Here is a 55,752-nt window from a genome sequence, read left to right on the forward strand (position 1 = left end):
CCCGCCTGATCGGCGCCGTCCTGCAAGAGCAGCACGAGGAATGGCAATACGGCGAACGCCGCTACTTCTCCGACATCTCCATGCGCAAACTCGTCCACACTCTCCTCGAGACGGCCGAGCCCGTCCGCCCCGAGCTCTACCTCACCGCCTGACCATCACCCACCACAGGAAGCAAACGGAGTGACACCACACGACGGGACTTGACCCGACATCACCGTGACGCGAACCTTGTGCTCACGACCGTCGTCGCACGACGTACGCGAATCACCCGTCGCCCTCCGCCGACTGGAGCGCTCGGGTACCTGCTCGACGCGCGGCCAAGCGAGCGGCGAGATCAGCTCACCGTTCTGACGATGCTCAAGTGACTACTCTCAGCGACTGACCACGCTCAGCGTCGCGAGGGTCGGGTCGGCGGCGCCGCGCACGTAGCCGCCAGGGGTCGCCGCGACGTGCTGCAGAAACCGCACGAGCTCGGCAGTGATGACCTCGCCGGGGAACACGTTCGGGATGCCGGGCGGGTATGCGGCGAGCGCGTCTGCCGACACTCGGCCGACAGCCTCGTCGATCGGTACTACCTCGGTGGGGCGGAAGAACGCGTCGCGCGGGAGCATCGCGAGCTCGCCCGGCTCGGGAAGAGCGCCGGTCGCGCCCACGGCCTCGCCAACGGCCGCGGAGTGGATACTAATCGGCAGCGCGTGCAGGGCATCGACGACGCGCGCGGCATCCGGAATCACGCCCGGGGCAACGACGGCCACGACGCAGGTCTCGGTCGCGATCTCGAGGTAGATGCCGTCGCGATCCATGAGGAGCTCGCGCGCGGTGGGGCCGTGCACTCCCCCGCTCCCGACGTCGATCGAGACGCGGAGCGGGTCGGCGGCGACAATATCGTCGAAGCGGTCGAAGGTGTCGCTCACGATGCGGAACCGGCCACCTCGTCGAATCCTGTCACGCAACTCGTCTGCCGCGGCGATCGCGGCGGCGATCCGGTCGCGACCGTCCTGCAGTTCGGCGCGGGCGACGTCAAGCGAGGCCAACAGCAGCGAGCTCTCGCTCGTGGACTGGGCGAGCTTGAACGCGCGCTCGACGAGCAACTCGAGCTCGTCGCCGAACGGGCCGTCCCCGAGGTGCAGCATCGCCGACTGGGTGAGGCTTCCGCCGAGCTTGTGCGTGCTCGACACGACGAGGTCGGCGCCGAGTCGCAGCGGATTCTCGGGCAGCTCCTCGTGGAACCCGAAGTGCGCGCCCCACGCGGCGTCGACGACGAGCGGCGCCCCGGCCTCGTGCGCGATCTCGGCGAGCGCCGCGACATCCGCCACCGCGCCGAAGTAGCTCGGTGAGACGAGGTAGACCCCCTTCGACCGCTCGTGGTGGCCGAGCGCGTCGCGCAGAGCGGCGGGCGAGACACCGTGGTTTATTCCGAACCAGCCATCGATCGACGGGGTGATGAAGCGTGGCGACAGGCCCCCGAGGATTACGCCGTCACTGAACGACGAGTGCGCGCTGCGCTGCGCCACGACCGGTGCGTCGGCGTCGCGGAACGCGCCCAGCGCGAGCGCCGCAATGCGGTTCGCCTGCGATGCACCGTTCGTGAGGAACCACGTGCGGCGGGCGCCCCACGCTTCGGCGGCGAGGCGTAGGGAGGCCGCGAGCGGGTTGCCGGCGCCATTGTCGAGGCCGGTCAGGAGCGGCGGCACGTCCTTGCGCAGTAGGTCGTCGCCGAAGTAATCGGCGAGCCGCGGGGCCGCTTCGGAGTCAGCGGAGTGGCCAGGCACGTTGAGGCGCACGGTGTCCCGGGCTGCGTATCGGGCAAGCGCGTCGGCGTATGGGGTATCCGCAACGGAGCGAGATGCGAGGCGCGATGGGCGACCGAGGTCGGGGATGCGGGTAGCGAGCGACGTGGAGGCCATGCCTCCCATGGTGCGTTGCTCAGCATGAATAGTGAATAGCGACTATTCTGGATTCCTCCATACGTAATATTGAACGGGGAACGCGTGCTCGACCTCCGCCAGCTCCTCGCGCTGCGGGCCGTGGCCGAACGTGGCTCGGTGCTTTCCGCCGCCGATGCGCTCGGCTGGAGCCAGCCCACGGTCACGCATCACCTCACAGCGCTCGCCCGCCTCACGAACGCACCCGTCGTCGAGAGCTCCCGCTCGGGCACCCGGCTCAGCGCGGCCGGGCACCTCTGGCTGCCGCACGCGCTCGCACTGCTCGACCGTGCAGAACGCGCACGAATTGATGTCGCGGGGGCGCTCGAATCGGGCCGCCGCCGGGTGCGCCTGGGCATCTTCCCCACCGCCGCCGCGCGGCTATTGCCCGCGCTCGTCGGCGCGCTGTCCGCCGCCGGATACGACCCGCACATCACCGAAGGTGAGCTCCAGGAACTCACCGACGCACTCCACCGCATCGCGCTCGATGCAGCCGTGGTGTTCGATCGTCCCGGTGAGGCGAGCAACGCACCCCCAGGTACGCGCCGCACGAGCCTGTTCACAGAGCGGTTCTCGCTCATCGTGCCGTCAGGACATCCGCTCGCAGTCTCACCGCGGCGCTCGCTTCGCGACTTTCGCGACGACCCGTGGATCCTCGGAGTGAGCGATGACGATCCGGGCGACACGGCATTCCTCGCCGCGGCCCGGGCGTCGGGCTTCGAGCCGATCCGAGGCCCTCGCAGTGACGACTACCGGGTCGTCGCAGCCTATGTCGTCGCCGGGCTGGGCGTGGCCCTCGTCCCCGATCTCGCTTTGCCGAGCAACGCCGAGGGTGTGTCCGTAATCGAACTCGCCGACACCCGGCTCTCACGCGAGGTCTCGCTACTCACGACCGCGACCCTCGACGCGACGACAGTCGATTTGATGTGGCGTGCCCTCGCCGCAGAGGTTCCGTCGAGATCAGGCTCGCCACGAGGCCCGGGTCAAGGACCACGCGGCGCCCGTCGGCACTAGTACTAGTCACGTTCATGCGAGGTGGCCGCGGCGTCGGCAGTGGTGCCGTCGGGCGGTGTGTTGGGGTTTTCGGCGCCGTCGTGATCGACGTAGACGTACTCGGACAGCAGCGGCTATGTCCAGATGAGGTTGACGATGAGTCCTCGGATGTCAGGCATGCTCAGGCCGACGAACTCGTCGCTGGCGTGTGAAGCCCCCTCTTTGACCGGGTCCAGGCCACGAGCGCCTGGGCGAGCATGGAGAGCGTGATGTGCCGGTACCAGCCGGTGCATTCCCGGACTTGGTAGTTGTCCAGGCCGGTTTGCCTTCGCGGTCTGAAAGGCCTCCTCGATCGCCCACCGGGCGCCTGCGACGTGGACGAGGTCGACAAGGCTCACTTGTTCGGGGCCCCGCAGAGGCAGTAGGCCGATTCGGCCTCCTCGGCCAGGCTGCGGCGAGCCCAGCATCCAGTACTCGGCGTCGGGGTCGCGGGCCCCGCAGATCCGCGCCCGGGCCCACGCTTAGCGGCGGTCACCCTTGGCCGGCGGAGCGGGCACGCCGCGCGGTCTTCGGCAGCGCTTGGATCACCGCATCGGCCCTGTACTCGCCGCCGGTGATCGACATGGAGGTCTCGGCGATCACGATCTGACGGGACGGCACCGCGAACACGTGACTCAGCCCACGGGCTTCGAGACCCGCGCGAAACCGGCAGTGCTGGCCGTGGACGGCATCGCCGGTCACCCACGACGCGGTCAACTCCGCCGTCGAGCACACCCTCGACGCCGATGAACGGGTCGAATCCGCGCGACGGCGCGCGCAAGGCATCCGTCCCGGTCGTCGGATGCCCCCACGCGAGCACCCTGCGTCCTGTGCCGGGCGCCGGATCGTCGGGGCGACCACGATCCCGGTGACCACGATCGGGTCGCCGCGCAGGTCGGTCGAGCGGTACATGACGCGCTAGGCGCGCGACGCGAACGGCGTGCCGGCCAGCTCGACGCTCTTCACCAGCGCGCCCGGGTCGCCCGCGGCCGCGCGCGGCTGCTCGTAGAACGCGGCGAGCGTGCGCTGCTCGGCGGCGTCCTGGACCACCCGGATTCCCTCCGATGCGGCGACGAGCCCGACGACCGCCGCCGCCACGAGCGCGATCGTCGCGACCGGCGACCACCGTCGGCGGCCTGCGGCATGGCGCCAGCGTAGGGAATCGACGCGGTCAGCGCGCGAGCCTTGCCACCGCTGCCCGGATCTCGTCGTGCGGCAATGCGGGACTGAAGTGGTCGTCACGACCCGTCATGTCCTGCGCTGCCACGAGCGCATTCCACACCGACTCCTCGACCGCCTCGACGACGGCGGTGCAGAAGGCGTCGAGGAAGCTCCAGGGGACGAACCGAAGCTGTTCATAGTCGTCGTCCGTTGCAGGGCCGCGCGGGATCCTGGACGAGAGCGCTCCGGCATTTGCCGTCGACAGGGCGAGCACGATGTCGCCCGAGAAGTGGCTGCCGGTCGTTCCCGTCCGCCCCATGCCGAGCGGGCCGCGCCGTGCCAGCGCGGCGCACTGATCAGGCAGGAGCGGAGCGTCTGTGGCGATCACGATGATCGCCGAGCCCATGCCGCCTCGGGCGCGGGCGCGGGCGTCGTCCACGTCGAGCCACGGATCGTTCTCCAAGCCGTTCGCCGCAGACGACCGACGCCCGAGCGCAATGCCGCCGAGCACGAGTTCGTCGCGCGCGCCGAAGTTCGCCTGGATGAAGGCGCCGACCGTGTAGGTCGCCGAACCGTGCGCGACGATGCGGGACGCCGTGCCCGATCCGCCCTTGAATCCGTAGCAGTTCATTCCGGTGCCGCCGCCGACCGATCCCTCGGCGATCGGGCCCCCCGTTGCGGCATCCAGCGCGGCGATGGCATCTTCGGGCCGTACGTGGCGTCCGTTGATGTCGTTGAGGTAGCCGTCCCACGTCTCACCGACGACGGGCAGCATCCACTGCGCCGACACACGCGGATGCGTGCGATGCACCCAGGCGTCGACGCCCTCGTGCACCGGCCCGACCGCATGCGAGTTCGTGAGGGCGATCGGCATCGACAGCGATCCGGATTCGTCGATCCACGCGCGACCGGTCAGTTCGCCGTTGCCGTTGAACGAATGAACGGCGGCAGCACACGGGATGCCGACTCCGTCGCGGCCACGCGGCAGGATCGCCGTCACCCCCGTGCGCACCGGGCCCACGCCGTTGACGAGCGGGCCGTTCCCGCGCGTGATCGTCTGGTACCCGACCTGGAGTCCAGGCACGTCCGTGATGGAGTCGAGCGGTCCTGGCGTTCCGCCTAGCGGAATGCCGAGATCGCGCGCCCGCACTCGGGGGGCGGGCGTCGCGGATGCGGTCATCAATTAGCCTTTCGGGTCAGTTCTTTGTACATTCGTTCAAATTACACGCACTTCTCCACCAATGCGTTGACCTTGCGCGCATTTGAGTGTTGAATGCATGTTCAAACCTGGAGGAGTCAATGGTGTCTCATACCGAATCGAACGGCAACCGCGCAGTCGCGACCACAGACAAGCTCGCCTCACGACGTCTAGGCGTATGGGGGATCGTATTCTTCGTGGTCTCAGCTGCGGCCCCCCTCACGGTCGTAGCCAGCGCCGCACCGACCGCCTTCCGCGTCGGCGGCATCGGAGCGCCGGGGGCCATACTCGCCAGCGGAGCCGTGCTCATCCTCTTCGCCGTCGGATTCACCGCGATGTCGCGGTACGTCCGCAACACCGGCGCCTTCTATGCCTACGGCGCCCGCGGGCTCGGAAAGCCCGCTGGCCTCGGGATCGCATTGGTGACCATCCTGTCCTACGGCTTCCTGTGCGTGTGCTTCTACGGCTTCATCGGCTTCTTCGCACAGATGACCTTCGGGAGCCTTCTGAACATCGACTTGCCTTGGGGCGTCTACTCGGCCATAACCCTGGTGCTCGTCGCGGTTCTCGGGTACCGACAGATCGACGTCGGCGCGAAGCTGCTCGGAGTCCTGCTGACCGCTGAGGTGCTCATTCTGCTCGTGCTCGCCGTCGCCGTGCTGGCTCAGGGCGGCCCCGAGCCCGCGTCGGCCGCCCCGTTCGCACCGGACAATGTGTTCTTCGCCGCAGGAAGCGGCGCGCTCTTCGTGTTCGGCTTCGGCTCCTATCTGGGATTCGAAGGCACCGCCATCTACACCGAAGAGGCCAAGAACCCGCAGCGTACGATCCCTGCCGCCACCTACCTCGCCGTCTCGTTCCTGGCGATCTTCTACGCCTTCACCTTCTGGGTGCTCACGATGGCATTCGGCGTCGACGGTGTGCTGCAGCTCGCCGCGGGGGATGCCTTCCAGGACATGGCCTTCGAGGCTGCGGGCGCGCGACTCGGCCTCTGGGCGACGATCGCGATGCAGGTGCTCATCGTCACGAGCTTTCTCGCCTGCCTGCTCGCATTCCACAACGCGTGCTCCCGGTACCTTTTCGCGATGGGCCGGGAGCGGCTGCTGCCGCCCTCGCTGTCCCGCACGCATCCCGTCACCAACGCGCCGTACCGGGCGAGCATGGTCATGTCGGTCGTGGCGCTTGTCGCGGTCACCGTGTGCATCGCATTCTCGCTCGACCCGTTCCTGGGCTTCGCCGTGCCGACGTACTCGATCGGCGTCGCAGGACTCGTCTTCGCCCAGGCGGTCGCCGCGTTCTCGGTGGTGGGGTTCTTCGCCCGCGACCGCCGGGGGCACAGCGTCTGGCGGGTCATCGTCGCACCGACGCTCGGAGCGCTCGGCCTCACCACCGGGTTCGTCCTCATCGCCACCAACTTCGAACTCGTGACGGGCGTCGAGGGGTGGGTGAACGCGTTCCTCCTCGCTCCGACTCCTCTTCTCTTCATCGCCGGAGTGGTATGGGCGCTCATTCTTCGGCGTCGCCGCCCGCAACACTATGCTGAGTTGGCCACGTTCGTGGCCGATGCGTCCGAAGAGTAACTAGTGGCGACAGGGGACCTGGTGGCCGAACAGTCCAAACACGCCGCGCGTCGCGTGGAACTCATCGCGGCCACACGACGAGTGGCAAGCCGTGAAGGATTGTCCGGCACGAACGTCCGCGCCGTAGCGGCAGAGGCGGCGGTGAGCGCGGGGAGCGTGCTGTACTACTTCCCCAGCTTCGATGAGCTCATGCGCGCCACCATCGAGAGCGTGCTCGAAGAGATGTATCATCGCCGCCTCGCCGTTACCGAGCGTGAGTCCGATCCCAAGCATCGGCTGGTGTGCCTCATCAAGGCGGGAGTCCCCGACGCCATCAGCGACGATCTGCGGATGCTGTACGAGAGCGTTCCCCTCTTGCGCGCGCATCCGCAATACCGCCCTCTCCACCGGTCGATCGTCGAACGCCAGGTCTCGCTCTACCGAAGCACCCTCGACATCGGTACGGCGCTCGGCGCCTTCTCCCCCGCTTCCGAACTGAGCGTCATCGCGCGCAACCTTGTGGCTCTCGAGGACGCCTACGACCTGTACCCACTGATCGGCCTCGACCTCGACCCCGCGGCGTACCGGTCCAACATCGTCTCGTACGCCGAACTCGCGCTGCGCTGCACGCTCATCGACGCCGATACGCCCTCCGCCACGCGCGCGGCTTTCGCCAACAGCGCGGGGCTGTCTGGATAGCAGCGGGTCCGTCCGAAGCGACGAACCCGACGACGGATCGTCACTGGCCAGAAACGACAAGCAACCCGATCTCCCTCGAGAAGGCCCGGGCCGCATGGTTGCCGGCGACGCTGCCCTCGCCGTTTGTGGTATCAGCTCCGGGAGGCGGGCGGGATCGGGGTCACGCTTCGGCTACGTCCGATGACCGCGATCGCGGCAGCGATCAGCCACACCTGCACGATGGCAACCATGAGGCGCTCCGCGATACCCTGCGCCGAGGGCCGGTCGAACAGCACTCCGAGGGGCTGGTCGAGCATCCCGCTGGCCCAGAAGATCGCGACGGCGAGGATCGGGGTCCAGCCGATCACCCGGATGGTGTGCGACATCGGATTGCCAGGTGCCCCGAGGCGGCGGGAGATGATCGGCGCGGCGACGATGATGCCGAGTACGGCGAGCATGAAGCCGACGAGGTGCAGCGTTCCCGAAGTCGTGAGCTCGGTCGCTCCCGGGTTTCGCAGGTCGACCGGGTCCGTTCGGAAGATCGCGGCGATGATCGGTCCGATGCCCGCGACGAGGAGGAACACGATTCCCACGACAGGACGCGGATTCGTCAGCTCGGTCCAGAGGGCGGCTGCGAGCAGGATGATGCCGAGCCCGAACACCAGCAGGGCGACGACCAGCAGCCAGCCGAAGGAGCCCAGCGCATACTCGCTGATCGCCTGAACGATCGGATCGAGGTCACGATCAACGAAGTGGAGCGTCACGAGCATGACGTTGAACAGCAGCAAGGAGGCGAGGCTCAGCCACGCCAGGCGTGCCCCCTTCATGCCCGCCGTTCCGTCGCCACACGGGCGCTGATTGCGCGCTCCAGTCGGTCGAAGGCGTCGTCGACACGCGAGGCGTGGTCGGCCAGAAGCGCTTCGGCGGGTTCGCCGGCGAGTTGCCGCCGGGCGGTCTCGCAATAGATCGTGGCGTACGCCGCGGCCACGAGTGCGGCTGCGAGGCGGGCATCCGCGGCTTCTTCCGGGGAGCGGCGTTCCGCGTCAGCGAGCGGTCCGCCGGCGTCGGCGAAGAGACGTGCGAGGTGATCTTCGAGTTCGGCGGCCGCTTCGCGCGCGCGGGCGATGAGCACCGGCGAAGACGAGACGACCCGCAGGAAGCCGTCGTAGCTGCCGTCTCCGGCCGGAGCGAAGGGGTGCCGCCTGCGCGCCAGGTCGAGCAGCAGCGCCCGCACCGCGGCCAGTGGCGTGGTCTCCTGCCCGCGCACGGCCACCGCCGCCTCGAGCAGACTGTGAGCCTCGGGGAGCAGGTCGAAGAACAAGTCCTCCTTGCGCGGGAAGTAGTTGAACACAGTGACCTTGGACACCTCGGCGGCGTCGGCGATCTCGGCGATCGTCACCTCGTCGAACCCGCGCGCCAGGAACATCGCCATCGCCGTTTCCGCGATGTGCTGCCGGGTAGCAGCGCGCTTGCGCTCTCGCAGGCCAGGGCGAGGTTGGCTGATGGACACGGCGGTCTCCTTCTCGACGAATTGATTACCGGACTCAAGTTTGAGTCTAGTATGCCAATGTGAATCTGTTGCATGTGCATCTGACCGCCGAGACGACGACCGGCGCGACGCCGGAGCGCGTGTGGGAGTACTTCAGCGACCCGCACGCCATCGCCGAGTACGATCGCAGCGTCGCCAGCGTGGAGATCACCTCGCCGCCTCCCTACGGGGTGGGATCCACCTTCGACACCATCAGCCCGCCGCGCCGCGGCGGGCGTACCATCCGAACCTCCTACCGCGTCACCGAGGTCATCGAGCCAGAGCGCGCCGTCTCCGAGCTCGTTGGCTCGTCAGTGTTCTGCCGCGCAGCGTGGGAGATGTGCGTGGAGCCGATCGGCGAAGGCACCCGGGTCACGATCGGGGTCGACTTCGTGGCGAAACCGCAGTTCTTCTTCCTCGCCCCCCTCCTCCGCATCGCACAGCGCAACCTGCTCGCAACCGACATGGACGTGCTGCGCGAGGCCCTGGAAAGGCTCCGGTAATCGAGTTCGAACCGAGGTGCAGTCGGTCCAGGTGATGCGCTGGCAGTCACTGCGCCCAGAGGAGGCAGTCGCGGTCTCGAATGCGAGAGCGCCGACAGCGGCCATGCGACCAGTGAAGGTCAAGGGCCGGGTGATGAACTCCTCCATGCACGATGGCGACGTTCGGAGTAAGCGGGTTTTGGTGGACCTGAGGGGACTCGAACCCCTGACCCCCTGCATGCCATGCAGGTGCGCTACCAGCTGCGCCACAGGCCCGGATGCTCCCCCGCTCTCGCGAGGCAACTCGTCAATCTTACTACACGCGAAGCGATGCCTCGAACCAACCCGGGGCCTTCCGCGTGGCATCCGTCACTCGTCGGCGACGGCTCCCTGGGGAAGCTCGATCGGCACGATCGGGCAGTCTTTCCACAGGCGCTCGAGGCCGTAGTACACGCGCTCCTGCTCGTGGAAGACGTGCACGACGAGGTCGCCGAAGTCCAGCAGCACCCAGCGGGCCTCCTGCCGCCCCTCACGGCGAAGGCGCTTGTGCCCGGCTTCGAGGAGCTTCTCTTCGATCTCGTCCGCGATCGCCGCGACGTTGCGTTCGTTGCGGCCTGTCACGAGCAGGAAGATGTCCACGAGCGGAAGCGGGCCCGACACATCGAGCGCGACGAGATCCTCGCCGCTCTTCGCGTCAGCGACCGCGGCTGCGATCTGGAGCATCTCGCGCGACTGCTCGGTGGCCGTCACGAGAACACTCCCGTCGCGAACGCCAGGATCAGCACGCCCACCAGCGCGAGCGCCAGCACGCCCGCGGTGATCGCGAGAGACATCATGAGGCGGCCGCCCTTCTCGGGCGCCGGCGGCTTGATGATCTCGCCGGGGGTCTTCACCGTGCTGATCGCGGCGCTCGCCGCGATCGGCGTGGGCGACGAGTGCGCGGGCAGCTCACCGTCGACGAGCACCGCATCGGCTTCTTTGCCGTCCGCGACACCCGGCGCGTGGCCGGTCGATCCGAGCCCTTCGGGCAGGTTCAGCGTGCCCGTGATCAGCACCTCGCCGGTCGCCGTCACCGGTGAGATGATGGCCGGGCTCTCAGGCTGAGCGATGATGAGCGCGTTCGGCCTGGAAGCCGACCCGCTCGTCGACAGCGTCATGAGCTCGTCGAACGAGGGCGGCAGCGTCACCCCGGGCGAGCCGCCCGCGAGCAGCCCCGCGCCGAGGTCGGCGTTCACGGCAGGCGCGCGCTCAGGCTCTGCCGCCGGTGCGGGCTTGGCCGCTTCGGGCTCTGCCTCGGCTGCGCGGGGCGCGAACGCGGTGAACATCTCGGTGACGGATGCCTCGGCCCGCGGCTTCTCGGGCGCAGGCGCCTCGGCGGCCGGCCGCGTCGCATCGGCGGCGCCGACGATCCACGGCGGCAGTTCGGCGGCGACCGCATCTTCGACGACCCGTGCAGGCGTGAGGGGGGCGGCGTCCGTCGCGGGGACAGGCGCCGCGCCGGTCGCGGCGGGCTGGTACGCGGTGTACGCGGCGGCGACCTCGGGCGTGATCACGGGAACCGACGCCGTGCGGATGCGCTCCTGCTGGCGGGCCTGCCGACGGGTGAGCGGGGAGACCCCGAGGTCGACCGCGGCATCGGCCACGGGACGCTCCGGCAGAACGGGAGGCTCGGCGGCGCGCGCGAGGGGCGCCACGGGGACGGCCGAGATGACCGGGATCGCCGGCACCACGACGGTGGGCGGCGGGACGGGGGCTGATGCGACCGGCACCGCAGGGCTCACGGGCGGAGCGGCCTCGGGGGTGGCGGCCTGCTCGGGCGTCACGACGGGCGTGGTGCCGGTGTTGCGGACTTGCCGCATCTGCTTACGGGTGAGGGCGGGGCTGGCCGGCTGCTCGGGTGTGCTCATTCCTTGCTCCGGTAAAGGCGATGCTTCGCAATGTATTGGACGACCCCGTCGGGGACGAGATACCACACCGGGTATCCGCGGCGAATGCGATCTCGGCAGTCTGTCGACGAGATGGCGAGGGCCGGGACCTCGAGCTGGCTCACATCGTCACTCGGCAGGCCGTCCGTGCTCAGCACGTGTCCGGGACGCGAGACGGCGACGAAATGGGCAAGGTCCCACAGATCATCATGGTCCCTCCAACTGAGAATTTGCGCTATGGCGTCTGCGCCCGTGATGAAGAACAGCTCTGCACGGGGTCGCTCGAGCTTCAGATCGCGGAGGGTGTCGATCGTGAACGTCGGCCCGGACCGGTCGATGTCGGCACGGCTGACAGTGAAGCGCGGGTTGGAGGCGGTCGCGATCACGGTCATCAGATAGCGATGCTCAGCGGGCGAGACATCCTCTTTCTGCCACGGGTGCCCCGTGGGGACGAAGATCACTTCGTCGAGGTCGAAGGACTGCGCCACTTCGCTGGCGGCGACGAGGTGGCCGTGATGGATCGGATCGAATGTGCCGCCCATCACCCCGATCCTCGGGGTCCGTGCCTCCGACATCCAGTGCGGCCTAGTGGCCGTGACCCGCCTGCTGCACGTCGTTGGCGTGCGCCCGAGCGTAGGCCTCAGCCTTGTGCGAGTGGCGGTTGGCCACGTTCCGGTACGAGACCGAGACGAGCGCGAGGGCGGTGAAGACCAGGAGCGCGGTGATTCCGAAGCCGACGGTCTCGAAAGCGACGTTGCCGTGGTGCTCGGACTCTTCCGCGGCGAGGGCGACTAGCGAGGCGAGGGTCATTCGTGCTCCGTTCGGGTCGTGCCCCGGCCGGGGCGCTCATCCAGTCTATGCCTCACACGCGAACCTGTCCGGACCCGCGCGCGATCCACTTCGTGCTGGTGAGCTCGGGAAGGCCCATGGGTCCGCGCGCGTGCAGCTTCTGCGTCGAGATGCCCACCTCGGCGCCGAAGCCGAACTCGCCGCCGTCCGTGAAGCGGGTCGAGGCGTTCGCCATCACCACAGCGGAGTCGACCTCGGCCAGGAAGCGCTCGGCGTTGGCCTGGTCTTCGGTGATGATCGACTCGGTGTGGTGGGTCGAGAAGCGGCGGATGTGCGCGAGCGCGTCGTCGAGGTCGTCGACGACGCGCATCGCGAGGTCGAGGCTGAGATACTCGGTGGCCCAGTCCTCGTCGACTGCGGGCACCACGCCCTCCGCCAGCGCCGCGACGGTGTCGTCGCCGTGCACCGTGACGCCGTTCTGCTGCAGGGCGGCCACCACCGGCGAGACCAGCCGGGGCGCGGCATCCCTCAGCACCAGCACCGTCTCGACGGCGTTGCACACGCTCGGGCGCTGCACTTTGGCGTTCACGACGATGTCGCGCGCCCAGTCGAGCGGGGCGGTCGTGTCGAGCACGATGTGGACCACACCGGCACCCGTCTCGATGACGGGGACGGATGACTCGGTCACGACGGTCTCGATGAGCTGCGCGCTCCCGCGCGGCACGAGCACGTCGACGATTCCGCGCGCCTGCATGAGCTCGCGCGCGCCCTCACGCCCGTACGAGTCGACGGTCTGGATCGCCTCGGGGTCGATGCCGCGCTCGGCGAGCGCGCCGCGCATCGCGTCGACGAGCGCCGCGTTCGTCTTCTCGGCCGCCGTCCCGCCACGAAGCACGACGGCGTTGCCGGCTCGCAGCGCGAGCGCCGCGATGTCGGCCGTCACGTTCGGACGGGCCTCGTAGATCGACCCGACCACGCCGAACGGCACGGCGACCTTGGTCAGCTCGACGCCGCTCGGAAGGGTGCGCTCCTCGAGCACTCGCCCGACCGGATCGGCAAGACCTGCGACGTCGCGCACCGCCGCTGCGAGGGAGGCGACGCGAGGCTCGTCCAACCGCAGCCGGTCCTGCAGGGCGACGCTCAGCCCGTTCGCGCGGCCGCGTTCGAGGTCTTCCGCGTTCGCGCGCGCGACCTCGGGCGCCGCCGCCTCGATCGCGTCGGCGATCGCGAGCAGCGCGTCGCGCTTCTCGTCGTCGCCGAGGCGCCCGATCGAGCGCGACGCCTCCTTCGCGAGCAGCATGCGGTCGCGGGCGGTGGTCGCGGTGGCGGCGGTCATCACGCCAGTGTATCGGCCGCCCACGAGGTCGAGACGGTGCGCACGGGCCCCGTGGCTGCGGGTGCGGCAGGCTCGGGATTGGGTGCGAACCACGTGCCGATAGCGTCGCCGGCGAGGGCGCGGTCGACGAGGTCGGCGCGCGTGACGAGCACACCGACGCCGGATGCCGTCGCCAGCCGCGCCGCCGAGACCTTGGTGGCCGCTCCCCCGGTGCCGACGCTGTTGACGACCGTCGAGCCGAACTCGAAGTCCGCGAGGTCGTCGCCGTAGGCCACCCGATCGATCGGCACCGCGCCCGGCTCGCCCGGGGGGCGCGTGTAGAGCGACTCGATGTCGCTCAGCAGCACGAGAGCGTCCGCCCCGATCAGCTCGGCCACCAGCGCGGCGAGACGGTCGTTGTCGCCGAAGCGGATCTCGTGTGTCGCGACGGTGTCGTTCTCGTTCACGATCGGCAGGATGCGAAGGCCCAGCAGCCGCTCCATCGCGCGTCGCGCATTCGAGCGGGGTGTGGCGTTCTCGAGGTCGCCCGCGGTGAGCAGCACCTGGCCGGCCACGATCGAGAACGGGCGCAGAGCCTCTTGATAGCGATAGATGAGAACGTTCTGCCCGACCGCCGCGGCCGCCTGCTGGGTCGCCAGGTCGCTCGGGCGCTCCGCGAGCAGGAGGAACGGCATGCCGGTCGCGATCGCGCCCGACGAGACGAGCACGACCTCGGTGCCGCGCGCGTGCGCCGCCGCGAGTGCTTCGACCAGCGGCTGGATGCGCGACGCATTGTCACCGCTGATCGACGACGACCCCACCTTCACCACGACGCGCCGCGCCGACGGGATGCCCTCCCGTTCGAGCACGCTCACGCGTCGTCCTGGTCGGATTCTTCGGCGTCGGCGAGGTACTGCTCGCGCACACGCTCGGCTTCGAGCTCGGCGCGCGCCTCGGTCTTCGCGTCCATCCGGTCGCGATAGCGCTCGCGGCGCTCCGACGTGGTGCGGCGCGTGGACTGGTCCAGGCGCGGGTCGGTGCCGCGGGGCGCGGTCATGAGCTCGGCCGCCGACGACAGCGAGGGCTGCCAGTCGAACACGACGCCGGCCTCGCCGCCGATGACGACCGTCGAGCCGGGAACGGCTCCGACGCGGTACAGCTCGTCCTCGACGCCGAGACGCTCCAGGCGATCGGCGAGGTAGCCGACGGCCTCGTCGTTGTGGAAGTCGGTCTGGTGCACCCAGCGCACCGGCTTGTCGCCGATGACGTGGTAGACCGGGCCGTACGTGCCGCCCTCGACGCGCACCGAGAAGTCCGCCTCGGAGCCCTTCGGGCGGATCACGATGCGCTCCGGCGCAGGCTTGGCAGCCTCGGCGACGCGGTGCGCCGCGACGAGCTCGCCGAGCGCGAACGTCAGCTGGCGCAGCCCTTCGTGCGACACGGTCGAGATCTCGAACACGCGGTAGCCGCGCTCCTCGAGGTCGGTGCGCACCATGTCGGCGAGCTCGCGCGCCTCGGGCACGTCGACCTTGTTGAGCGCGACGAGCTGCGGACGCTCGAGCAGCGGCACCTGGCCCTCGGGCACGGGGTACGCGGCGAGTTCGGCGAGGATCACGTCGAGGTCGGACAGCGGGTCGCGACCGGGCTCGAGCGTCGCGCAGTCGAGCACGTGCACGAGCGCCGTGCAGCGCTCGACGTGGCGGAGGAATTCGAGGCCGAGTCCCTTGCCCTCGCTCGCCCCTTCGATGAGCCCCGGCACGTCGGCGACGGTGTAGCGGATGTCGCCGGCCTGGACCACGCCGAGGTTCGGGTGCAGCGTGGTGAACGGGTAGTCGGCGATCTTGGGCCGTGCCGCCGAGATCGCGGCGATCAGGCTCGACTTGCCCGCGGAGGGGTAGCCGACCAGCGCCACGTCGGCGACGGTCTTGAGCTCGAGGACGACATCGCCCTCCCATCCCGGCGTGCCCAGCAGCGCGAAGCCGGGTGCCTTGCGCTTCTGCGACGCGAGGGCGGCGTTGCCGAGTCCGCCGAGGCCTCCGGGAGCGACGACGAAGCGCGTGCCAGGCTCGACGAGGTCGATGAGCGTCTCGCCCGAGGCATCCTTCACCACCGTGCCCACGGGCACGGGGAGGTCGATGGGCTCGCCGGCCGCGCCGGAGCGGTTGTCGCCCATGCCGAACCCGCCGTTGCCCGCGGCGCGGTGCGGCGAGTGGTGGTACGAAAGGAGGGTCGTCACCTGAGGGTCGGCGACGAGCACGATGTCGCCGCCGTGCCCCCCGTTGCCCCCGTCGGGGCCGGCGAGCGGCTTGAACTTCTCGCGCCGCACCGACACGCAGCCGTTGCCACCCTTGCCGGCGCGCAGATGCAGCGTCACTCGGTCGACGAAGGTGACCACGATCTCTTCTCCTGACTGCGACCCCGGGCGGGGACGCGAACGTTATCGTTATGCGCAGTGAGGGGCGAGCCGAAGCCCGCCCCTCACCGGAATCCTTGTCAGCGCGTCCGGATCACTCCGCAGCGGCGACGATGTTGACCACCTTGCGGCGGCCCTTCGAGCCGAACTCGACCGCGCCCGCCTCGAGGGCGAACAGGGTGTCGTCCTTGCCGCGGCCGACGTTCGCACCGGGGTGGAAGTGCGTGCCGCGCTGGCGAACGATGATCTCGCCGGCGTTGACGGTCTGGCCGCCGAAACGCTTCACGCCGAGGCGCTGAGCGTTGGAGTCACGACCGTTGCGGGTGGAGCTTGCGCCCTTTTTGTGTGCCATCTCTGCGTCTCCTGTGGCTTTACTTGATGCCGGTGACCTTGACGCGCGTGAGGTCCTGACGGTGGCCCTGGCGCTTCTTGTAACCGGTCTTGTTCTTGAACTTCTGGATCACGATCTTCGGGCCGCGCTCCTGGCCGACGACCTCAGCGGTGACGGTGACCTTCGCGAGCTTGTCCGCGTCGGTCGTGACGGCGTCGCCGTCGACGAACAGGACGGCGGGCAGCTCGATCGTCTCGCCGATCTTCGCGGCCTGGCGATCGAGGACGACGATCGTGCCGACCTCGACCTTCTCCTGGCGCCCGCCGGCGCGCACAACTGCGTAAACCACTTCACACCTGTATTTCATCGGGGAGCGCGTGGCTCCGGTTGTCTTGTGAGACTGGGAAGTCTTGGTGCGGCCGTTCGGCTCGTCGCTTCACGACTCGCTCAGAAATCGGGTAGCAAGACCACGGTCCGGTACCACGCACCAAAGGACTACTTTACCGGATGCCCCGTACCTGGTGCAAAAGCGCCTGTCCGCGTGTCGCCGCGCCGAGGCATCCGCCCGCCGGTGCGTAGGATCGCGGGCGTGACGATCCTGATCGACGACCCGCAATGGCCGGCCCACGGCCGGCTGTGGGCGCACCTCATCAGCGACGACAACCTCGATGAGCTGCACGCGTTCGCCGCCGCGAACGCGATCCCCCCGCGCGCGTTCGACGTGGACCACTACGACGTTCCCGGCGAGGCCCATGACCGCCTCGTACAGGCCGGCGCCCGTCACGTCAGCGCCCACACCCTCGTGCGGGCGCTGATCGCGTCAGGCCTGCGCGTGCGCGCGCGAGACCGCCGCTGAACGACCGCCGCGCGGCGCCTCAGCCCTCGGGCGCGTGGGCGACCGGTGTGCCGGTGAGCGCGGCCGTCGTCACCCGGCGCCGTGACCGGCCCTGACCCGGAGCCTTCGGCTCGGGCAGGGCGCTCAGCACCGAGTCCAGGAGGAGCTCCTTCTCGGTCTTGGGCGCCGCGGGCGCGTCCGAGCGCTTCTTGCGCGGCTTCTTCGCACGCTCGGGACGCTCGGCGCGCTCCGGACGATCCGTGCGCTCGGGAGCCGCCTCGGCCACCGCGATCACCGGGATGGGCGTCGTGATCGGCGCACCCTCGTCGTGGTGGATCGTCGAAGCCGCGATCTGGGCGAGGGCGGACTTGGCGCCCTCGGTGATCGTGTGCGTGCCCCCGCCGGGCTGCGTCGGGGCCGAGGCGGCACGCGGCTGGCGACGGTTCTGCTGCGGGCTCGGCGCGGCGCGGTGCTTGACAACCGGGTCATGGTGCACGATCACGCCGCGGCCGGCGCACACCTCGCACGGCTCGCTGAAGGTCTCGAGCAGGCCGAGACCCAGCTTCTTGCGGGTCATCTGCACGAGGCCCAGCGAGGTCACCTCGGCGACCTGATGCTTCGTCCGATCGCGCGAGAGGCACTCGATGAGCCGGCGCAGCACGAGGTCACGGTTGGACTCGAGCACCATGTCGATGAAGTCGACGACGATGATGCCGCCGATGTCGCGCAGGCGCAGCTGGCGCACGATCTCTTCTGCGGCCTCGAGGTTGTTCTTGGTGACGGTCTCTTCGAGGTTTCCGCCCGAGCCGACGAACTTGCCGGTGTTGACGTCGACCACGGTCATCGCCTCGGTGCGGTCGATCACGAGCGAGCCGCCGGAGGGAAGCCACACCTTGCGGTCGAGGGCCTTCTCGATCTGCTCGGTCACCCGGAAATCGTCGAAGGGATCGGTGTCGGCCTCGTACCGCTCGACGCGCTCGAGCAGGTCGGGGGCGACCGATTCGAGGTACTTCGAGATCGTCGAGTGCGCATCGTCGCCCTGAATGAGCATGCGCGTGAAGTCCTCGTTGAAGACGTCGCGCACGATCTTGACGAGCAGGTCGGGCTCGGAGTGCAGCAGTGCCGGAGCCTGGATCGTCTCGATCTGCTTCGAGATGTGCTCCCACTGGTTCGTCAGGCGCTGCACGTCCCGCGTGAGCTGGTCTTCGGTGGCGCCCTCGGCCGCCGTGCGGACGATGACGCCCGAGGACTCCGGCAGCACCTCTTTGAGGATCTTCTTCAGGCGCGCGCGCTCAGTATCGGGGAGCTTGCGAGAGATGCCGTTCATCGCACCGCCGGGCACGTACACGAGGTAGCGGCCGGGCAGCGAGATCTGGCTCGTCAGGCGCGCGCCCTTGTGGCCCACCGGGTCTTTCGTCACCTGCACCAGCACGCGGTCGCCGGACTTGAGGGCGAGCTCGATGCGACGCGGCTGGTTGCCCGTCTCGACGGCGTCCCAGTCCACCTCGCCCGAGTAGAGCACCGCGTTGCGTCCACGCCCGATGTCGACGAAGGCGGCCTCCATGCTCGGCAGCACGTTCTGCACGCGGCCGAGGTAGACGTTTCCGATGAGGGAGGCGTCCTGGTTGCGCGCGACGTAGTGCTCCACGAGCACCTTGTCTTCGAGCACGGCGATCTGGATGCGCCCGTTCTTCGAGCGCACGATCATCTCGCGATCGACGGCCTCGCGGCGCGCGAGGAACTCCGCCTCGGTCACCACGGCGCGCCGGCGGCCGGCCTCGCGACCGTCCCGGCGACGCTGCTTCTTGGCCTCGAGTCGCGTGGAGCCCTTGATGCGCTGCGGCTCGGTGATGAGCTCGACCATGCGCTTGCGGGGCTGCTGCGGCTGCGACGGCGCGGAGTGCTCCTGGGGGCCGGATGCCTCGCCGCTGTCGCCACCGCGACGGCGACGTCGGCGCGAGCTGCTCGAGGCGGCCGGAGCGGCGCCGCCGCCGTCGAGGGGGGCGCTCGCCTCCCCCGGGCGCGCCGGAAGCGGCGTGATCTCGGGCGCGTAGAAGAGCAGCTGGGTCGACACCGACGACACGAAGACCTCGGGCAGCAGGCCGAGCGACACCGCAGTGACCGCCCCGGGCGCGGATGCCTCGGCCTCGGGTGCGGCCTCAGGTTCGGCCGGGGCGTCCGCCTCGGCCGAGGCGTCTGCGTCGGGTTCGGCCACGGGCACCGACTCCGCGTTCGCCTCGGCGGCGTCGGGCGCAACCTGCGCTGCGGCCTCCGCCTCGACAGCGGGCTGCGCGTCGGCTTCCGCCTCAACGGACGACTCGACGCCCGCGGCGGACTCGTCGACCGCCTCGGGCTCAGGCTCGGACTGCGCGACCTGCTCGGCCGCGGCATCCGTCTGGGTCGACTCGACCGACTGCGGCGGGTCCTCGAGGTCGGCCGGCGCGGGATCGACCGCGTCGGCCTGCGGCGCTACGGGATCCTGGGAGTCGGTGTGGGGGTCGAGGTGCGTGCCATTGTCATCAGCCATCTACGGCGTACTCCCTGCGAGGCGGCACCGCGCGCCGCCCGGCGAAATCTCGTGCTGCGCCGCTCCGTGCCCTCTGGTACGGGGCGTCGCTGCGAACTCACTCGGTCTGCAGCCGGAGCCGGCTCTACGGCGGGGGCTCGTGCTGCGATGGGCTGTCGTCGCCCGAAGTCTACGGTGATGCGCGTTCGCGGCGCGGCCGCGACACATCCCCATCATTATCGCACCTCCGGGCCGAAAAAGCCCATCCGCGGGCGTACCGAGCATTTCCCACGGCGCTCGCCCAGCATTCCGCAGGCCTGCGGGTGCCATAATCCGACGCATGTCGCACTCCGCCGTCCACACCCGTCCGACCGTCATGGCCGTCTGGCTCGTCATCGCGGGGACGATCGGCTGGTGGGCGGCCTACTCACTGACGATGGAGCGCCTGCACCTGCTCGAGAACCCCGGCAGCCAGGCATCCTGCGATTTCAGCCCGCTCGTGCAGTGCGGCAAGAACCTGGTCTCATGGCAGGGCTCGGTGTTCGGCTTCCCGAACCCCATCCTGGGGCTGGCGGGATGGATGGCCCCGATCGTCGTCGGCGTGGCGATCCTGGCCGGAGCCCGCTTCGCGCGCTGGTTCTGGCTGCTGTTCGGGCTCGGGATGACGTTCGCGTTCGGTTTCGTGATCTGGCTGATCGCGCAGAGCATCTTCGTTCTCGGCACGCTCTGCCCGTGGTGCATGGTCACGTGGGTCGTGACGATCCCGTCCTTCTACGTCGTGACGCTGCACGTGCTGCGCACGGGGCTGCTTCCGGCGCCGGCGGCGGTGCGCCGCGGGGCGGATGCGCTGATGAGCTGGGTGCCGCTGCTGGCCGTGGTCAGCTACGCGATCGTGGCCGTCCTGGCGCAGCTGCGCCTGGACGTGCTGAGCTCGCTCTTCTGAAGGGGTTCCGCGTGCGCTCGGCGCCGTCTATCGTCACCTCATGCGCGCACGCGAACGGATGCCACGTCTGGCCGCCCTCGCTGTGGCGGCGCTCGCGCTGGGGGCGCTGCCCGGATGCCTCGCGTCCGGCCCGCCGGCGTCGGTGTGCGTCCCCGAGCTCACCGTGACCCCCGACGACCCGAAGCCCGGCCGCATCGTCACCGTCGCCACGACGCACGCGTGTCCGGTGCCGGACGGCACCGAGTGGGTGGTTCGCATCCAGCCGGCGGGCAAGCCGATCCCGCTCGCCGAGGCGAAGGTGAAGCCCGACGGCGACGGATCGTTCGAGGTGTCGATCACGGTGCCGCCGACGATCGGCCCCGGCTCGGCGATCGCGTGGATCGCGAACTACTGGGACACCGCGCAATGCCCGAGCGGGGCGTCGTGCGCATCGGCCGAGGTGACCTTCACGGTCGCCGAGCCGTGAGGCGGAGCATCCGCACCCTCTCCCCCGCGCGCCGAGCCCGTGCTCTCACCGAACGCATACGAGGCGCCCGGGAACACACCGGCCATTCGGTGCGAGAACGGCTGGGCGAAGAAGCGTCAGCCGAACCAGATCTGCAGTTCGCGTGCGGCCGACTCGGGACTGTCGGAGCCGTGCACGAGGTTCTGCTGCACCTTCAGACCCCAGTCGCGGCCATAGTCGCCGCGGATGGTGCCGGGCGCGGCGGTCGTCGGGTCGGTCGTGCCGGCGAGCGAGCGGAAGCCCTCGATCACGCGGTTGCCCGCCAGACGGATCGCCACCGACGGGCCCGACAGCATGAACTCGACCAGCGGCTCGTAAAACGGTTTGCCGGCGTGCTCGGCATAGTGCTGCTCGAGCAGGTCGCGCTCGGGCTCGACGAGCTTGATGTCGACGAGCGCGTAGCCCTTCGATTCGATGCGCGCCAGGATCGCACCGGTGAGGCCGCGAGCGACGCCGTCCGGCTTGACGAGGACGAGGGTCTCTTCGGTGTGCATGTCAGTCTCCTGTCGGGTCGGCGCCGGCGGCCTCGGCGGCCAGGCGCGCGTTGCGCCGGTCGAGCGCGGCTCCCTTGATCGTCGCATATCCCCACATCGCTCCGAAAATGAGTGCGATGAGGATCAGCGCCGGTACGAGCAGGCCTCCCAGAGCCACCACGACCTGCAGCACCCAGCCGAGCCCGATCGCCCACCTGTAGCGCAGCAGGCCCGAGGTGACGAGCATGAGCACGGCGATCACGGCGCCGGCGACGATTCCCCACCACGGCGCGATGCCTGTCGGGAGCACCTTCAGCCCGTAGACGACGAGGCCGCCGAGGAACACGATGACCGACTCGAACACCAGCACGATGGAGCCGAGCGATTCCGCCGCGCCCCGCGGGCGACGCGCGCGGGGCGCGGGCGCTGCCGCCTCGGTCATTGCTCCCACCCCGACTTCCAGTCCTCGGCGGCGGCGAGCGCGAGCGCCTGGCCGGCCAGAACGACCGATCCCGCGATCACCACGGCGCGGCGAGCGGATGCCGCGGCCCAGCGCCGCGCCTCGTCGGCGGCGTCCGCGAGGTCGGGGTGCACGCTCGTGCGCAGCCCCGCCGCCTCCGCGAGGTCGGCGATCGTCTCGGCGTCGCTCGCGCGCTCCGAGTCGGGCACGGTCGCGAAGACGTGCGCCGCGACCGGCGCGAGCTCGGCGACGATCCCGGCGGCGTCCTTGTCGGAGAGCACGCCCAGCACGATCCCCCACTCGTCGAAGTCGAACGCCTCGCGCAGCGCGGCCACGAGCGACCGGGCGCCGTGGGGGTTGTGCGCGGCGTCGACGAGCACGGTGGGCTCGGCGCCCACGAGCTGCAGGCGGCCGGGCGAGGTGACCTGGCCCAGGCCCTCGGCGAGCACGTCGCCCGTGAGCGGGATCGTGCCGCCGCCGATGAGCGACTCGACCGCCGCGATCGCGAGCGCGGCGTTGTGCCCCTGATGCGTGCCGTACAGCGGCAGGTACTCGTCCGTGTAGGTGCCCGCGAGTCCGCGCACCGTGAGCAGCTGTCCGCCGACCGCGAGCCGGTCCTCGACGAGGGCGAACCCGTCGCCCTCGAACGCGATCGTCGCGCCCTTGGCCGCGGCGGCCTCGCGCAGCACGCGCTCGGCCGCGGCATCCTGCCTCGCCGATACGACCGCCGCGCCGTCCTTGATGATGCCCGCCTTCACGGTCGCGATCTCGGTGATCGTGTCGCCGAGCCGGTCGGCGTGGTCGAGGTCGATCGGCGCGAACACCGCCACGTCGCCGTCGGCGGTGTTGGTGGAGTCCCACGAGCCGCCCATGCCCACCTCGAGCACGAGCACGTCGACCGGGGCGTCGGCGCACGCGACGAACGCGAGCACCGTCAGCAGTTCGAAGAACGTCAGCGGCGCGTCGCCCGCCGCGGCCAGCTCGGCGTCGACGATGCCCGCGAAGGGCTCGACCTCGTCCCATGCGTCGGCGATCGCGGCGTCGGCCACCGGCTCGCCATCGATCATGATGCGCTCTGTGAAGCGCTCCAGGTGGGGACTCGTGAACAGGCCCGTGCGCAGCCCGTGGGCGCGCACCAGGCTCTCGATCATGCGGCTCGTCGACGTCTTGCCGTTGGTGCCGGTCACATGCACGACGCGGTATGTGCGCTGCGGGTCATCGAGGAACGCCAGCAGGCGTGCCGTGCGCTCGACGCGCGGCTGCACCCACCGCTCGCCCTGTCGCTGCAGCAGCGCCTCGTAGACGCGGTCCGCCCGCGAGCGATCGTGGTCTGTCGTCATGCCGCGCTCCAAACTCCTGAGACTCTGCCCGTTTCCCGCGGTGCCGGGCCGTGGACGCCGCTCCGAGGCCCGAAGCTCAGGAGTTCGGCACAGCCGCCGGTCATGAGGATGCCGCCACCCGCGTGACGGCGACCTCGAAGGCGCCGCGGTTGGCGAACGCGCCGGCGGGGAACACTCCGACGTGGTCGGGCGCGGGTTCGGCCGGCCGGCTGCCCCGCGGACCGTAGAACGAGTGCTCGACCGCGAGGGTCTCTCCCGCGACGTTCGCGGTCTCGAACGCGGACTCGACGGCGACACGGTCATCGGCCTCGTCGAAGGCGAGCTCGAGACGAATGCGGTCGCTCACCTCGAAGCCGGCGGCCTTTCGGGTGTCTTGCACGGCGCGGATCACGTCGCGAGCGAGGCCCTCGGCCTCGAGCTCGGGCGTGGTCTGCGTGTCGAGCAGCACGAAGCCGCCGCCGGGAAGGAGCGCGATCGCGGTGCCCTCGGCCACTCCCCCCGCCTCGAGGGCGAGCTCGTACTCTCCCTCTTCGAGCGGAATGCCGTCGACGACCACGATGCCGCCCGACTCCTCCCACACGCCCGCCTTCGCTCCGGCGATGACGTGCTGCACCTGCTTGCCCAGGCGTGGACCCGCGGCGCGCGCGTTGACGGTGAGTCGTCGGCTGATCCCGAACTCCTCGGCGAGGGTCTCGGTCAACGGCACGCACTCGACGGCCTTGACGTTCAGCTCGTCGCGCAGGATGTCGGCGAACTGCGCGAGGGCCGCCGCATCGGTCACCGCCACCGTCAGACGCGACAGCGGCAGGCGCACGCGCTTGCCCTCCTTCTTGCGCAGCGCGTTCGCGGTGCTCGAGACCTCCCGCACGGCGTCCATCGCCGAGCGGATGTCGTCGGCCGGCGCGAACGCCGAGGCGTCGGGCCAGTCCTGCAGGTGGACGCTGCGGCCTCCGGTGAGCCCCTGCCACACGCGCTCGGACACGAGCGGGATCAGCGGCGCCGCGACGCGCGTGAGGGTCTCGAGCACGGTGTAGAGCGTGTCGAACGCCTCGCGGCTGCGCGGGTCGTCGGTCGCGCCCACCCAGAACCGGTCGCGCGAGCGACGGATGTACCAGTTGGTGAGCACCTCGGCGAACTCGCGCAGCTTGGCGGCGGCCAGCGTCGAGTCGAGCACCTCGAGGTCGGCGGCCACCTCGCGCACGAGATCGCCGGTCAGAGCGAGGATGTAGCGGTCGAGCACGTCGGTCGAAGAGGTCGACCAGGATGCCTCGTACCCGGCGCCGTCGGGACCGCCCGAGGCGTTGGCGTAGGTGGCGAAGAAGTACCACGCGTTCCACAGCGGCAGCAGGAACTCGCGCACGCCCGCGCGGATGCCCTCCTCGGTGACGATGAGGTTGCCCCCGCGCAGCACCGACGACGACATCAGGAACCAGCGCATCGCGTCGGATCCGTCGCGGTCGAAGACCTCGCTCACATCGGGGTAGTTCTGCAGCGACTTCGACATCTTCTGGCCGTCGCTGCCGAGCACGATGCCGTGGCACGAGACGCCCGTGAACGCGGGGCGGTCGAACAGCGCCGTCGACAGCACGTGCATGACGTAGAACCAGCCGCGCGTCTGCCCGATGTACTCCACGATGAAATCCGCCGGCGCGTGCGAGTCGAACCACTCGCGGTTCTCGAACGGGTAGTGCACCTGCGCGTACGGCATCGACCCCGAGTCGAACCACACGTCGAACACGTCCTCGATGCGGCGCATCGTGGAGCGGCCGGTCGGGTCGTCGGGGTTGGGGCGGGTCAGCTCGTCGATGAACGGGCGGTGCAGATCGACCTCGCCCTCGGCGCTCCGCGGCAGGCGCCCGAAGTCGCGTTCGAGCTCGTCGAACGATCCGTACACGTCCACGCGCGGATACTCCGGGTCGTCGGACTTCCACACCGGGATCGGCGAGCCCCAGTACCGGTTGCGGCTGATCGACCAGTCGCGCGCGCCCTCGAGCCACTTGCCGAACTGGCCGTGCTTGACGTTCTCGGGCACCCAGGTGATCTGCTCGTTGTTCGCGAGCAGTCGGTCCTTCAGGTCGGTGACGCGTACGAACCAGCTCGAGACCGCCTTGTAGATGAGGGGGTTCCGGCAGCGCCAGCAGTGCGGGTACGAGTGCTCGTAGCTGGCCTCGCGAAGAAGACGGCCCTCCTGCTTCAGCAGGCGGATGAGGGGGCGATTCGCGTCCATCCACAGCTGGCCCGCGACATCCGTCACGTGCGGCAGGAACCGCCCGCCGTCGTCGAGCGACAGGATCGTCGGGATGCCGGCGGCCTCGGCCACCCGCTGGTCGTCCTCGCCGTACGCCGGAGCCTGGTGCACGATGCCGGTGCCGTCGCTGGTGGTGACATAGTCGTCGACCAGGATGCGCCACGCGCTCTCGGTGCCCCAGGTGGCGGCATCCGCGTAATAGTCGAACAGCCGGTCGTACGCGACGCCCTCGAGCTCTTCGCCGGTCACGACCCGTTCGACCGCCTCGCGCGCCGCCTCGGCGGACTCGTAGCCGAGATCCTTCGCATAGCCGCCGAGGAGGTCCTCGGCGAGGAGGTAGCGGTGCGCCACCGCCGACTCGGACTCGTCGCCCGCGGGCACGTCGGCGGCGCCCTCCGGACCGCCGGGCACAACCGCGTACCGGATGCCGGGACCCACCGCCAGCGCCAGGTTGGTCGGCAGCGTCCACGGCGTTGTCGTCCACGCCAGCGCCCGCACGCCGGTGAGGCCGAGCGCCTCGGCCTTGGCGCCCACGAGCGGGAAGGTCACGGTGACGGAGGGATCCTGACGCATCTTGTACACGTCGTCGTCCATGCGCAGCTCGTGGCTCGACAGCGGCGTCTCGTCGCGCCAGCAGTACGGCAGCACGCGGTAGCCCTCGTAGGCGAGCCCCTTGTCGTAAAGGGACTTGAACGCCCACAGCACCGACTCCATGTAGCCGGGGTTGAGGGTCTTGTAGCCGCGGTCGAAGTCGACCCAGCGCGCCTGGCGCGTGACGTAGTCCTGCCACTCGCGCGTGTACGCGAGCACCGACTCGCGCGCCTTCGCGTTGAAGGCGGCGATGCCCATCTGTTCGATCTGGCTCTTCTCGGTGATGCCGAGCTGCTTCATCGCCTCGAGTTCGGCGGGAAGACCGTGCGTGTCCCAACCGAACACGCGGTCGACCTTCTTGCCGCGCATCGTCTGGAAGCGCGGGAAGAGGTCCTTCGCATACCCGGTCAGGAGGTGCCCGTAGTGCGGAAGGCCGTTGGCGAACGGCGGGCCGTCGTAGAAGACCCATTCGTCAGCGCCCTCGCGCTGCGCGATGGAAGCCTGGAAGGTCTCGTCTGCGTGCCAGAACGCGAGGATCTCGCGCTCGATCTCGGGGAACCGCGGGCTGGGCACGACAGATGCCGGAACGGCATCGGCGGCGGGGCCGAAGGCGGAGGTGCGGGGATAGGTCATGGCGTCTCGCAGGTCTCGGTGGACTGAACTGCCGCCGGGACGATCCTCACGGACCGCGGTACCACCCCGCTTGCCCGGGCCGAGAACCTTTCGATTCATGGCCGAGCCGCTTTCACTGCGGCTGTGACGGGCCTGCCCCGCTCGGTTCTACTGAGGACCGGGGTCCTGTTCTTCCGAGAGCTCCCCGGTGATGGCCGGATCGATGCTCGTCCCCCGAGTCTACCGGGCGCCGGCGACCGCGGGCGAGTCGGATGCCCTCGCTACTGTCGAGGGATGGCCCGACCCGTCACCCCCCAGCCCGCCGCGCGTCTCGCCGCCCGACCTGCCCGCCCGGCTCGACGACCGGGGCGGCCTCCGCCCCCGCTCAGACGCGTTCCAGACGCGCGTGAGCGGTCTTGACGAGGTGACGGATGCCGCGCACAGCGCCCTGACCGAGTGCGTGCTCGACGGCGTGAGCGCGCAGCGCCTCGACCTGACCGGCGCGAATCTCGTCGACGTGGACTTCGCCGAGCCGCGCGCCGACGAGGTCGACACGCGCGGGCTGAGGGCCGAGCACCTCGATCTGCGGGGGCTGAGGGCCGAGCACCTCGATCTGCGGGGGCTGGATGCCGCGGCCTACCTCGACCCGGCAGCTCTGCGCGGCGCGACCCTCACACCCTGGCAGGTCGAGCAGCTCGCGTCCGCCTTCGCCGTCGCGCTCGGCGTCGACGTGCGCGACTGAGCCGCGGCCCGGGGTCGCCGGGGGCCGGTCGCGCGTCGGGGGTCCGTGGCAGGATGAGCGCATGCCCGGCCGCCTCATGCTCCTCGACTCCGCCTCGCTCTACTTCCGAGCGTTCTACGGCGTTCCCGACTCGGTGCGCGCCGCCGACGGCACGCCGGTCAACGCGGTGCGAGGATTCCTCGACATCATCGCCAAGCTCGTCACGCTGTACCGGCCCACCGACCTCGTGGCCTGCTGGGACGACGACTGGCGCCCGCAGTGGCGCGTCGATCTCATCCCCTCCTACAAGACGCACCGCGTCGCCGAGGTCGTGGCCGGCGGGCCCGACGTCGAGGTCGTCCCCGACCCGCTCGAGGTGCAGGTGCCGATCATCCGCGAGGCGCTCGCCGCTGCCGGCATCCCCATCGTCGGGGCGGCCGAGCACGAGGCCGACGATGTGATCGGCACGCTCGCGACCACCGCGACGCAGCCGGTCGACATCGTGACCGGCGACCGCGATCTGTTCCAGCTGGTCGACGACGCCCGCGATGTGCGCGTGGTCTACACCGCACGCGGCATGAGCAACCTCGAGGTCGTCACCGATGCGACCGTGGTGACGAAGTACGGCGTGCTGCCGAGCCAGTACGCCGACTTCGCGACGCTGCGCGGCGACTCCTCCGACGGTCTTCCGGGGGTCGCCGGGATCGGCGAGAAGTCCGCCGCCGCGCTGCTCCTCGCGCACGGCGACCTCGCCGGCATCCTCGCGGCGGCCGAGGCGGGCGACGGCATGAGCGCGGGCGTGCGCACGAAGCTCACGGCGGCCCTGCCCTACCTCGAGGTCGCACCGCGCGTGGTCGCGGTCGTGCGCGACCTCGACCTTCCGGCGGTCGACACCGCGCTGCATCCGCTCGATGACCGCGCGAAGGCGCATGCCGCGGCCTTCGCCGATCGCTGGTCGCTGGGAACGGCGATGACGCGCCTCGTCGACGCGCTGAAGTCCTCGGGCGCTGCCGGCTGAGCCTTACGCGAGACCGAGCCCGGCGGCGATCGTGGCCCGCGCCCACTGGTAGTGGTTGCCCCCGCACTCGATCGCGAACTCGCCCAGCGCCGCCCCCTGCGTCCACGGCGTCAGAACCGGATCGCTGAGCTCGGCGTCCGTGTGCAGCGCGACATCGGCCTGCAGCGACTGGTGCGAGGCCTTCAGCAGGGGCAGCAGTTCGGCCAGGCTCGTCTGCTGCCACTGCCGCCGCAGGTCCTCGTTGAGCTCGGCGACCTGCGACCACGCGTAGCCGTCGGCGGGGATCTCGGGGGTTCCACCGCTCTGCCCCTCGGCGTACCACCCCTCGAACAGGATGTGCCACGCGTGCAGATGGGTGATGACGTCGCGAAGGTTGCGGTCGCGCGCGGCACCCGCGAACGGCTCGTCGAGCCGCTCCGGCGGCAGGGCGTCGATCAGCGCCATGAGCGCTTCGAACTCGTCGTCGTTGCGAGCCAGCACCGCGTCGCGAGAGTAGTCCATCCCCCGAACGTAGCGCCGCGCGCGCCGTTCAGCGAGACCTCTCCAGCCACTCCCGCAGCCCGCCGAGCGAGCGCGTCGTGACGATGCGTTCGGCGGGGACCCCCGCACGCTCGGCGCGCTCGGCGCCGTAGTCGATGAGCGACAGCTGCCCCGGCGCGTGCGCGTCGGAATCGATCGAGAAGAGGCATCCGATCTCGAGCGCGAGCGCGATCAGATCGTCGGGAGGATCCTGGCGTTCCGGGCGGGAGTTGATCTCGACGGCGACACCGTGCTCGGCGCACGCCTCGAACACCGGCCGCGGGTCGAAGCTCGACGGCGGCCTGGTGCCGCGGGAGCCTTCGACCAGGCGTCCCGTGACATGGCCGAGCACGTCCACGCGCGGGTTCGAGACGGCGGCGACGAGCCGCCGCGTCATCGGCGCACGGTCCATGCGCAGCTTCGAATGGGCCGATGCCACCACCACGTCGAGATCGTCGAGGAGGTCCGGCTCCTGGTCGAGGGCGCCGTCGTCGAGGATGTCGACCTCGATCCCCCACAGCAGCGCGAAGCCGTCATCGCCGAAGCTGCGCACGATCTCGCGCTGCGCGCGCAGCCGCTCGGGCGAGAGCCCGTTGGCGACCCGAAGCCGCGGCGAGTGGTCGGTGAGCGCGAGGTACTCGTGCCCGAGCGTGCGTGCCGCCTCGACCATCAGGCCGATCGAGGTGAGGCCGTCCGACCAGTCGCTGTGGCTGTGCAGGTCGCCGCGCAGCAGACGCCGAAGCTCTGACGCGCGCTGCGCGCCTGTCCGCTCGCGCAGGTCCGCCAGGTACCCCGGCACTCCCCCGGCCAGCGCCTGCTCGATGACCGCGAAGGTCGACTCGCCGATCCCCTTGCGACGCCGAAGGGATGCCGCGTCCCTCAGCTCGTCGTCGGTGAGGCCCGCGATCGCATCCGCCGCCGCACGGAACGCCTTCGACTTGTACCGCGACGAGCGCTCGCGCTCGAGCAGCGTCGCGATCTCGGTCAGCGCGTCGTGCGGGTGCATGACACGCTCAGCGGGGTGCGGTGGTCACCGTCGGCCGGTCACGCCTCCGGCGCGGCGAACGCCGACCGCTTCACGACGACCGGGGCCTCGGCCAGGCGACGCAGCGCCCAGCCGAAGAGGATCGAGAGCACGCCGATCGCCGCCGCGAAGGCCGCCACGCCGTAAGCGACGACCGACGTGAACAGCGACGCTCGCAGGAACGACGCGTTCATGACCGTCCCGCGCACAGGGTCGTCCTGGTCGAGCTCGGCGTAAGTCTTTCCCCCCGATGCCTCGAGCGCGTGCTGGTTGATGATGTCGGCCTGCACGTATGCGGTGAACGGCCCCGCGACGATCTGACCCTGGAAGGCCGCGGCGTCGTCGGGGATGGTGATGTCCTCGGCGACGAGCTGGTTGGTCACGGCGATCCACGCGATGGCGCCCACGAGGATGAGGAGGATGCCCCCGACGATCCCGAGGGTCCCGACGATCTTCACCCCTCCGGTCCGGCGTGCGGGCGGTTCGATCGTGTCTGCGGTTTCAGGGGTGACGGCATCCGACATGGCGACCTCCTCGAACGGGCTGATTGCGGCCAACCTAGCGCGCGCGAGCGGCGCGCCACCAGAGGTGCGCGCGGGCGTTTCGCGGCGTGTCGTCAGGCGCCCGCGAACGACCGGGTCACGGCGACCCACTCGTCGAGCTTCGCCGACGCCGCGCCTGCGTCGATCGCCGTGGTCGCGGCATCCATCGCCTCGGCGAGCCGATCGAGAATGGGGCGCTGCGCCTGCGTCGAATCCTGCGACAGGCGGTACGCGACGATGCCCGCGGCCGCGTTGAGCAGAACGATGTCGCGCACCGCGCCCTTCTCGCCCGCCAGCACGCGACGGACGACGTCGGCATTGTGGGCGGGGTCGCCGCCGAGCAGATCCGAGATGTCGGCGAGCGGGATGCCGAGGTCGCGCGGGTCGATGTCGTGCTCGTGGACGTCGCCGCGACTGATCTCCCACAGCCGGCTGTGACCGGTCGTCGTGAGCTCGTCGAGGCCGTCGTCGCCGCGGAAGACCAGCGCGGTCGCGCCACGCGTGCGGAACACGCCGGTGATGAGCGGCACCCGGTCGAGGTGCGCGACACCCACCGCGTTGGCCTCGGCGCGCGCCGGGTTGCACAGCGGCCCGAGGAAGTTGAACACAGTCGGCACTCCGAGTTCGGCGCGCGTCGGGCCCGCGTGGCCGAAGCCGGGGTGGAAGGCGCTCGCGAAGACGAACGTGAGACCCGTGCGCTCGAGGGTCTCGGCGACCGCCTCGGGCGCCAGCAGCAGTTCGACGCCGAGCGCGGCCAGCACGTCCGACGAGCCCGAGGAGCTGCTGGCGGCCTTGTTGCCGTGCTTGACGACGGGCACTCCGGATGCCGCGGCCACGATCGCCGCCGTCGTCGAGACGTTCACCGTGCCGAACCTGTCGCCCCCGGTGCCCACGATGTCGAGCACGTCGGCCGGGACCGGAAGCGGCAGCGCCGCCTCGAGGATCGCGTCGCGGAAGCCGACGACCTCGTCGACCGTCTCGCCCTTCGCACGGAGCGCGATGAGGAATCCGGCCAGCTGCGACGGCGTCGCTGTGCCGGTCATCACCTGTCGCATCGCCCAGGTGGATTCCGAGACGCTGAGGTCCTTGCCCTCGAGAAGAGTCGTCAGGACATCGGGCCACGAGTACAGATCCGCCATGGGTCAGAAGCCTACTGCCGGCAGACCGCGCGATCACGCGCGGGATCGTGCGCACGGCGCCGGGGCCACAGGCCCGGCTCTCGGCATCCTCACGGGAACCTGTCAGGGCGCGTCGAGGCGGCTTCGAGGTCGGCCACAGCCCACTGGGTGGAGCAGGATGCGAATATCCGAGCCCGACATCAGCCATAATGGGGACGTGACGAGCACGCCAGCGACCTATTCCCAGGCCATGCGATCCGTCAAGCGACCAGATCCGGTCGCTGTCGGCACGATCGTGTGGCTCGGCAGCGAGGTGATGTTCTTCGCGGGTCTCTTCGCGATTTACTTCACCCTGCGCAGCACCTCCCCAGAGCTGTGGGCGGAGCGCACACCGCTGCTGAACGTTCCCTTCGCGGCTGTGAACACGCTCATCCTGGTGCTCTCGAGCTTCACGTGCCAGATGGGCGTCTTCGCCGCTGAGCGATTCCAGCCCTACCGCACGGGTGGGTTCTGGAACCTCCGCAAGTGGGGAATGGTCGAGTGGTTCTACCTCACTTTCTTCATGGGAGCGGTGTTCGTCTCCGGCCAGGTGTGGGAGTACGCGCAGCTCGTCGCCGAAGGCATGCCGATCAGCGCCGACTCGTACGCGTCGGCGTTCTACCTCACGACCGGGTTCCACGCCCTGCACGTCACCGGTGGTCTGATCGCCTTCCTCCTGGTCATCGGCCGCGCGTTCGCGGTCAAGAACTTCGGGCGCAAGGAGATGACCTCTTCGATCGTCGTGTCGTACTACTGGCACTTCGTCGACGTGGTCTGGATCGCCCTGTTCATCGTCATCTACTTCCTGAGATAGAGCGGAGCAAAGTCCCGACATGGCACGAGAAAGCAAGCGCCGCTCGCACGGCCGCCGGAGCCCCTGGGCTGCGGCGGCGCTCATCGGAATCGGACTGCTGATCACCGGCGGCGTCTACGCCGGCGCGTCGGCGGCGATGGCCGCGACGAACGAGTCCGCACCCACCGCGGTCAGCGCCGAGGACGGCAAGAAGCTGTTCCAGGCCAACTGCGCCACCTGCCACGGCCTCAACCTCGAAGGCACCGAGAACGGCCCCGCGCTCTACGGCGTGGGCGAGCTCGCCGTCGAGTTCCAGGTCTCCACCGGCCGCATGCCGCTGCAGATGCAGGGCCCGCAAGCACCGCAGAAGCCGCCGCAGTTCACCGACGACCAGATCAAGGCGCTTGCGGCGTTCGTGCAGTCGACCTCGCCCGGCCCCGCCTTCCCCGACGAAGAGGTGCTCGACGCTGAGGGCGACGTTGCGCGCGGTGCCGAACTGTTCCGCATCAACTGCGCGATGTGCCACAACGTCGCCGCCGCGGGAGGCGCTCTCACCGAGGGCAAGTACGCACCGGCGCTCACCCACACAAGCCCGCTGCACATGTACGCCGCGATGGTGACCGGCCCGCAGAACATGCCCGTGTTCAGCGACATGAACCTCACGCTCGAAGACAAGCGCGACATCATCTCCGCCCTGGTCTTCCTGCAGGACAACCAGTCGCCCGGCGGGTTCTCCCTCGGGTCTCTGGGCCCGGTATCAGAGGGCCTGTTCATCTGGATCTTCGGCATCGGCGCACTGATCGCCATCACCGTGTGGATCACGGCGAAGTCCAACTGATCGAACGACGAAACCCCACGCGAAGAGGACACAGCATGGCACACGAGGACGATCCGCTCGAGCACGAGAGGGCTTCCTGGAAGCCTTCCCCGGGGCTCGCGGTCGCCGTCAGCGACCCGGTGAACGCTCCGGAGCTCCCGCCGCACCGGGCGCGCATGACCGACAAGGATCCTGCCGCGATGACGCGCGCGGTCCGCACCGTCTACACGCTGTTCTACCTGTCGGTGGCGGCGAGCATCTGGGCGGTCGCCGCGTACATGATCTTCCCGATCGAGAGCGGCCGGATCGTCGACATCCGCAACAACAACCTCTTCATCGGCCTCGGCATCGCCCTCGCGCTGCTGGCCCTCGGCATCGGTGCGATCCACTGGTCGAAGGCCGTCATGTCCGACAAGGAGTACGTCGAGCCCCGGCACGCCACGCGCGGACGCGACTCGACGCGCGAGGCCGCCATCAAGGCGTTCTCCGACGCGAACGACGACTCGGGCTTCGGCCGTCGCGCGATGATCCGCAACTCGCTGTTCGCCGCGCTCGTGGCCTCGATCATCCCGGGTGTCACGCTGTTTCGCGGCCTCGCCCCGCAGAACTCCCCCGAGAACCCGATCGCCGGAGACCCCGTCGCCCTGCTGTCGCACACGATGTGGAAAGAGGGCACGCGTCTGGCGCGCGACCCCGAGGGCACGCCGATCAAGGCGTCCGAGGTCACCCTGGGCTCCGCCTTCCACGTGATCCCCGAAGACCTGGCCGACCTGGGCCACGAGGACGGCTACCTCGAAGAGAAGGCGAAGGCGATCGTCCTGCTCATGCGGCTTCAGCCCGAGCAGCTCATCGAGACGGAGGACCGCAAGGACTGGTCGTATGACGGCATCGTCGCCTACTCGAAGGTCTGCACGCACGTCGGCTGCCCCGTGGCCCTGTACGAGCAGCAGACCCACCACCTGCTGTGCCCCTGCCACCAGTCGCAGTTCGACGTCACGCGCGGCGCTGCGGTGATCTTCGGCCCGGCGGCGCGTCCGCTGCCGCAGTTGCCGATCAAGGTCGATGCAGAGGGCTACCTCGTCGCGCGCAGCGACTTCACCGAACCCGTCGGCCCGAGCTTCTGGGAGCGCCATTGAGTACCGCATCCGCAACCTCCCGGTTCCAGGCTGAGAGCAAGCCGAAGCCCCTCGGCGGCCGCTTCGTGGGTGCCGCGTCGAACTACATCGACGAGCGCACCAGCCTGTCGGGCTTCGTCAAGGAGCTGGGCCGCAAGATCTTCCCCGACCACTGGTCGTTCATGCTCGGCGAGATCGCCCTGTGGAGCTTCGTCGCCGTGCTGCTCTCCGGCACGTTCCTGACGTTCTTCTTCCAGGCCTCGATGGTCCCGACCCACTACTCGGGCGCGTTCCTGCCCATGCGCGGCGTCGAGATGTCGGCGGCGCTCGATTCCACCCTGCGCCTGTCGTTCGACATTCGCGGTGGCCTGCTCGTGCGTCAGATCCACCACTGGGCGGCGCTCGTGTTCGTCGCGGGCATCGGCGTGCACATGCTCCGCGTGTTCTTCACCGGCGCCTTCCGCAAGCCGCGCGAGCTCAACTGGGTGATCGGCTTCATCCTCTTCATCCTGGCGATGGGCGAGGGCTTCACCGGCTACTCGCTCCCCGACGACCTGCTCTCGGGCAACGGCCTGCGCATCATCGACGGCATGGTCAAGGGCATCCCGCTCATCGGCACGTGGACCTCCTTCCTGCTGTTCGGCGGCGAGTTCCCCGGCAACCAGATCGTCGGACGCCTCTACACACTGCACATCCTGCTGCTGCCCGCGATCCTCGTGGCGCTCCTGGTCGTTCATCTGATGCTGATGGTGATCAACAAGCACACCCAGTTCGGCGGTGCCGGGCGAGCCAACAACAACGTCGTGGGCTACCCGATGATGCCGGTCTACATGTCGAAGATGGGCGGCTTCTTCTTCATCACGTTCGGTGTGATCGTGCTGGTGGCGTCGCTGTTCACGATCAACCCGATCTGGAACTACGGCCCGTACGACCCTTCCCCCGTGTCCGCCGGCACCCAGCCCGACTGGTACATCGGCTTCGCGGACGGCGCGCTGCGCCTGGTCCCGCCGCACCTCGAGTTCGTGTTCCTGGACCGCACGTGGTCGTTCAACATTCTGATCCCGCTCGGCGTGCTCGGACTGTTCATCATCCTCGTGCTCATCTACCCGTTCATCGAGGCGTGGATCACGGGTGACAAGCGCGAGCACCACATCGCCCAGCGTCCGCGGAACGCGGCGACCCGCACCGCCATCGGCGTCGCCGGCGTCATCTTCTACGCGGTGCTGTGGGCCGCGGCGTCCTCCGACATCATCGCGACGCACTTCTCGCTGACCATGGAGGGCGTCATCCACACCCTCCAGGCTCTGCTCATCCTGGGCCCGATCATCGGGTACTTCGTCACGAAGCGCATCTGCATCGCCCTGCAGAAGAAGGATCGAGAGATCGCGCTGCACGGCTACGAGTCGGGTCGCATCGTGCGTCTGCCCGGTGGCGAGTACATCGAGGTGCATCAGCCGGTCGACGAGTACGAGCGGTGGAAGCTGGTCGACTTCGAGACCAACGAGCCGCTGGTCGTACGCCCGAACGCCAAGGGCCGCATCCCATGGCACGAGAACCTGCGCTCGTCGCTGTCGCGCTGGTTCTTCGAGGACCGCCTCACCCCGGTCACGCAGACCGAGCTCGATGCCGCGCTGGCCCATCAGCACCACGCACTGGATCACATCGCTCACGAAGAGGACGCCGAGATCCAGGCCGCCCACGACCGTGCAGGTGTTCCCGATGCGCCGCACGTTCCGATCGACGACGGTCACAACAGCGAGACGGCCAACCGCCCGTCGAACGTGATCATCCCCGACGACGGAGCGAAGAAGTCTCGCAACCGCGATAGCGACGGCAGCCAGTAGCCGCCGATTCGACAGGCGATCGGATGCCCGGCCCCTCGCTCCTCAGGGAGCAGGTGCCGGGCATCCGTGTTCGGTGCGCCCGTCGATGACCGCCGAGGCGCTCATCGAGTAGGCAGGATTCCGGCGGACTCTGGCGCCTGGACGACAACACGCACCGCGGCGCGCTCGTAGGTTTGAGGCATGACAGACGCACTCTCGTACTTCACCGCCAAGCTGACTCACGAGACAGACCCCTCCGACGTGTACGCCGCACAGCAGGCCGGCGAACGCTTCGTGGTGATCGACGTCCGCGGCGACCAGGCATGGGCGCAGGGGCGGGTTCCCGGAGCCGTGCACATGCACTACAGCGAGATCGCGACGCGCGCGCCCCAAGAGATCCCCCTGGACATGCCTGTGATCGTCTACTGCTGGAGCCCGGGGTGCAACGCCGGGGCAAAGGGTGCGCTCGAGTTCGCGAAACTCGGGTACGCCGTACGCGAGATGATCGGCGGCTACGAGTACTGGGCGCGCGACGGGCAGCCTCTCGAGAACGATGAGGGGCCACTCCCCCGAACGTTCGACCCGCTCACCATGGTCGTGCGCGCGCGGGCTGGGGCTGCCTGAGCTCAGGCCGACTCGAGTTGCTCCCCGAAGCGTTCGGCGGCTGCACCGGCGAACACGGGCGCGGTCGCCGAGCGTTCCTGATCGGCGACGACGTCGCAGACGACCGCGGTGATGTTGTCTCGTGAGCCGACGTGAAGGGCGAGGTCGACGATCGATTGCGCGCAGGCCGACGGGGTCCCCTGTGCGAGAAGGGTCGCGACGTGACGTTCGGGGAGGTAGTCCGTGACACCGTCGCTGCACAGCAGCCAACGATCGCCCTCGACGGCCGGGCGGGACACGATCGCGACGACGTCCTCGTCGCCGCCGTGCATCGACGCGGTGATGATGTTCCGCTGCGGGTGCGTCGCCGCCTCCGCCTCGTCGAGCAGGCCCCGGTCGACGAGCACCTGGACGTAGGAGTCGTCATGCGACTCTCGGGTCATCGTCCCGTCACGCAGCAGGTAGGCGCGAGAGTCGCCGGTGTGAGCCAGGACGACTGTTCCGTCCCTTGCCGCGAGCAGCCCGGTGAACGTCGTCGCCATGCCCAGCAGCGCGGCGTCACGCTCGATGTGAGCGCGCAGATCCCAATTCGCGATGCGGATGCGCTGCAGCCAGCCATCGAGCGATAGACGGCCGTGTACGCCCGCAACGAGGCGATGGATGAACGCCGATGACGCCAGATCGCCCGAGGGGCCTCCACCGACCCCGTCTGCGACGGCCGCACCCCACGTCGCGATGAACGCCGAGTCCTGGTTGCTGGTGCGGTGCGGGCCGGCCTCCGACACCGCCGCAGCGTTCAGCTGCAACGGCACGTATCAGCGGGCGAAATAGCCGCGGTAGTACTCGTAGACCCAGCCGACGATCGCGACGACGAACACCGCGATCCCGATGGGCATCAGCCACGCTCCGACCGCGAGCCCGATCATGCCGAGCGCCGCCGAGAACGCCAGCACGAGCGGCCACCACGACCACGGGCTGAACTCGCCCATCTCGGGGTCGCCGTCGTCGATGTCGGCGGTGAGCGTGTCTTCGGGCAGGTCTCCGCCCTGTGCCTTGTGCACGCGGCTCACGTAGAACGCGATGAGCACACCCATGAACGAGGTGAACAGCAGCGCGACCGTGCCGACCCACTCGATGCGATGGACCACGTCACCCTCGTGGGCGATGATGCTCCACCCGGTGTACACGACCGCGACGACGAAGAAGAAGCCGCTGAGCAGCCACCACAGTCCGACGTTGGTGCGCATCTACTTCACTTCTCCTTCGGCGAGGTCGACGACCGGTGTGGCGGGTGCGTCCTTGGCGGGGCCCACACCGACCGGGATGCCGGCCTCGGGGTGGTTGAGGTCGAACGCGGGCCGCTCGCTGCGGATACGCGGGATCGACGTGAAGTTGTGCCGAGGCGGCGGGCAGCTCGTCGCCCACTCGAGCGATCCACCGTAGCCCCACGGGTCGTTGACCGTGACCTTGGGCGCCTTGCGCGCCGTGATCCACACGTTGAACAGGAACGGGATCATCGACGCGCCGAGGATGATCGCACCGACCGTTGAGATCTGGTTCTGCCACGTCCAGCCGTCTGCCGCGGAGTAGTCCGCGTAGCGGCGCACCATGCCGTCCACGCCCAGCCAGTGCTGGATGAGGAACGTCATGTGGAAGCCGATGAACAGCAGCCAGAAGTGCACGTAGCCGAGACGCTCGTTGAGCATGCGGCCCGTCCACTTCGGCCACCAGAAGTAGAAGCCCGCGAACATTGCGAAGACGACTGTTCCGAAGACGACGTAGTGGAAGTGCGCCACGACGAAGTACGAGTCTGACAGGTGGAAGTCCAGCGGCGGCGAGGCGAGGATCACGCCGGTGAGGCCACCGAACACGAACGACACGAGGAAGCCGAGCGTGAACACCATCGGCGTTTCGAACGTGACGGATCCTCGCCACATCGTGCCGATCCAGTTGAAGATCTTCACGCCCGTGGGCACTGCGATCAGCATCGTCATCACGGCGAAGAACGGCAACAGCACGGCCCCGGTCACGTACATGTGGTGCGCCCACACCGCGACGGAGAGGGCCGCGATCGCGATGGTCGCGTAGATGAGCGTCTTGTACCCGAAGATCGGCTTGCGGCTGAACACCGGGAGGATCTCGGAGACGATGCCGAAGAACGGCAGCGCGATGATGTACACCTCGGGGTGGCCGAAGAACCAGAACAGGTGCTGCCAGAGGAGCGCACCGCCGTTCGCGGCGTCGAAGATGTGCGAGCCGAGCACGCGATCGGCTGCGGCGGCGAGGATCGCCGCGGCGAGCACGGGGAACGCCATCAGGATCAGGATGCTCGTGACCAGCGTGTTCCACGAGAAGATCGGCATGCGCCACATGGTCATGCCGGGCGCGCGCATCGTGACGATCGTCGTGATGAAGTTCACCGCGCCCATGATCGTGCCGAAGCCGCTCATGCCGAGACCGAGCATCCAGAGGTTTCCGCCCACCCCTGGAGAGAACGTCGCGTTCGCCAGCGGCTGGTATGCGAACCACCCGAAGGCGGCGGCGCCCTGCGGCGTGAGGAAACCCGCGATGGCGATGATCGAGCCGAACAGGAACAGCCAGAACGCGAACGCGTTCAGACGCGGGAACGCAACGTCAGGAGCACCGATCTGCAGCGGCAGGATCGCGTTCGCGAAGCCCGCGAACAGCGGGGTCGCGAACATGAGCAGCATGATCGTGCCGTGCATCGTGAACAGCTGGTTGTACTGCTCTTTCGTCGGGATGATCTGCATTCCCGGCTCGAACAGCTCAGCGCGGATGATCAGCGCCATCACGCCGCCGAGCATGAAGAACAGCACCGAGGCGATCAGGTACATGTAGCCGATCGTCTTGTGATCGGTCGAGGTGATCCACCGGACGATGATGTTGCCCTTCTGGTCGACACGCGACGCGCTGAGCAGCGCGGCCTGTCGAGGCGGAAGGGTGGTCGGGCGTCCCGACGTGGTCTCCTGAAGCGGAAGCGTCGTCGCCATGATCAGTGATCTCCCTCTTCTGCGGATGCCTCGCCACCGGTTCCCGGCAGGTTCTGGAGGCGGTCGTAGGCGTGGTCGATGTCGCCCGTCTGGCCGGCTTCGCGCAGCGACTCGAGGTAGTCCTCGTACTCGGCCTCGCTGACGACCTTCACGTTGAAGAGCATCATCGAGTGGTACTCGCCGCACAGCTCGGCGCACTTGCCCGCGTACGTGCCCTCGCGCTCCGGAGTGAACGACCAGTAGTTGTCGCGAGCGGGGACCATGTCCTTCTTGTAGAGGAAGTCGATGATCCAGAACGAGTGGACGACGTCGCGCGTCTGGAGCTTGATCTTCACCGTCTTGCCGACCGGCAGATACAGCGTCGGCAGCTCGTCCTGGTCGATGTCGCCGTTGGGCTGAGGCTGAGCCTGAATGCCCATCGTCCAGACGGCATCGGCGTTGTCTTCGTCTTCGCCGTTGTACTGGAAGTCCCACGACCACTGCTTGCCGATCGCGGTGATCGACACGTCGGGGTTCTCGGTCTGAGTCTCGAGGGTCGTCTGGTCGCGCGCCGTGAATGCGAAGAAGCCCACGACCAGGATCAGCGGCACGATCGTGTAGAAGATCTCGATCGGCATGTTGTAGCGCAGCTGGACGGGAAGGCCCGACTGGCCCTTGCGACGGCGGTACGCGATGGCGGCCCACGCCATGAGACCCCACGTGATCACGCCGACGGCGAGCAGGACGATCCAGGAGTTGACCCACAGTCCGGAGACCATCGCGGTGTGGTTCGTGGCCTGCGTGCCGTCTTCGACGAACCCGGGGAGGAACCCGTTCAGCTCAGTGGGGGTACATCCGGCGAGCACAACGGCCGCGGCGATACCGACCGGTACCAGGGCCCAGCGAAGGCGGTGTTTCGACGGCACAGGTGCACCTTTCAGAGTTGCGAAATGTGACTCACGCAAGTCTAGGGCAAGCCTTCAGGCTATTCAGGCCAACCGCTCAGACTCCGGCCCCGCTGAGCGGGTCTGCACGGATGCCGCGGGCATGCGAAAGGGCCCGGAACCGCCTGGTTCCGGGCCCTTCAGAAACGCTGTGCGATCAGTGGAAGCTGTCGCCGCAGGCGCAGCTGCCCGATGCGTTGGGGTTGTCGATGGTGAATCCCTGCTCAGAGATCGTGTCCTTGAAGTCGATCGTCGCGCCGTCGAGATACGGCACGCTCATGTCGTCGACGATGACCTCGACACCGTCGAAGTCGACGGCCTTGTCGCCGTCGAGGAAGCGCTCGTCGAAATAGAGCTGGTAGATCAGGCCGCTGCATCCGCCCGGCTGCACGGCAACGCGCAGGCGCAGGTCATCACGGCCCTCCTGCTGGAGCAGGGTCCTGACCTTGAGCGCGGCGGCGTCGGTGAGCTGGACGCCGTGGTCACGTGCGATCTGGTCGGTCGACAGTGCGGTGTCGGTCATGGCATTCCTCCGAACGTGCCGCGGACTGCGGCGGGCCTGAGCCGATTCTACGTCAGCGGCGTGACCGGCGGCTCGGAAACCGCCGGTCACGCCTGGCTCAGACCGTGCGCGCGTCGAGCTTGGCCAGCAGCAGCGCCTCGGCCACGAGAGCGTTGCGGAACGTGTCGAGGTGGAGCGACTCGTTCGGGCTGTGCGCCCGCGCATGCGGGTCCTCGACCCCGGTCACCAGGATCTGGGCGCCTGGGAACTCGCGCACGAGGTCCGCGATGAAAGGGATGGAGCCGCCCACGCCCATCTCGACCGGCTCGGGTCCGTACGCCTCCCGCAGCGCGTCGCGCGCGTCGGCGACTGCCCATCCCGAGGTGTCCACGAGGAACGGGTCCCCGTAGTCCTGGTCGCTGAAGGTCAGCTGCGCGCCGAACGGCGCGTGCGCGCGCAGATGCGCCTCGATTGCCGCGTAGGCGTCGACGGCGCGCTGGCCCGGGGCCACGCGTGCGCTGATCACGACCGCGATCTCGGGGCTCAGGGTGTTGGATGCGTTCGCGACGCCCGGTGCGCCGATGCCCGTCACCGTGATGGAGGGCTTGTTCCACAGGCGGCTGAGGATCGTTCCGCGGCCGATCGGCGACACGCCGTCGGGAAGACCCGCCTCGTCGCGCAAGGTCTCCTCCGGGTACGCGGGGGTGGGGGCATCCCGCTCGGTGAGCCCCTGCACGGCCACCGCGCCGTCCTCGTCCCACAGGGTCGCGAGCAGCTTCACCGTCGCCATCGTGGCATCGGGCACCGCTCCCCCGAACATGCCGGAGTGCGAGGCGTGGTCGAGCGTGCGCACGCGCAGCGTGAAGCGCGTGTTGCCGCGCAGCGACACGGTGAGGGCAGGGGTCGAGGCATCCCAGTTGGTCGAGTCGGCCACGACGATCGCGTCAGCGCGCAGGGTGTCGGCGTTGTCGCTCAGGAACTGCGCGAACGAACGGGACCCGGCCTCCTCCTCGCCCTCGATGAACAGCGCGACCCCGAGGTCGAAGTCGTCGCCGAGCGCCTCGACGAGCGCGCGGAGCGCTCCGATGTGCACCATCACACCCGCTTTGTCGTCGGCGGCGCCGCGGCCATACAGTCGCCCGGCGCGGACCGTCGGCTCGAACGGCGCCGACTCCCACAGGCTCTCGTCGCCGACGGGCTGCACATCGTGGTGCGCGTAGAGCAGGATGGTCGGGCGGCCGTTGCGCGCAGCGCGCGTGGCGACCACCGCCGGCATGCCGATCTCGTCGGCGCCCGGGATCGCCGCCTGCCTGACCTCGACGGTCTCGAAGATGCCGAGATCGCGCGCGAGATCGGCCACGGCGTCCGCGCTGCGGCGAACGTTCGCGGGGTCGAAACCGGGAAAGGCGATGGAGGGGATGCGCACCAGCGCGCCGAGATCGGCGAGGGCTGCGGGCACGCCGCCCGTCGCCGCAGCGCGGACGGAATCGGTCCGAGAGTCATCTGAGGTCATGCGGGTAATCTTAAGCGCACCCCCTACCGCACGATCGAGGATCAGCCGTGGCAAAGACCCCACCCGACTCAGCAACCGACGGAGCCCCTTCGGAGGGCGCCGTCGCGGGCGGCTCGCCCCTCGCGGCGAACCCCAGCAAGGGCCGCGCGACCCCGTCGCGGGCCGCGCAGGAGGCGGCGCGCAAGCGACCGCTCGTGCCTGACACGAAAGAGGCGAAGGCGCGCGCCAAGATGGAGCTCGCGAACCAGCGCGAGAAGGCCCGCCTGGGCATGGCCGCTGGCGACCCCAAGTACCTCCCGGCGCGCGACCAGGGCCCGCAGCGCAAGTTCGCGCGCGACTTCGTCGACTCGGGCTGGCACCTCGGCGAGGCCGTCATGCCCGCCATGGTGTTCGTGATCGTGGCGATGTTCATCCCGGTGCAGGCGGTGCAGTACTACGCGTTCGTCGCGCTGTGGATCTTCATCTTCTTCGTCGTCGGCGACATGGTCATCACCTCGATCCGCGTCAAGCGCGCCGCGCGCGACAAGTTCGGCGCCGACCGCCTCGAGAAGGGGCTCGGCTGGTACTCCGCGATGCGCACGATCCAGATGCGCTTCATGCGGCTCCCGAAAGCTCAGGTCAAGCGCGGTCAACACCCTTGACGCGACCCGACTCAATGCCGCGCAGCGGCGTTGAGTCGGGTCGGGTCAAGATCGAGTGCCGGCGCGCAGCGCCGGTGTATCGAGATCTCCTCCGCAACCCGCGCCATTCCGCGCAGCCCCGGTAAGCCCGGGTCAAGATCGAGTGCCGGCGCGCAGCGCCGGTGTACCGAGATCTCCTCCGCCAACCCGCGCCATTCCGCGCAGCACCGGTGAGCCGGGTCGGGTCAAAATCGAGTGCCGGCGCGCAGCGCCGGCGTATCGAGATCTCCTCTTCAGGATGCCTCGACCAGGCCCCTGTTGATCTGGCGCGCCCACAGCGGCCCGCGGTAGAGGAACGCCGTGTACCCCTGCACGAGGTCGGCCCCGGCATCCAGTCGCTCGCGCACATCCGCCGCCGTCTCCACGCCGCCGGCGGCGATGACGACGAAGTCGTCGGGGACTGCCGCCCGCACGGTGCGCAGCACGTCGAGGGCACGCGCCTTCAGCGGTGCACCCGAGAGTCCGCCGTCGCCCGCGGCCGCGATCACGGCGGGGTCGGTGATCAGTCCGACCCGGGAGATCGTCGTGTTGGTCGCGACGATGCCCGCCAGCCCGAGCTCGACGGCGAGCGCCGCGATCGACGTGATCTCGTCGTCGGACAGGTCGGGCGCGATCTTCACGAGCAGGGGCGTGGTGCCTGAGGCATCCTTCACCGCATCAAGAAGCGGACGAAGCGTCTCGACCGCCTGCAGGCCCCGCAGTCCCGGCGTATTGGGCGATGAGACGTTCACGACGAGGTAGTCGGCCAGCGAAGCCAGCAGCGTCGCGCTGCGCACGTAGTCGGCGACCGCGTCGGCGACCTCTACCACCCGCGACTTGCCGATGTTCACCCCGATCACGGGCCGCCTCGCCCGGCGCCGCAGCTTCGTGAGGCGTGCCGCGAGGGCATCGGCGCCGCGATTGTTGAAACCCATGCGGTTGACGACCGCACGATCGGGGATCAGGCGGAACAGGCGCGGCCTCGGGTTGCCGTCCTGCGGGATCGCCGTGACGGTGCCGACCTCGATGTGGCCGAAGCCCAGCGCCCACAGCCCCGACACGCCGACCGCGTTCTTGTCGAACCCTGCCGCGACTCCGAACGGCGAGTCGAAGTCCAGGCCCAGCGCGGACCGGCGGAGTGCGGGCGCGGGCTTCGTGATCGCGCGCGCGGCCCACGAGAACACCGGCAACCCGAGCACGCGGATGACCAGCATCGCCGCGTGGTGCGCCGTCTCGGGATCCATGCGCGCGAAGAAGGTGCGGAAGATGAAGGCGTACATCTGTTCCAGGCTATCGGCAGGAACCGACCGCCCCGACCGGGGTCAGTCCTCGAGCGGCACGCGCGGGGACGGCCGGCCGTGGTCCGCGCGCAGCAGCGAGATCGCGGTCTCGAAGTCCTCAAGGGATTCGAACGCCTGGTACACGCTCGCGAAGCGCAGATAGGCGACTTCGTCCAGCTCGCGCAGCGGCCCCAGGATCGCGAGCCCGATCTCGTTCGTGTCGACCTGCGACGCTCCCGTCTGCCGCACCGCCTCTTCGACGCGCTGCGCGAGGACCGCGAGATCGCCGTCGGTCACCGGCCGGCCCTGACACGCCTTGCGCACGCCCGACATCACCTTCTCGCGACTGAACGGCTCGATCACCCCGGAACGCTTGATGACGTTCAGACTCGCCGTCTCGATGGTCGAGAAGCGGCCGCCGCACTCGGGGCATTGGCGCCGACGACGAATGCTGAGGCCATCGTCGCTTGTGCGCGAATCGATCACGCGTGAGTCGGGATGACGGCAGAACGGGCAATGCATGGCACCGACAGACTACGCCCCGACAGCGGCGGCGGTCGCGCCGGACGACGGCGCGTGCCCGTCGAAGCGCGCAGTGATCGCCTCTCCGTGGGCCGGCAGCGCCTCGGCCTCAGCGAGGGCGACGATCGCCGCGCTCACCCGCGCGAGCGCGGCGCGGTCATACTCGATCACCTGCTGCGGACGAAGGAATGTCGACGCCGACAGGCCCGAGGCGTAGCGCGCCTGGCCCCCGGTGGGGAGCACGTGGTTGCTGCCGGCGAGGTAGTCGCCGAGGCTCACCGGCGCGTGGGGGCCGACGAACACTGCCCCGGCGTGGATGAAGTCTTCGGGGCGCGGGGCTTCGAGGTGCAGCTCGAGGTGTTCCGGCGCGTAAGCGTTGCTGAACGCGGTCGCCGCGGCGAGGTCATCCACGAGCACGATCGCCGACTGAGGGCCCGATAGCGCCGTGCGGACCCGCTCGGCGTGGCGCGTGCGAGAGGCCCGCTCCACGATGTCGGCGGCCACCGCGTCAGCGAGGGCGGCGGAGGCGGTGACGAGCACCGCGGAGGCCTGCTCGTCGTGCTCGGCCTGGCTCACGAGGTCGGCCGAGACCAGGCGCGGGTCGGCGGAGTCGTCGGCCACGATCAGGATCTCGGTGGCACCGGCCTCGGCGTCCGTCCCGACCAGACCGGCCACGACGCGCTTGGCGGCGGCGACGAAGTTGTTGCCGGGACCGGTCACGACGTCGACCCGCTCAAGTCCGAGGCTCGGCACGCCGTGTGCGAACGCGCCGATCGCGCCCGCGCCGCCCATCGCGTAGACCTCGGTGACACCCAGCAGCCGCGCCGCCGCGAGGATGACCGGGTGGATCCTTCCGCCGAACTCGCGCTGCGGCGGCGACGCGAGGGCGACCTCGTCCACGCCGGCGACCTGTGCGGGCACGACGTTCATCACGACGCTCGAGGGATACACCGCCTTGCCGCCCGGCACGTAGAGACCGACGCGGCGGACCGGCTGCCAGCGCTGGATCACACGCGCGCCCGCGTCGAGATCGGTCGTGGCCGGCGGCGGGACCTGCGCGGCCGACGCGGCGCGCACCCGGACGATCGCCTCTTCGAGCGCCGCCCGCACGATCGGGTCGAGACCCTCGAGCGCCTCGTCGAGGTGCTGCTGCGGAACCCGGATGTCGTGACCGGCCACCCCGTCGAAGCGCTCCGCCTGGTCGCGCAGCGCGGCCTCGCCGTCGGAGGCCACTGCGGCGACGATCTGCGCCGCGGCGTGCTGGGCTTCTTCGAGAGCGGCTGTCGCGCGCGGGACGGTGTCGAGCAACTCGGAGGCGGTCAGCGAGCGACCGCGCAGATCGATGGTCCGGAGCATCCCCTCAGGGTATCGGTTCGAGGTGATCGTCTCCTGAACCGCAGAAGACGCCCCAGCCGCCGCATCAGCCGCGCGTCACCTCGGAGACGTCGTGGAGGAAGCCGACCGTGCCGTCCTCGTCGCGCACGACGAACGTGTCGCCGCGGTCCTCGATGACGAGCGCCCAAGCCATGGGACCGATGCGGAAGAGCGGAATGCCCTGCTCGTCGACGACGTCGCGCTCGACCGGTGCGAGGGCCCAGAACGCCTGATACCGCACGGCGGGCGCCTCTTCGACGCGAGGCTCCGCCGCCACGGGAGCCTCGATGATGGGCTCGCCGTCGGCCGGGGCCTGCTCGTCGCTGCCCGAATAGGCGGTGTGCGCGGCTTCGGGGTCGGCGAAGGAGTACGCCCCCGTGTCGGCGTATTCGCCCGGCTGGCCGTAAGCGGCCGGCTCGCCGTAAGCGGCCGGCTGGCCGTACGCACCGGTGGCACCGTACGCACCGGGGTCGGTGGAGCCTGCCGGCTGGACGTAAGCGATTTCGGCGACGGGGCGAGCAGGCCGCGCGGTGACGGGACGGATGGGCCGGGCGCTGCGGTGGGCGACGACCTCGGGGCGACCGCGGAAGTCCTCGCTGAAGGGCGGGATGAACGGGGCGAACACCGTCAGCACGACGCCGGCGAGCATCGCGGCGAAGCACACGAAGACGACCCAGCTGCTCACCCACGCGCCGCCCTGGACGCTCAAGGTGCGGAAGGCGTCCCAGATCCACGCGAACCACACGGTGGCCGAGACGGAGAACGCCACGGAGGCGAACTGGTCGATGCCCAGCGACCCCACGCGGCGGATGCCCTGGGGCGACAGGCGACGCAGCGCCAGGAGGAAGACGGCGACCGTGGGCACGCCGATCATGAGGATCCACACGATGCCGAGCGTCCACACCGATGCGAACGCGAAGACGGTCACCGAGAAGAACGACGACACGAAGGCCACGAGCCACGCGCCGATGATCGAGACCTCGCGGATCGAGAAGGGGCCGACCCCGTACTGGGGCGGCAACTGGTCATCTGAGCCCGCCGAATCGGTGTGCGCGGTCGCCGGCGCTTCGGCCGCGGGGGCGTTCTCGTCAGGAGCCACGCTCTCGACGTCCGGCTGCGCCGCGTCGATCCGCTCTTCCAGGCTCTGCTCGTCAGTCACATTCTTCCCTTCTGCCACACGTCGCGTCGACGCGTGGAGCCGATACTACCCACGCCGGATGAGACCGCAAGGAGACGACGCGCGGCGCGAAACGAAGCTCAGCCGAGGCACTGTGGGCCGAGCAGTCCCTTGAGCTCGCCGTACAGGTCGGCGGTCACCGAGACCGGATGCGGCACCTCGAACACCTTCGCAGTGGACCCCTTGTGCAGCTTGAGTGTGACCTCGGTCTCGCCCACATGGCGCGTGAGCACGCGGGAGAGCTCCTCGACGAGGCCCTGGGTCGCACGATGCTCCGGAAGCATCAGGATGAGCGGGCCGGACGCGTCGACCGCTCCGAGATCCGGCGTGAACGCGGCTTGGGCGTGCAGGTTGAGGCCGTCGTCGCGGCGTGACACGCGGCCTCGCACCACGAGGATCGAATCCGCCTGCAGCATCGACTGGAACTCGAGGTACGTCTTGCCCATGAACATGATCGTCACCTCGCCGTCGAAGTCCTCGACGGTGATCATGCCGTAGGGGTTGCCGCTCTGCTTCGCGACCCGGTGCTGCACGCTCGTGACGAGCCCCGCGACAGTCACCTGGTCGCCGTCGTTGACGTCGTCGGATGCCAGCAGGTCGTGGATGCTGGTCGAGGCGTGCTTCGCGAGCGGGATCTCCAGGCCCGCGAGAGGGTGGTCCGAGACGTAGAGCCCGAGCATCTCGCGCTCGAAGGCCAGCTTGTCCTTCTTCGTCCACTCCGGCCGCTCGGGCACCTTCGCCGCGTGCTGCGGCTCGTCGTCGCCCCACAGCGAGTCGAAGTCGAACCCGACCTCGCCGTTGGCCTCGCGGCGCTTGTCGAGCACCGCCTGCTCGGTCGCATCCTCGTGGATCTCCATGAGGGCCCGCCGCGTCGAGCCGAGGGAGTCGAAGGCCCCCGCCTTGATCAACGACTCGACCGTGCGCTTGTTCGCGACGTGGGCCGGCACCTTGCCCAGGAAGTCGTGGAAGCCCGCGTACGAGGCATCCTTGCGCGCAGCGACGATGCCGTCGACGACGTTCGCGCCCACGTTGCGCACCGCGCCGAGGCCGAAGCGGATGTCTTCGCCGACGGCCGCGAAGTACCGGATCGACCCGTTGACATCGGGCGGGAGCACGCGGATTCCCATGCGTCGGCATTCGTTGAGGTACACCGCCATCTTGTCCTTCGAGTCTCCGACGCTCGTGAGGAGGGCCGCCATGTACTCGGCGGGATAGTGCGCCTTGAGATAGGCCGTCCAGTACGAGATGAGTCCGTAGGCGGCGGTATGGGCCTTGTTGAAGGCGTAGTCGGCGAAGGACTCCAGCACGTTCCACAGTGCGTTCTGCGCGTCGGCCGAATAGCCATTGGCCGTCATGCCCGCGAAGAACGTCTCCTGCTGCTTCTGAAGGACGGCGCGGACCTTCTTGCCCATCGCCTTTCGCAGGATGTCTGCTTGTCCGAGCGTGTAGCCGGCGAGTTTCTGCGCGGCCTCCATCACCTGCTCCTGATAGACGATCAGGCCGTACGTGCCGCCCAGGATGTCGCGCAGCGGCTCTTCGAGCTCGGGATGGATCGGAGTGATCTGCTGCAGACCGTTCTTGCGCAGCGCGTAGTTCGTGTGGGAGTCCACGCCCATCGGACCGGGGCGGTAGAGCGCGAGCACGGCCGAGATGTCTTCGAAGTTGTCGGGCTTCATCAGGCGCAGCAGGGAGCGCATCGGTCCGCCGTCGAGCTGGAACACCCCCAGCGTGTCGCCGCGGGACAGCAGTTCGTAGGACGCCGCGTCATCGAGGGCGAGATCCTCGAGGACGAGCTGCTCGCCGCGGTTCGCGGTGATGTTCTCGAGGGCGTCCGAGATGATCGTGAGGTTGCGCAGCCCCAGGAAGTCCATCTTGATGAGGCCGAGGGACTCGCACGCCGGATAGTCGAACTGGGTGACGATCTGCCCGTCCTGCTCACGGCGCATGATCGGGATGATGTCCAGCAGCGGATCGCTGGACATGATGACGCCGGCAGCGTGGACGCCCCACTGGCGCTTCAGGTTCTCGAGCCCGACGGCGGTGTCGAAGACCGTCTTGGCCTCGGCATCCGTCTCGATGAGGGCGCGGAACTCGGAGGCCTCTTTGAACCGCGGATGCTGGGGGTCGAACATGCCGGTGAGCGGGACGTCCTTGCCCATCACGGCCGGGGGCATCGCCTTGGTGAGTCGCTCCCCCATGCTGAACGGGAACCCGAGCACGCGACCGGCGTCCTTCAGCGCCTGCTTGGCCTTGATCGTGCCGTACGTCACGATCTGCGCGACGCGTTCGTCTCCGTACTTGTCGGTGACGTACTGGATCACCTCGCCGCGGCGGCGATCGTCGAAGTCGACATCGAAATCGGGCATCGACACGCGCTCGGGGTTGAGGAACCGCTCGAACAGCAGACCGTGCTCGAGCGGGTCGAGATCGGTGATCCTCATCGCGTAGGCGGCCATCGAACCGGCTCCCGAGCCGCGACCCGGCCCGACGCGGATGCCGTTGTGCTTGGCCCAGTTGATGAAGTCGGCCACGACGAGGAAATAGCCGGGGAACTTCATCTGCACGATGATGCCGGTCTCGTAGTCGGCTCGGCGGCGCACCTCATCGGGGATGCCGGCCGGGTAGCGCTCCCGCAGTCCGTTCTCGACCTCTTTGACGAACCAGCTCTCTTCGGTCTCGCCCTCGGGGACCGGGAAGCGCGGCATGTAGTTCGCCGACGTGTTGAACTCGACATCGCAGCGCTCGGCGATGAGCAGCGTGTTGTCGCACGCCTCGGCATGGTCACGGAAGACCTGACGCATCTCGGCGGGCGACTTGACGTAGTAGCCGTCTCCGTCGAACTTGAAGCGCTTCGGGTCATCGAGCGTCGAGCCGGACTGCACGCACAGCAGGGCGGCGTGGCTTCCCGCGTCGTGCTGATGCGTGTAGTGCAGGTCGTTGGTGGCGACCAGCGGAATCTCGAGGTCTTTGGCGATCTTCAGCAGGTCGGACATGACGCGGCGCTCGATCGAGAGGCCGTGGTCCATGATCTCGGCGAAGTAGTTCTCTTTTCCGAAGATGTCCTGGAACTCCGCCGCCGCCGCGCGAGCGGCGTCGTACTGCCCGAGCCGCAGACGCGTCTGCACCTCGCCGCCGGGGCAGCCCGTCGTCGCGATCAGCCCCTTCGCGTACGTCTGCAGCAACTCGCGGTCCATGCGGGGCTTGAAGTAGTACCCCTCCATGCTCGCGCGGCTCGAAAGGCGGAAGAGGTTGTGCATGCCCTCGGTCGTCTCGCTGAGCAGGGTCATGTGCGTGTAGGCGCCGGAGCCCGAGACGTCGTCGTCGCTCTGCTCGGGGGTGCCCCAGCGCACGCGCGCCTTGTCGGAGCGGTGCGTGCCGGGCGTGACGTACGCCTCGATGCCGATGATCGGCTTGATGCCCGAGTCTTTCGCGGTCTTGTAGAACTCGTACGCCGCGAACGTGTTGCCGTGGTCTGTGACGGCCATCGCCGGCATGCCCAGGCGCACCGCCTCTTGCACCATCGGGCCGATGCGCGCAGCCCCGTCGAGCATCGAGTACTCGCTGTGAACGTGCAGATGGACGAAGGAGTCGGATGCCACGTCTTCGAGTCTATGGACCGGCTCAGACATCGCGCGCGGCCCCGCCGGGTGTCGGCGGGGCCGCGCGCGAAGGCCGGTTCACCCTCGAGTGGAGCGTGAGGGTTCCCTCCCTCGGCGCCTCCAAGTGGCCGTGGTGCTGGGGCTCGCGCGGGATGAGTACGCTACGGGTTCGGCCCGCGACGCGAGTCTTGGCGCAGGTCGAGTCGCATGATCACGCGCGGGAAGCCGGAGAGGACGGATGCCGTGTCGCCGGCCTTGCGGAAGCCGGCCTGCTCGAACAGCCGCCGCGTGCCGACATAGCCCGACGTGACGTCGATGCGCCGGTCGCCGGTGTCAGCCGGATAGCCCTCGATCGCCGGAGCGTCGTGTGCGCGGGCGAACTCGACCGCTCCGGCGAGGAGCGCGTGCATGATGCCCTGCTTGCGATGCCCGGCGCGCACGCGGAAGCACCACACCGACCACACTTCGAGGTCGTCGACGTACGGGATCTTGCGGCTGCGCGAGAAGCTCGTCGCGGAGCGCGGCGCGACGGCGGCCCAGCCGACGACCTCACCGTCGTCGTACGCGAGCACGCCCGGAGGCGGGTCGGCGCGGCAGAGCCCTTCGACGTACGCGGCGCGCGCTTGGCCGAGAAGGGTCTTGTTCACCTCGGTGGGGATGCGGCGGTAGCTCAGGCACCAGCACACGTTCGACGCGAGGTCTTTCGGGCCGACCATCGTGCGAACGTCGTCGTACTCGGTCGCTGCCCGCACCTCGATCGTCATACCCACACTCTGCCTGGGGCATCCGACATCGGCCATTCCCCGCCGGTGCGTCAGTCGACCTCCGCGGCGGCGGGCGAGAACGGGATGCCCCGGCTCACGCCCCCGGTCGGTACGGCCCCAGTTCCTCTGCAGGTTCGTCCACGGGCTCGGGCAGCGCGTCGATCGGCGCCACGACCGTGGCATCCGACTGGGTGAAGCCCTTCTTGCGCAGCGCACGCGCGCGCTTGCCGGCGCTGCGCAGGCGCGGGTTCACGTACTCGTCGATGCCGAAGTTGAGCAGAGCGAGGGCCGTGCCGACGAGCGCGATGCACAGCCCAGCGGGCAGGTACCACCACCAGCGCTCGGGGAACGCGTTCTGGCTCTGCGCCCAGAACAGGATCGTGCCCCAGTTCCAGCGGGTGATCGGTGTGACGCCGACGAACGCGAGCGTCGTCTGGGTGAGGATCGCCGCGGTCACGGTGCCCACGAAGCTCGAGGCAATGACCGCCATCAGGTTCGGCAGCATCTCGACCGCGATGATCCGCCACAACGGTTCGCCATTGGCGCGCGCGGCCTGCACGAAATCGCGATTGCGCAGCGACATGGTCTGGGCGCGCAGCACGCGTGCGCCCCACGCCCACCCCGTGATGGCGAGGACGAACGCGATGAGGATCATGCTCGGGTCATCGAAGTTCGAGGTGATGATGATGATCAGCGGAAGCGCAGGGATCACCAGGAACACGTTGGCCAGCGCCGACAGCGCCTCGCTTCCGGCACCCTTGATGTAGCCCGAGGTGACGCCCACGACCACCGCGAGGATCGTCCCGAGCACCCCCGCCGCGAACCCCACGAACATCACGTCGCGGCTGCCGATGATGATCTGGCTCAGCACATCCTGGCCCAGATGCGTCGTGCCCAGCCAGTGTGCCGGGCTCGGCGGGGAGTTGCGCGCCTCGAGGTCGATCGCGTTCGGGTCGTACGGCGCGACCCACGGGCCGAAGACCGCCAGCAGCGTGAAGAAGGCGAGAATCACGAGCCCGACGAGCGACTTGCCGTTGCGGAACATCGCGAACGCTTCGCTGAAGCGCTGACTCCCGGGGGCCGGGGTGACCGCCTCGATCGTTCCGGTCGCGGCGGTCACAGTGCCTCCTCCTGTCGTGTGCGCGGATCCAGGGCCGCGTAGGCGATGTCGGCGACGATGTTCGCGACCAGCACCGAGAGGGTGATCACGAGGAAGATGCCCTGTATCAGCGGGTAGTCCTTTGCAAGCGTCGCCTCGAACAGGCGCAGGCCGAGGCCGGGGTACGAGAAGATCATCTCCATGATGAGCGTGCCGCCGACGATGAAGCCGAGCGACAGCGCGAAGCTCGACAGCTGCGGCAGTACGGCATTGCGCGCCGCGTAGTTCATCGTGACCCGCCACGGCGACAGGCCCTTCGCCTGCGCGACGGTGATGTAGTCCTCGTCGAGCACGGTGATCATCATGTTGCGCATGCCGAGGATCCAGCCGCCGAGCGAGGTGATCACGATCGTCAGCGCCGGCAGAGTGCCGTGGTAGATCACGCTCTGCACGAACTCCCCGTTCCACCCGGGCGTCACGGTCTTGTCATACGCATGGGATGCCGGAAACCACCCGAGCGTCGTCGAGAAGACGGCGATCATGATCAGGCCCAGCCAGAAGTAGGGCACCGTCGACAGGAACGTCGCGACCGGCACGAAGAACTCCGCCTTGCTGCCGCGCCTCCAGCCGATGTAAGTGCCGATCGAGGTGCCGACGAAGAAGCTGATGAGGGTCGCGATGCCCACGAGCCCGATCGTCCACGGAAGGGCGTCGGCGATGATGTCGGTGACCGGGGCCAGGCCCTTCGAGAGCGACCGGCCGAGGTCGCCGCGAACCAACAGGCCCCAGTAGTCGAGGTACTGCTCCCACAGCGACTTCTGGGAGTTCAGGCCGAACAGGATCTTCAGCGAGTCGATCGCCTCGGGGCTGACCTTGCCCTGGTTGCGGGCGAGGTACGCCGTGATCGGGTCGCCCTTCATGAACCGGGGCAGGAAGAAGTTGATGGTGATCGCGGCCCACGCCGTGAAGACGTAGAAGACCGCGCGGCGAAGGAAGAACCTCACTGGCCCTCCCCCTTTCGGCCGCGGGCGCCGCCGTAGAGCAGATCCGGGTTCGGCGACGCGTCGCGCAGGCGCCGCGTGTAGTCGTCCTTGGGGTGGAGGATCACCTCGTCGGCGGGTCCGCGCTCGACGACGACTCCCTTGTTGAGCACCATGATCTCGTCGCTGAAGTGGCGGGCGGTCGCCAGGTCATGGGTGATGTAGAGCACGCCGAGGTTCGACGCGCGCTGCAGGTCGGCGAGCAGGTTCAGCACGCCGAGGCGGATCGACACGTCGAGCATCGACACCGGCTCGTCGGCGATCAGCAGGCTCGGGCGCGAGGCGAGGGCGCGCGCGATCGCCACGCGCTGGCGCTGCCCTCCGGAGAGCTCATGCGGATGCCGGTCGGCCAGGTCCGCCGAGAGCTTGACGGTCTCGAGCAGGCGCGACACCTCGGCGTCGATCTCTGTGCGCGGCACCACCCGGTGCAGCCGCAGCGGGCGATCGAGGTGATGGCGGATCGTGTGGTAGGGGTTCAGCGACGCGTACGGGTCCTGGAAGACCATGCGCACCTGCTGCCGGTAGGCGCGCAGCGCCCGGCCGCGGCGCGGGATCGAGGCGCCGTCGAGGAGGATCGCGCCGGAAGATGGCGCTTCGAGCTGCGTGAGGATCTTGGCGATCGTGGACTTGCCGGAGCCGGACTGACCCACCAGGGCGATGGTCTTGCCCGAGGTCAGGGTGAAGCTGACGTCGTCGAGCGCACGGAGGGTGCCGGCGCCGCGCACGCGATACGTGCGGCTGACGTGCGAGAACTCGAGGGTGGTCATCGGGGGGCTCCCGTCGGGTCGGAGTCCGCTTCGCCGCGGAGGAAGCCGCCGCGGTCGCCGGTCAGGCTCGGGAAGGAGCTCAGCAGCTTGCGCGTGTACTCGTGCGTGGCGCCGCGGTAGATGTTCTCGGGGGTGTCGAGCTCGACGATCTCGCCCGCGCGCATGACGGCGATGCGGTCGCTGATCTCCAGCAGCAGCGGGAGGTCGTGCGTGATGAAGATGACCGAGAACCCGAAGCGCTCGCGCAGCTGCGAGATCTGCTGGAGGATCTCGCGCTGGACGAGCACGTCGAGCGCGGTCGTCGGCTCGTCCATGATCATCAGCTGGGGCTTGAGCGCGAGGGCCATCGCGATCATGACGCGCTGGCGCATGCCGCCGGACAGCTCGTGCGGGTACGACCGCATGCGGTCGCGGCCGACCAGGACGAGTTCGAGCAGCGCCGCGCACTCCTCGCGGCGCTCGCGCCTGCCGAGGTTCGGGCGGTGCGTGCGGAACACGTCGTCGAGCTGACTGCCGATCGTCTTGACCGGGTTGAGCGCGTTCA

At 69.2% G+C, this 55,752-nt stretch carries 55 protein-coding genes, 1 tRNA gene and 1 pseudogene (1 of these 57 only partly in view); 16 read left to right on the forward strand and 41 right to left on the reverse strand.

From position 1 onward, the window contains the following. Positions 1 to 152 (forward strand): annotated as a pseudogene (locus AB1K54_RS09730) (IS256 family transposase); the annotation flags it as partial. 219 nt (positions 153 to 371) lie between these two features. Here AB1K54_RS09730 and AB1K54_RS09735 read toward each other — a convergent pair. Next, complete coding sequence (locus tag AB1K54_RS09735; RefSeq protein ID WP_371202549.1) at positions 372 to 1,916, reverse strand: aminotransferase class I/II-fold pyridoxal phosphate-dependent enzyme; 1,545 nt, start codon at positions 1,914 to 1,916, stop codon at positions 372 to 374. Positions 1,917 to 1,991: 75 nt separating this feature from the next. On the opposite strand from AB1K54_RS09735, the gene AB1K54_RS09740 reads away from it, so the two are divergent. Continuing rightward, a complete protein-coding gene (locus AB1K54_RS09740) occupies positions 1,992 to 2,939 on the forward strand; it encodes a LysR substrate-binding domain-containing protein (RefSeq protein WP_371202550.1) in 948 nt (315 codons plus the stop codon). A gap of 510 nt (positions 2,940 to 3,449) precedes the next feature. On the opposite strand, the gene AB1K54_RS09745 is transcribed toward AB1K54_RS09740, so the two are convergent. The 3 genes from AB1K54_RS09745 to AB1K54_RS09755 all read right to left on the reverse strand — a co-directional run bounded on the left by AB1K54_RS09745 (position 3,450) and on the right by AB1K54_RS09755 (position 5,298). Beyond that, complete coding sequence (locus tag AB1K54_RS09745; RefSeq protein ID WP_371202551.1) at positions 3,450 to 3,659, reverse strand: hypothetical protein; 210 nt, start codon at positions 3,657 to 3,659, stop codon at positions 3,450 to 3,452. Positions 3,660 to 3,875: 216 nt separating this feature from the next. After that, on the reverse strand, positions 3,876 to 4,055 hold the full coding sequence (locus AB1K54_RS09750) for a hypothetical protein (RefSeq protein ID WP_371202552.1): 180 nt from the start codon (positions 4,053 to 4,055) through the stop codon (positions 3,876 to 3,878). A gap of 73 nt (positions 4,056 to 4,128) precedes the next feature. Next, the gene (locus AB1K54_RS09755) at positions 4,129 to 5,298 is read right to left on the reverse strand and encodes a P1 family peptidase (protein ID WP_371202553.1); all 1,170 of its coding nucleotides are present in this window, start codon (positions 5,296 to 5,298) and stop codon (positions 4,129 to 4,131) included. A gap of 122 nt (positions 5,299 to 5,420) precedes the next feature. Between AB1K54_RS09755 and AB1K54_RS09760 the strand changes: the two genes are divergently transcribed. Together AB1K54_RS09760 and AB1K54_RS09765 are read left to right on the forward strand one after the other, a co-directional pair. Next, positions 5,421 to 6,893 carry an APC family permease gene (locus AB1K54_RS09760; protein WP_371202554.1) on the forward strand — a complete coding sequence of 491 codons (1,473 nt, stop codon included), beginning with the start codon at positions 5,421 to 5,423 and terminating at the stop codon, positions 6,891 to 6,893. Positions 6,894 to 6,947: 54 nt separating this feature from the next. Beyond that, positions 6,948 to 7,571 (forward strand): TetR family transcriptional regulator, encoded by a 624-nt coding sequence (locus tag AB1K54_RS09765; protein ID WP_371202708.1) that lies wholly within the window; start codon positions 6,948 to 6,950, stop codon positions 7,569 to 7,571. Positions 7,572 to 7,702: 131 nt separating this feature from the next. Here AB1K54_RS09765 and AB1K54_RS09770 read toward each other — a convergent pair whose 3' ends face one another. Both AB1K54_RS09770 and AB1K54_RS09775 read right to left on the reverse strand, forming a co-directional pair. Continuing rightward, the gene (locus AB1K54_RS09770; RefSeq protein WP_371202555.1) at positions 7,703 to 8,377 is read right to left on the reverse strand and encodes a DUF998 domain-containing protein; all 675 of its coding nucleotides are present in this window, start codon (positions 8,375 to 8,377) and stop codon (positions 7,703 to 7,705) included. Beyond that, on the reverse strand, positions 8,374 to 9,060 hold the full coding sequence (locus tag AB1K54_RS09775) for a TetR/AcrR family transcriptional regulator (RefSeq protein ID WP_371202556.1): 687 nt from the start codon (positions 9,058 to 9,060) through the stop codon (positions 8,374 to 8,376). The genes AB1K54_RS09770 and AB1K54_RS09775 overlap by 4 nt, the downstream gene beginning before the upstream one ends. 59 nt (positions 9,061 to 9,119) lie before the next feature. Between AB1K54_RS09775 and AB1K54_RS09780 the strand changes: the two genes are divergently transcribed. Further along, positions 9,120 to 9,581, forward strand: coding sequence for an SRPBCC family protein (locus AB1K54_RS09780; RefSeq protein ID WP_371202557.1), 462 nt, complete (start codon positions 9,120 to 9,122; stop codon positions 9,579 to 9,581). 179 nt (positions 9,582 to 9,760) lie between these two features. On the opposite strand, the gene AB1K54_RS09785 is transcribed toward AB1K54_RS09780, so the two are convergent. The 10 genes from AB1K54_RS09785 to rplU all read right to left on the reverse strand — a co-directional run bounded on the left by AB1K54_RS09785 (position 9,761) and on the right by rplU (position 16,682). Then, positions 9,761 to 9,836 (reverse strand) — tRNA-Ala (locus tag AB1K54_RS09785). A gap of 93 nt (positions 9,837 to 9,929) precedes the next feature. Further along, the gene (gene rsfS, locus AB1K54_RS09790; RefSeq protein ID WP_371202558.1) at positions 9,930 to 10,310 is read right to left on the reverse strand and encodes a ribosome silencing factor; all 381 of its coding nucleotides are present in this window, start codon (positions 10,308 to 10,310) and stop codon (positions 9,930 to 9,932) included. Further along, positions 10,307 to 11,467, reverse strand: a complete 1,161-nt coding sequence (locus tag AB1K54_RS09795) for a hypothetical protein (protein WP_371202559.1) — start codon at positions 11,465 to 11,467, stop codon at positions 10,307 to 10,309. The genes rsfS and AB1K54_RS09795 overlap by 4 nt, the downstream gene beginning before the upstream one ends. Continuing rightward, the gene (nadD, locus tag AB1K54_RS09800; RefSeq protein ID WP_371202560.1) at positions 11,464 to 12,060 is read right to left on the reverse strand and encodes a nicotinate-nucleotide adenylyltransferase; all 597 of its coding nucleotides are present in this window, start codon (positions 12,058 to 12,060) and stop codon (positions 11,464 to 11,466) included. Before nadD ends, AB1K54_RS09795 begins: the two co-directional genes overlap by 4 nt. A gap of 10 nt (positions 12,061 to 12,070) precedes the next feature. Further along, positions 12,071 to 12,295: a hypothetical protein gene (locus AB1K54_RS09805; RefSeq protein WP_371202561.1), complete on the reverse strand. Its 225-nt coding sequence runs from the start codon at positions 12,293 to 12,295 to the stop codon at positions 12,071 to 12,073. 52 nt (positions 12,296 to 12,347) lie between these two features. Further along, on the reverse strand, positions 12,348 to 13,610 hold the full coding sequence (locus AB1K54_RS09810; RefSeq protein WP_371202562.1) for a glutamate-5-semialdehyde dehydrogenase: 1,263 nt from the start codon (positions 13,608 to 13,610) through the stop codon (positions 12,348 to 12,350). Further along, complete coding sequence (gene proB, locus AB1K54_RS09815) at positions 13,610 to 14,464, reverse strand: glutamate 5-kinase (RefSeq protein ID WP_371202563.1); 855 nt, start codon at positions 14,462 to 14,464, stop codon at positions 13,610 to 13,612. Before proB ends, AB1K54_RS09810 begins: the two co-directional genes overlap by 1 nt. Further along, positions 14,461 to 15,984, reverse strand: coding sequence for a GTPase ObgE (gene obgE / locus AB1K54_RS09820; protein ID WP_371202564.1), 1,524 nt, complete (start codon positions 15,982 to 15,984; stop codon positions 14,461 to 14,463). The genes proB and obgE overlap by 4 nt, the downstream gene beginning before the upstream one ends. Before the next feature lie 112 nt (positions 15,985 to 16,096). Continuing rightward, positions 16,097 to 16,354 (reverse strand): 50S ribosomal protein L27, encoded by a 258-nt coding sequence (gene rpmA / locus AB1K54_RS09825; RefSeq protein ID WP_371202565.1) that lies wholly within the window; start codon positions 16,352 to 16,354, stop codon positions 16,097 to 16,099. A 19-nt stretch (positions 16,355 to 16,373) separates the two neighbouring features. After that, positions 16,374 to 16,682 carry a 50S ribosomal protein L21 gene (gene rplU / locus AB1K54_RS09830; RefSeq protein WP_371202566.1) on the reverse strand — a complete coding sequence of 103 codons (309 nt, stop codon included), beginning with the start codon at positions 16,680 to 16,682 and terminating at the stop codon, positions 16,374 to 16,376. Positions 16,683 to 16,922: 240 nt separating this feature from the next. On the opposite strand from rplU, the gene AB1K54_RS09835 reads away from it, so the two are divergent. Then, positions 16,923 to 17,189 (forward strand): DUF4031 domain-containing protein, encoded by a 267-nt coding sequence (locus tag AB1K54_RS09835; protein WP_371202567.1) that lies wholly within the window; start codon positions 16,923 to 16,925, stop codon positions 17,187 to 17,189. 19 nt (positions 17,190 to 17,208) lie between these two features. On the opposite strand, the gene AB1K54_RS09840 is transcribed toward AB1K54_RS09835, so the two are convergent. Continuing rightward, positions 17,209 to 19,695, reverse strand: a complete 2,487-nt coding sequence (locus AB1K54_RS09840; RefSeq protein WP_371202568.1) for an Rne/Rng family ribonuclease — start codon at positions 19,693 to 19,695, stop codon at positions 17,209 to 17,211. A gap of 319 nt (positions 19,696 to 20,014) precedes the next feature. Between AB1K54_RS09840 and AB1K54_RS09845 the strand changes: the two genes are divergently transcribed. Continuing rightward, positions 20,015 to 20,617: a vitamin K epoxide reductase family protein gene (locus AB1K54_RS09845; protein ID WP_371202569.1), complete on the forward strand. Its 603-nt coding sequence runs from the start codon at positions 20,015 to 20,017 to the stop codon at positions 20,615 to 20,617. A gap of 40 nt (positions 20,618 to 20,657) precedes the next feature. Continuing rightward, positions 20,658 to 21,083: a hypothetical protein gene (locus tag AB1K54_RS09850; RefSeq protein ID WP_371202570.1), complete on the forward strand. Its 426-nt coding sequence runs from the start codon at positions 20,658 to 20,660 to the stop codon at positions 21,081 to 21,083. 116 nt (positions 21,084 to 21,199) lie between these two features. Here AB1K54_RS09850 and ndk read toward each other — a convergent pair whose 3' ends face one another. From ndk to ileS, 4 genes are all read right to left on the reverse strand, one after another. Further along, entirely contained in the window at positions 21,200 to 21,616 is a 417-nt protein-coding gene (ndk, locus tag AB1K54_RS09855) for a nucleoside-diphosphate kinase (protein ID WP_371202571.1), read from the reverse strand. 1 nt (position 21,617) lies between these two features. Continuing rightward, positions 21,618 to 22,037: a DUF4233 domain-containing protein gene (locus AB1K54_RS09860; protein ID WP_371202572.1), complete on the reverse strand. Its 420-nt coding sequence runs from the start codon at positions 22,035 to 22,037 to the stop codon at positions 21,618 to 21,620. Beyond that, positions 22,034 to 23,395 (reverse strand): folylpolyglutamate synthase/dihydrofolate synthase family protein, encoded by a 1,362-nt coding sequence (locus AB1K54_RS09865; protein WP_371202573.1) that lies wholly within the window; start codon positions 23,393 to 23,395, stop codon positions 22,034 to 22,036. Before AB1K54_RS09865 ends, AB1K54_RS09860 begins: the two co-directional genes overlap by 4 nt. A 100-nt stretch (positions 23,396 to 23,495) precedes the next feature. After that, entirely contained in the window at positions 23,496 to 26,867 is a 3,372-nt protein-coding gene (gene ileS, locus AB1K54_RS09870) for an isoleucine--tRNA ligase (protein WP_371202574.1), read from the reverse strand. Between the two features lie 202 nt (positions 26,868 to 27,069). On the opposite strand from ileS, the gene AB1K54_RS09875 reads away from it, so the two are divergent. Both AB1K54_RS09875 and AB1K54_RS09880 read left to right on the forward strand, forming a co-directional pair. Then, positions 27,070 to 27,588 carry a hypothetical protein gene (locus AB1K54_RS09875; RefSeq protein ID WP_371202575.1) on the forward strand — a complete coding sequence of 173 codons (519 nt, stop codon included), beginning with the start codon at positions 27,070 to 27,072 and terminating at the stop codon, positions 27,586 to 27,588. Positions 27,589 to 27,649: 61 nt separating this feature from the next. Then, positions 27,650 to 28,585: a 5'-3' exonuclease H3TH domain-containing protein gene (locus AB1K54_RS09880; RefSeq protein WP_371202576.1), complete on the forward strand. Its 936-nt coding sequence runs from the start codon at positions 27,650 to 27,652 to the stop codon at positions 28,583 to 28,585. A 3-nt stretch (positions 28,586 to 28,588) separates the two neighbouring features. Here AB1K54_RS09880 and AB1K54_RS09885 read toward each other — a convergent pair whose 3' ends face one another. The 4 genes from AB1K54_RS09885 to trpD all read right to left on the reverse strand — a co-directional run bounded on the left by AB1K54_RS09885 (position 28,589) and on the right by trpD (position 31,809). Beyond that, positions 28,589 to 29,086: a ClbS/DfsB family four-helix bundle protein gene (locus tag AB1K54_RS09885; protein WP_371202577.1), complete on the reverse strand. Its 498-nt coding sequence runs from the start codon at positions 29,084 to 29,086 to the stop codon at positions 28,589 to 28,591. A 28-nt stretch (positions 29,087 to 29,114) separates the two neighbouring features. After that, complete coding sequence (locus AB1K54_RS09890) at positions 29,115 to 30,110, reverse strand: PHP domain-containing protein (RefSeq protein WP_371202578.1); 996 nt, start codon at positions 30,108 to 30,110, stop codon at positions 29,115 to 29,117. 38 nt (positions 30,111 to 30,148) lie between these two features. Next, the gene (locus tag AB1K54_RS09895) at positions 30,149 to 30,652 is read right to left on the reverse strand and encodes an aromatic ring-opening dioxygenase LigA (protein ID WP_371202579.1); all 504 of its coding nucleotides are present in this window, start codon (positions 30,650 to 30,652) and stop codon (positions 30,149 to 30,151) included. Positions 30,653 to 30,744: 92 nt separating this feature from the next. Continuing rightward, complete coding sequence (trpD, locus tag AB1K54_RS09900; RefSeq protein ID WP_371202580.1) at positions 30,745 to 31,809, reverse strand: anthranilate phosphoribosyltransferase; 1,065 nt, start codon at positions 31,807 to 31,809, stop codon at positions 30,745 to 30,747. A 229-nt stretch (positions 31,810 to 32,038) separates the two neighbouring features. On the opposite strand from trpD, the gene AB1K54_RS09905 reads away from it, so the two are divergent. From AB1K54_RS09905 to AB1K54_RS09925, 5 genes are all read left to right on the forward strand, one after another. After that, the gene (locus AB1K54_RS09905) at positions 32,039 to 32,641 is read left to right on the forward strand and encodes a heme-copper oxidase subunit III (RefSeq protein WP_371202709.1); all 603 of its coding nucleotides are present in this window, start codon (positions 32,039 to 32,041) and stop codon (positions 32,639 to 32,641) included. Between the two features lie 19 nt (positions 32,642 to 32,660). Beyond that, complete coding sequence (locus tag AB1K54_RS09910; protein ID WP_371202581.1) at positions 32,661 to 33,458, forward strand: c-type cytochrome; 798 nt, start codon at positions 32,661 to 32,663, stop codon at positions 33,456 to 33,458. Between the two features lie 35 nt (positions 33,459 to 33,493). Further along, the gene (locus AB1K54_RS09915) at positions 33,494 to 34,573 is read left to right on the forward strand and encodes a ubiquinol-cytochrome c reductase iron-sulfur subunit (protein ID WP_371202582.1); all 1,080 of its coding nucleotides are present in this window, start codon (positions 33,494 to 33,496) and stop codon (positions 34,571 to 34,573) included. Continuing rightward, a complete protein-coding gene (locus AB1K54_RS09920) occupies positions 34,570 to 36,396 on the forward strand; it encodes a cytochrome bc complex cytochrome b subunit (RefSeq protein WP_371202583.1) in 1,827 nt (608 codons plus the stop codon). The genes AB1K54_RS09915 and AB1K54_RS09920 overlap by 4 nt, the downstream gene beginning before the upstream one ends. Positions 36,397 to 36,576: 180 nt before the next feature. Continuing rightward, complete coding sequence (locus tag AB1K54_RS09925; protein ID WP_371202584.1) at positions 36,577 to 36,999, forward strand: rhodanese-like domain-containing protein; 423 nt, start codon at positions 36,577 to 36,579, stop codon at positions 36,997 to 36,999. Positions 37,000 to 37,001: 2 nt separating this feature from the next. Here the strand turns inward: AB1K54_RS09925 and AB1K54_RS09930 are convergent, their stop codons facing one another. The 6 genes from AB1K54_RS09930 to AB1K54_RS09955 form a co-directional block, all read right to left on the reverse strand. After that, positions 37,002 to 37,763, reverse strand: coding sequence for a PP2C family serine/threonine-protein phosphatase (locus AB1K54_RS09930; protein WP_371202585.1), 762 nt, complete (start codon positions 37,761 to 37,763; stop codon positions 37,002 to 37,004). Between the two features lie 30 nt (positions 37,764 to 37,793). Next, a complete protein-coding gene (locus AB1K54_RS09935) occupies positions 37,794 to 38,225 on the reverse strand; it encodes a cytochrome c oxidase subunit 4 (RefSeq protein ID WP_371202586.1) in 432 nt (143 codons plus the stop codon). Beyond that, positions 38,226 to 39,989, reverse strand: coding sequence for a cytochrome c oxidase subunit I (gene ctaD / locus AB1K54_RS09940; RefSeq protein ID WP_371202587.1), 1,764 nt, complete (start codon positions 39,987 to 39,989; stop codon positions 38,226 to 38,228). A 2-nt stretch (positions 39,990 to 39,991) separates the two neighbouring features. Further along, positions 39,992 to 40,894, reverse strand: a complete 903-nt coding sequence (coxB, locus tag AB1K54_RS09945) for a cytochrome c oxidase subunit II (RefSeq protein WP_371202588.1) — start codon at positions 40,892 to 40,894, stop codon at positions 39,992 to 39,994. A 175-nt stretch (positions 40,895 to 41,069) separates the two neighbouring features. Then, positions 41,070 to 41,435, reverse strand: coding sequence for an iron-sulfur cluster insertion protein ErpA (gene erpA, locus AB1K54_RS09950; RefSeq protein WP_371202589.1), 366 nt, complete (start codon positions 41,433 to 41,435; stop codon positions 41,070 to 41,072). Positions 41,436 to 41,532: 97 nt separating this feature from the next. Next, positions 41,533 to 42,927, reverse strand: coding sequence for a dipeptidase (locus AB1K54_RS09955; protein WP_371202590.1), 1,395 nt, complete (start codon positions 42,925 to 42,927; stop codon positions 41,533 to 41,535). Between the two features lie 47 nt (positions 42,928 to 42,974). On the opposite strand from AB1K54_RS09955, the gene AB1K54_RS09960 reads away from it, so the two are divergent. Further along, positions 42,975 to 43,568, forward strand: a complete 594-nt coding sequence (locus AB1K54_RS09960; protein WP_371202591.1) for a DUF3043 domain-containing protein — start codon at positions 42,975 to 42,977, stop codon at positions 43,566 to 43,568. A gap of 272 nt (positions 43,569 to 43,840) precedes the next feature. Here AB1K54_RS09960 and AB1K54_RS09965 read toward each other — a convergent pair whose 3' ends face one another. The 10 genes from AB1K54_RS09965 to AB1K54_RS10010 all read right to left on the reverse strand — a co-directional run. Then, positions 43,841 to 44,866 carry a quinone-dependent dihydroorotate dehydrogenase gene (locus AB1K54_RS09965; protein WP_371202592.1) on the reverse strand — a complete coding sequence of 342 codons (1,026 nt, stop codon included), beginning with the start codon at positions 44,864 to 44,866 and terminating at the stop codon, positions 43,841 to 43,843. A 42-nt stretch (positions 44,867 to 44,908) separates the two neighbouring features. Next, a complete protein-coding gene (nrdR, locus tag AB1K54_RS09970) occupies positions 44,909 to 45,388 on the reverse strand; it encodes a transcriptional regulator NrdR (RefSeq protein ID WP_371202593.1) in 480 nt (159 codons plus the stop codon). Positions 45,389 to 45,400: 12 nt separating this feature from the next. Next, entirely contained in the window at positions 45,401 to 46,744 is a 1,344-nt protein-coding gene (gene hisD / locus AB1K54_RS09975; protein ID WP_371202594.1) for a histidinol dehydrogenase, read from the reverse strand. Between the two features lie 64 nt (positions 46,745 to 46,808). After that, positions 46,809 to 47,921, reverse strand: a complete 1,113-nt coding sequence (locus AB1K54_RS09980; RefSeq protein WP_371202595.1) for a hypothetical protein — start codon at positions 47,919 to 47,921, stop codon at positions 46,809 to 46,811. Between the two features lie 98 nt (positions 47,922 to 48,019). Continuing rightward, entirely contained in the window at positions 48,020 to 51,568 is a 3,549-nt protein-coding gene (gene dnaE, locus AB1K54_RS09985; protein WP_371202596.1) for a DNA polymerase III subunit alpha, read from the reverse strand. Between the two features lie 131 nt (positions 51,569 to 51,699). Beyond that, the gene (locus AB1K54_RS09990) at positions 51,700 to 52,302 is read right to left on the reverse strand and encodes a GNAT family N-acetyltransferase (RefSeq protein ID WP_371202597.1); all 603 of its coding nucleotides are present in this window, start codon (positions 52,300 to 52,302) and stop codon (positions 51,700 to 51,702) included. Positions 52,303 to 52,396: 94 nt separating this feature from the next. Further along, positions 52,397 to 53,422, reverse strand: coding sequence for an ABC transporter permease (locus AB1K54_RS09995; protein WP_371202598.1), 1,026 nt, complete (start codon positions 53,420 to 53,422; stop codon positions 52,397 to 52,399). Beyond that, positions 53,419 to 54,405, reverse strand: a complete 987-nt coding sequence (locus AB1K54_RS10000; RefSeq protein ID WP_371202599.1) for an ABC transporter permease — start codon at positions 54,403 to 54,405, stop codon at positions 53,419 to 53,421. The genes AB1K54_RS09995 and AB1K54_RS10000 overlap by 4 nt, the downstream gene beginning before the upstream one ends. Beyond that, the gene (locus AB1K54_RS10005) at positions 54,402 to 55,208 is read right to left on the reverse strand and encodes an ABC transporter ATP-binding protein (RefSeq protein WP_371202600.1); all 807 of its coding nucleotides are present in this window, start codon (positions 55,206 to 55,208) and stop codon (positions 54,402 to 54,404) included. The genes AB1K54_RS10000 and AB1K54_RS10005 overlap by 4 nt, the downstream gene beginning before the upstream one ends. Continuing rightward, positions 55,205 to 55,752 carry the 3' portion of an ABC transporter ATP-binding protein gene (locus AB1K54_RS10010; protein WP_371202601.1) on the reverse strand. It continues 313 nt past the right edge of the window, so the window shows 548 of its 861 coding nt (coding positions 314-861); the start codon falls outside the window, past its right edge; its stop codon occupies positions 55,205 to 55,207. The genes AB1K54_RS10005 and AB1K54_RS10010 overlap by 4 nt, the downstream gene beginning before the upstream one ends.

The organism is Microbacterium sp. BWT-B31 (assembly GCF_041379855.1).
GTDB lineage: Bacteria > Actinomycetota > Actinomycetes > Actinomycetales > Microbacteriaceae > Microbacterium.

What these genes read in the sequence shown, in the direction of transcription:
- trpD (WP_371202580.1), bottom strand. Translation starts at nt 31,809, where the DNA reads ATGGCGGATCTGTACTCGTGGCCCGATGTCCTGACGACTCTTCTCGAG.
- AB1K54_RS09905 (WP_371202709.1), top strand. Translation starts at nt 32,039, where the DNA reads ATGCGATCCGTCAAGCGACCAGATCCGGTCGCTGTCGGCACGATCGTG.
- AB1K54_RS09805 (WP_371202561.1), bottom strand. Translation starts at nt 12,295, where the DNA reads ATGACCCTCGCCTCGCTAGTCGCCCTCGCCGCGGAAGAGTCCGAGCAC.
- AB1K54_RS09955 (WP_371202590.1), bottom strand. Translation starts at nt 42,927, where the DNA reads ATGACCTCAGATGACTCTCGGACCGATTCCGTCCGCGCTGCGGCGACG.
- AB1K54_RS09935 (WP_371202586.1), bottom strand. Translation starts at nt 38,225, where the DNA reads ATGCGCACCAACGTCGGACTGTGGTGGCTGCTCAGCGGCTTCTTCTTC.
- AB1K54_RS09735 (WP_371202549.1), bottom strand. Translation starts at nt 1,916, where the DNA reads ATGGGAGGCATGGCCTCCACGTCGCTCGCTACCCGCATCCCCGACCTC.
- AB1K54_RS09880 (WP_371202576.1), top strand. Translation starts at nt 27,650, where the DNA reads ATGCCCGGCCGCCTCATGCTCCTCGACTCCGCCTCGCTCTACTTCCGA.
- AB1K54_RS09860 (WP_371202572.1), bottom strand. Translation starts at nt 22,037, where the DNA reads ATGACCGAGGCGGCAGCGCCCGCGCCCCGCGCGCGTCGCCCGCGGGGC.
- ctaD (WP_371202587.1), bottom strand. Translation starts at nt 39,989, where the DNA reads ATGGCGACGACGCTTCCGCTTCAGGAGACCACGTCGGGACGCCCGACC.
- AB1K54_RS09990 (WP_371202597.1), bottom strand. Translation starts at nt 52,302, where the DNA reads ATGACGATCGAGGTGCGGGCAGCGACCGAGTACGACGACGTTCGCACG.
- nrdR (WP_371202593.1), bottom strand. Translation starts at nt 45,388, where the DNA reads ATGCATTGCCCGTTCTGCCGTCATCCCGACTCACGCGTGATCGATTCG.
- AB1K54_RS09965 (WP_371202592.1), bottom strand. Translation starts at nt 44,866, where the DNA reads ATGTACGCCTTCATCTTCCGCACCTTCTTCGCGCGCATGGATCCCGAG.
- AB1K54_RS09885 (WP_371202577.1), bottom strand. Translation starts at nt 29,086, where the DNA reads ATGGACTACTCTCGCGACGCGGTGCTGGCTCGCAACGACGACGAGTTC.
- AB1K54_RS09840 (WP_371202568.1), bottom strand. Translation starts at nt 19,695, where the DNA reads ATGGCTGATGACAATGGCACGCACCTCGACCCCCACACCGACTCCCAG.
- rpmA (WP_371202565.1), bottom strand. Translation starts at nt 16,354, where the DNA reads ATGGCACACAAAAAGGGCGCAAGCTCCACCCGCAACGGTCGTGACTCC.
- AB1K54_RS09755 (WP_371202553.1), bottom strand. Translation starts at nt 5,298, where the DNA reads ATGACCGCATCCGCGACGCCCGCCCCCCGAGTGCGGGCGCGCGATCTC.
- AB1K54_RS09915 (WP_371202582.1), top strand. Translation starts at nt 33,494, where the DNA reads ATGGCACACGAGGACGATCCGCTCGAGCACGAGAGGGCTTCCTGGAAG.
- dnaE (WP_371202596.1), bottom strand. Translation starts at nt 51,568, where the DNA reads ATGTCTGAGCCGGTCCATAGACTCGAAGACGTGGCATCCGACTCCTTC.
- AB1K54_RS09895 (WP_371202579.1), bottom strand. Translation starts at nt 30,652, where the DNA reads ATGTCGGATGCCGTCACCCCTGAAACCGCAGACACGATCGAACCGCCC.
- AB1K54_RS09845 (WP_371202569.1), top strand. Translation starts at nt 20,015, where the DNA reads ATGTCGCACTCCGCCGTCCACACCCGTCCGACCGTCATGGCCGTCTGG.
- AB1K54_RS09890 (WP_371202578.1), bottom strand. Translation starts at nt 30,110, where the DNA reads ATGCACCCGCACGACGCGCTGACCGAGATCGCGACGCTGCTCGAGCGC.
- erpA (WP_371202589.1), bottom strand. Translation starts at nt 41,435, where the DNA reads ATGACCGACACCGCACTGTCGACCGACCAGATCGCACGTGACCACGGC.
- AB1K54_RS09770 (WP_371202555.1), bottom strand. Translation starts at nt 8,377, where the DNA reads ATGAAGGGGGCACGCCTGGCGTGGCTGAGCCTCGCCTCCTTGCTGCTG.
- hisD (WP_371202594.1), bottom strand. Translation starts at nt 46,744, where the DNA reads ATGCTCCGGACCATCGATCTGCGCGGTCGCTCGCTGACCGCCTCCGAG.
- AB1K54_RS10005 (WP_371202600.1), bottom strand. Translation starts at nt 55,208, where the DNA reads ATGACCACCCTCGAGTTCTCGCACGTCAGCCGCACGTATCGCGTGCGC.
- ileS (WP_371202574.1), bottom strand. Translation starts at nt 26,867, where the DNA reads ATGACCTATCCCCGCACCTCCGCCTTCGGCCCCGCCGCCGATGCCGTT.
- AB1K54_RS09850 (WP_371202570.1), top strand. Translation starts at nt 20,658, where the DNA reads ATGCGCGCACGCGAACGGATGCCACGTCTGGCCGCCCTCGCTGTGGCG.
- nadD (WP_371202560.1), bottom strand. Translation starts at nt 12,060, where the DNA reads ATGTCGGAGGCACGGACCCCGAGGATCGGGGTGATGGGCGGCACATTC.
- AB1K54_RS09795 (WP_371202559.1), bottom strand. Translation starts at nt 11,467, where the DNA reads ATGAGCACACCCGAGCAGCCGGCCAGCCCCGCCCTCACCCGTAAGCAG.
- AB1K54_RS09910 (WP_371202581.1), top strand. Translation starts at nt 32,661, where the DNA reads ATGGCACGAGAAAGCAAGCGCCGCTCGCACGGCCGCCGGAGCCCCTGG.
- ndk (WP_371202571.1), bottom strand. Translation starts at nt 21,616, where the DNA reads ATGCACACCGAAGAGACCCTCGTCCTCGTCAAGCCGGACGGCGTCGCT.
- AB1K54_RS09875 (WP_371202575.1), top strand. Translation starts at nt 27,070, where the DNA reads ATGCTCGTCCCCCGAGTCTACCGGGCGCCGGCGACCGCGGGCGAGTCG.
- AB1K54_RS09865 (WP_371202573.1), bottom strand. Translation starts at nt 23,395, where the DNA reads ATGACGACAGACCACGATCGCTCGCGGGCGGACCGCGTCTACGAGGCG.
- AB1K54_RS09810 (WP_371202562.1), bottom strand. Translation starts at nt 13,610, where the DNA reads ATGACCGCCGCCACCGCGACCACCGCCCGCGACCGCATGCTGCTCGCG.
- AB1K54_RS09925 (WP_371202584.1), top strand. Translation starts at nt 36,577, where the DNA reads ATGACAGACGCACTCTCGTACTTCACCGCCAAGCTGACTCACGAGACA.